Source organism: Nocardioides luteus, assembly GCF_000960475.2.
GTDB lineage: Bacteria > Actinomycetota > Actinomycetes > Propionibacteriales > Nocardioidaceae > Nocardioides > Nocardioides luteus_A.
The window spans coordinates 55172-106904 of sequence record NZ_JZDQ02000022.1 but is presented as its reverse complement, the minus strand read 5'-3'; the positions used below and the strand labels follow the sequence as shown (position 1 = coordinate 106904).

Sequence of the window (51733 nt, the reverse complement as noted above, 5' to 3'; positions counted from 1 at the left end):
CGAGACGTCACGTACGTGACGTCTCGGCCGACCGGAGCGACGTCTCGGCAGAGGCTCCTCGGGAGGCTCAGGTCCGCGCGAGCGCCTGTGCGCGCCACAGCTCGTCGCGCGGCGAGCGACGGCGGTCGAGGCGGGCATCGAGCAGCACCCGGGCTTCGTCCCAGCGGTCGGCGCGGAGCAGCGCGGCGATGCGGGCCTCCTCGATGATCTCTCGCTGCGCGTCGGAACCGCCCAGGCGGCGGATCGACGGCGCGAGCACGGCGAGCCGGTCGGCCGCGGCCGAGTTCTCGTCGCGAGCCATCAGGCCCAGCGCCTCGGCGAGCGGGGAGACGACGGTGGCCATGGTCGGGTGTACGTGTCCGGCGGCCCACGTCCTCAGCTCGTCGAGCGCACCGGCATCGCCGGTGGCCAGATGCGTGACCGCGGTGTGCATGGCCAGGAACGGCGTGGCCGGCCGGGTCATCGTCTCGCGGCCGGTGACGCGTACGACCTCGGCGATGTCGGGGACGTCCCGAGCGCCCGGCGTGAGCGCCCAGCGGAACAGCAGCGAGCCGGAGTCGACCAGGGCCCGGCAGCCGAGCGCGTGACCTGGCTGGAGCTGGGTCTCGTAGCGGCGGCGTACGGCGTCCAGGTTGCCCAGGGAGAGCTCGTGGAGCGCGGCGTGCCAGGAGAAGTGGGAGAGCGAGTCGATCTCGGCGCCGTCGCCGAGGACCCACGACGACATCCAGGCGAGGCCGGCCTCGTGGTCGCCGGTCTCGTAGTGCGCGTGCGCGCGGGCGTGCGCGGAGTGGCCGGCGCCGGGCTCCACCGCCAGGGAGGCGCAGGAGAGCGACATCGCGTCGTCGAAGCGGCGCTGCTCCTGGCGTACGAACGCGAGCAGGCCGGCGAACCACCAGTCGTCGCCGTAGGCGGGAGCCGCGCGCTCGACGATCGCCCATGCCTCCTCGGGCACCTCGGTGGCCCCGGCGAAGGCGATGGTCGGCACCGCGGTCGAGAGCAGCAACGCGTCTCGCGGGAAGGCCGCGAGGTGGTCGATCAGCGGCCGTGGGTTGCCGCCGATGTGCGCTTCGACAGCGTGTACGTGGCTGCGCTCCCGCTCGGTCGCGCGCCGGGCATGGAGCCGGGCCTGCTGGAGGCGTGCGGCGACGTCGACGGGAGCGCACATCTCGTGTCCGAGCAGCGCCAGCGCGGCATGTCCGAGCGCGAAGGTCGGGTCGAGGACGATCGAGGCCGCGAACGATGCGAGGGCGCCGTCACGAAGGCGAAGCACGTCGAGCAGCCCCTGGGAATAGGCCAGGGCAGCTTCGTCACTGGTGGTCAGCGCATATCCATAGCGGTCACGACACGGCACATAACAATACTAGACCACTAGACTTTAAAACCCAGGGTGGCGCGGCGGATTTCCCCAGACTCAGGGAGCGGGGAGCTCGCCCGAGCCCCGCGGGATGAGCCGGGTGCCGATGGTGACCGTCTGGGTCGGGCCGGCGGTGTCGCCGGCGATGCGCTGAAAGAGCAGTCGCGCGGCGGCCGCGCCCATGGCGCCGGGATCCTGGGCGACGACGGTGAGCCCGGGCTGGAGGAGGTCGCCGAGCTCGACGTCGTCGAAGCCGACGAGCGCCAGCCGGGCCGAGCGCCGGGCGAGCTCGCGGAGCACGCTGACAGTGGTGCGGCTGTTGCCGCAGAGCACCGCGGTCGCGGGGGACGGCCCCTCGAGAAGACGATCCAGGGCGTCGGCGGTCGACGTGGGCGAGGGCGGCGCCTGGGTGACGAGGTCGTCGGAGAACGCGATCCCGGCGGACTCCAGTGCCTCGCGATAGCCGCGCAGGCGCTCACCAGCGGTGTAGATCTCCGGCGCGTCGCCGATGAAGCCGATGCGTCGGTGGCCGTGGCCGAGAAGATGCTCGACCCCGCGCCGGCTGCCGCCGAGGTTGTCGGTGAGGATCATGTCGGCCTCGATGTCGCCGGGCGGACGGTCGACGAACACGGCCGGGATCCCGGCCCGCATCTCCGGGAGGAGATAGGAGTGGCTGGTTCCAGCCGGAACGATGATCAGGCCGTCGACGCGTCGCTCGCAGAACGCGAGGGCGAGGTCGCGCTCCCGGTCGGGGTCCTCGGCCGAGGAGCCGGCGAAGACCATCGTGCCGTGCTCCCGGGCGACCTCCTCGACCGCGCGGGAGAGCATCGAGTAGAACGGGTCGGCGACGTCCTCCAACAGCAGCCCGATGGTGCCGGAGCGTCCCTGCCGCAGGTCACGAGCGCTGGCGTTGCGCCGGAACCCGAGCTCGGCGATCGACTCGAGCACCGCCGAGCGCAGGTCGTCGTTGACGTTGGACTCGCCGTTGACCACCCGTGACACGGTCTTCAGGCTCACTCCGGCCGCCGCCGCGACGTCCTTCATGGTCGGGCGGCGCTGCTGACGGGTCTGGTCGGACGGGGGCGATGCCACGTGCTCAGCGTAGACAGACGCCGCATCGAGCGCGACAACGATGTCTCATATCTCGCTGCTCCGCTCTCCCCAGAAACCCGAAGGCAAGCGCAACTCGTCGCCAAACAGCGTTGACAACGTTGTCATCTCACGGTTCCATCTGGGGTGGCCCCCATGTGAAGGAGATCACACCGATGCACCGTTGGGACGCACCACACAGAACGAGTGGCCGGGCTCGCCTGGCCGCGATGATCGCCGCGACGGCGACGCTGGTCGTCGCGATGAGCGGCACCGCACCCGCGCTCGCCACCCCGGACGCACCCGACCCGACCGCCCCGAAGTCCGACACCGCCGACCCGCAGCGGGCCGCGGAGGGCGGTGACTGGCAGACCTCCTTCGAGGAGGACGACCCCCAGCCCAGCTGGGCTGACCTGGTCGACACCGACGAGAACGGCGACCCCCGCAGCGCGGGCGTCGCCGGGCCCGACTCCTTCGGCATCCCCGGCGACATCTCCGGGCACATCACCGGCGTGACCGCCAGCGGGGAGAACTCCGGCTCCGGCGAGGGCGCGGCCGAGCTCGTCGACGGCGACATCAACACCAAGTGGCTCACCTTCGACACCACCGGCTGGGTGCAGATCCGGCTCGACCAGCCCATCAGCGTCGTGAAGTACGCCCTCACCTCGGCCAACGACGCCGCCGAGCGCGACCCGAAGGACTGGGTGATCCAGGGCTCCACCGACGGCCAGAGCTGGACGACCGTCGACACCCGCACCGGCCAGTCCTGGGACGAGCGCTTCCAGACGCGGGAGTTCGAGATCGCGTCCCCGCAGGCGTACTCCCACTACCGCATCGACATCTCCGCCAACCAGAGCGGCGGCATCATCCAGCTCGCCGAGTGGCAGCTCTCCGACGGCTCCGAGCCCCCGCCGCCGTTGGAGAACATGACCAGCCGTCCCGACGACGGCCCCGCCTCGGCGTACGCCGCGAAGTCGAAGGTCGGCTTCACCGGGACCCACGCCTTCGAGTACGCCGGCAAGATCACCGGCGACGAGGGCCACTCCTACAACCGCGTCTTCGACGTCGACATCCCGGTCGGCAAGGAGACCGAGCTGTCCTACCTGGTCTTCCCGGAGTTCATCGAGGGCGACCTGAGCTACCCCAGCACCTACACCGCGGTCGACCTGGCCTTCACCGACGGCACCCTGCTCTCCGAGCTGGGCGCGCTCGACGCGCAGGGCTACGTACTCTCGCCGAAGGGTCAGGGCGAGTCGAAGTCGCTCTACACCAACCAGTGGAACAAGAAGACCTCCGTCATCGGCGAGGTCGCGGCGGGAAAGACGATCGACCGCATCCTGGTCGCCGTCGACGCGCCGAGCGGCCCGACGAAGTTCCGCGGCTGGTACGACGACATCGCGATCACGGCCGCGCCTGAGGAACCGCAGGTCACCAGCCGCGTCGACTACGCCCTCACCACCCGCGGCACCCAGTCCAGCGGCAGCTTCTCGCGGGGCAACAACATCCCGGCGACCGCGGTCCCGCACGGCTTCAACTTCTGGGCGCCGATGACCAACGCCGGCTCGCTGTCGTGGTTCTACCGCTACCACCAGGACAACGACGCTCAGAACCGGACCGGCCTCCAGGCCCTGACGCTGAGCCACGAGACCAGCCCGTGGATGGGTGACCGGCAGACCTTCCAGGTGATGCCGTCAGCCGCCCAGGGCGTCCCGGACCCGGGCCGCAACGCGCGCGAGCTCACCTTCGAGCACGCGAACGAGATCGCCCGGCCGTACTACTACAAGGTCGGCTTCGACAACGGCCAGAGTGCCGAGATCGCACCGACCGACCATGCCGCCGTCTTCCGGTTCACCTACCCCGGTGACGATGCGAGCCTGGTCTTCGACAACGTCAACAACGACGGCGGCCTGACCCTCGACCCCGCCGCCGGGACCCTGCAGGGCTTCACCGACACCCGCAGCGGCCTGTCCAACGGCGCCACCCGGATGTACGTCTACGCGACCTTCGACCAGCCGGTCACCGGCGGTGGCAAGTACGCCGGAGGCGAGCGCCCCAACGTACAGGGCCACCTCGAGTTCGACGCCGGTGCGGACCGGACGGTGACGATGCGCATCGCCACGAGCCTGATCGGCGTCGACCAGGCCAAGCGCAACCTCGAGCTCGAGGTCGCCGACGCCTCCTTCGACACCGTCAAGGAGAAGGCGAAGGCGCTGTGGCAGGACAAGCTCGACGTCCTCGACATCCAGGGCGCGACCAAGGACCAGAAGACCACCGTCTACTCCAACCTCGCCCGGCTCTTCCTCTACCCGAACTCGGGCCACGAGAACACCGGCACCGAGGACGCGCCGGTGTGGAAGCACGCCGTGCAGTCCACCGCCGGTGAGGCCAACCCGCCGGGCACGACGCCCACCCACACCGGTGCCGACATCGTGGACGGCAAGGTCTATGTGAACAACGGCTTCTGGGACACCTACCGCACCACCTGGGCCGCGTACTCCCTGTTCGAGCCGAGCCAGGCGGCCGAGATGGTCAACGGCTTCGTGCAGCAGTACAAGGACAACGGCTGGATCTCGCGCTGGTCCTCGCCGGGCTACGCCAACCTCATGACCGGGACCAGCTCAGACGTCTCCTTCGCCGATGCGTACGTCAAGGGCGTCAAGGGCATCGACGCCGAGGCCGCCTACGCGGCCGCGGTGAAGAACGCCACCGTCCGTCCGCCGGGCACCGCGACCAACTCCAACGTCGGCCGCAAGGGCATGCAGACGTCGTTGTTCCTCGGCTACACGCCGTCGACCGTGGGCGAGGGCGTCTCCTGGGCGCTGGAGGGCTACATCAACGACTACGGCATCGGGAACATGGCCGCGAAGCTCGCCGCGCGCGACGGGATCTCGCCGGCCGAGCGCAAGCGGCTGCGGGAGGAGTCGGAGTACTTCCTCAACCGGGCCCGCAACTACGTCAACACCTTCGACACCAAGGTCGGCTTCTTCCAGGGCCGCAACGCCGACGGCACCTTCAAGAAGTCACCGGCGGACTACAACCCGCTGGTGTGGGGCAGCGACCACGACTACACCGAGACCAACGGCTGGAACTTCGCGTTCCACACCCCGCAGGACGGCCAGGGCCTGGCCAACCTCTACGGCGGTCGCGGCGAGCTCGCGAAGAAGCTGGACGCCTTCTTCTCCACGCCGGAGACGGCCGGGTACCCCGGCTCCTACGGCGGCATCATCCACGAGATGCGCGAGGCCCGTGACGTACGCATGGGGCAGTGGGGCTTCTCCAACCAGGTCAGCCACCACATCCCGTGGATGTACAGCTACACCGGCCAGCCGTGGAAGACGCAGGAGGTCGTCCGTGAGACCCTGCGCCGGATGTACACCGGCTCCGAGATCGGGCAGGGCTACGCCGGCGACGAGGACAACGGCGAGACCTCGGCCTGGTATCTCTTCGCCTCCCTCGGCCTCTACCCGCTCCAGATGGGCAGCGAGAACCTCGTGCTCGGCTCGCCGCTGTTCACCAAGGCCACCCTCCACCTCGAGAGCGGCAAGGATCTGGTGATCAAGGCACCGAAGAACAGCACCGAGAACATCTACGTCCAGGGCGTCACCATCGACGGCAAGAGCTGGGACAAGACGTACGTCTCCCACCAGGAGCTCGCCGACGGCGGCACCATCGAGTTCGACATGGGCCCGCGGCCGTCACGCTGGGGCACCTCGCCGAGTGCTGTCCCGCCGTCGCTGACCACCGGCTCGGAGCCGGCCGCGCCGATCGCCGACAGGTCCGGCGCCGGCAAGGGCACGGTCTCGGTCAGCGGCAGCGACGGCGAGACGCTGGTCGACAACGACTCCGGGACGCAGACGACCGTGGCCGGCGACGGCTGGGTGGAGTACCGGTTCTCCGGGTCCAAGGTGCCGGTCTCCTTCTACACCCTCACCAACGGCGCCGACGGCCGCTCGCCGAGCGGCTGGGTCGTCAAGGGTTCCAACGACGGCACCGACTGGAAGGTCCTCGACCGGCGCTCGGGCGAGAAGTTCGACTGGCAGCAGGCCACCCGCCCGTTCAAGCTCGAGTCGGCCTCGAGGTTCAGCCGGATCCGGATCGAGTTCACCGGGTCCGCCGCTGAACCGATCACGCTCTCGGAGGTGGAGCTGCTCGGATAGCCCGTTGGGTGAGCTGATGCCCCGGCCCGTGCCGTCGGGCATCAGCTCACCCCCGACGGACAACCCGGCGCGCGGCCGGTTGCGGACGGCCACCGCGTCCGGGGACGTTATCGTGCAGACGTGCGGCAGCGTCATCTCGAGACGGCGAGCCGGTGCGTGACACCGGTCAGCCTCCCCGGGGCTACCCCGGGGGCCACCGGTACATCCGGGCACGGCACCGCGCGCGACAGGCTGCGCTCCGCTGCAGGTCGCCGCGCGCACGACGAGACAGGTCGAGGAGCGCTGCCGCACTCCAGCGGCGCCCAGGTCGCCTGGCTGCCACGGTGAGAGCCGACCTGGCGCGGGCGTTGGCGGCAGGCTTCCTGGCGGGGGAGTGGACCCGCAACGGCCTGGTCGCGAGCGGGGCGGTCGTCCTCGGCCGACGCACGGCCTGGCTGCGCACCTTGGCGACACAGGCGCTCGAGCTCTACCCCAGGCCGCCCCACGACCGGCCGCGCGAGCTCGCCGTGATTCTGCGCAGCCTGCCCGCAGCCGAGAAGGCGGTGGCCGTCGGCCCGGTCACCCAGCCGGTGGCACCGACGCGCATGGTCACCAACCGATGGGCCCTGCCGCAGCTCGACGACCTGGCTTCGGTCGCCGCTTTCCTCGACGTGACCGCCGCTGAGCTGGACTGGTTCGCCGACCCGCGGCGCTGGGCCCGAGCGGCCGAGGAGCCCCGGCTCCAGCACTACCGGGTCAGCCACCGGACCGCGCCGAGCGGCGCGATCCGCGTGCTGGAGGCACCCAAGCCCCGGCTGCGAGCCATCCAGCGGCTGCTCCTGGACCAGGTCGTCTCGCGGATCCCGCCACACGATGCGGCCCGTGGCTTCCGGCCGGGCGGCTCGGTGAGGTCCTACGCGGTGCCGCATGCCGGCCGGCCGATCGTCCTGCGCCTGGATCTGGAGGCGTTCTTCGCCAGCGTGAGCGTCTCCCGGGTCTACGGGATCTGGCGCACGGCGGGCTACCCCGAACCGGTCGCGCACTGCCTGGCCGGACTGACCACCTGCGTACTGCCGCGCAGTGCCTGGCGGGCGGTCCCGCGGCCCGGCGAGGACGAGCTCCTCGATGCCCACTGGCGGCTCGGGCGCCGGCTGGCCGCACCCCATCTGCCCCAGGGCGCACCGACGTCGCCCGCACTCGCCAACCTCACCGCGTACGGCCTCGATGTCCGACTCACGGCTCTCGCCCGCTCGTGGGGCGGCCGCTACACCCGGTACGCGGACGACCTGGCGTTCTCGGGCGAGGCGGGCTGGGGGCACGGCACCTCCCGGCTGCTCGACGCGATCGAGGAGATCGTGCGGGATGAGGGTTTCCGGCTCAACCCGCGCAAGACCGGCGTGATGCCGCGCGGTGGCCGTCAGCGGTTGGCCGGGCTGGTCGTCAACGAGCGACCCCGCGTGCCGCGCGAGGAGGTCGACCTGCTCCGCGCGATCCTCCACAACTGCCGCCGCCATGGCCCGAGCACTCAGAACCGCGACCAGGTCCCGGCCTTCGAGGAGCATCTGCGGGGCCGTGTCTCCTGGGTGGCCCAGCACGATCCCGTACGCGGCGCCCGGCTCCTCGCTGAGCTCGACGCGATCGACTGGAGCCGCTGACAGGTCGCACCCTCGGGCGCGGTTCGGCTGTCGGTGCCCGCCGATAGGCTTGCGGACGTGCCCGATCCGCAGAGCTATCGCCCCAGAGCTGGAGACATCCCCACCCAGCCCGGGGTCTACCGGTTCCGCGACCCCAAGGGGCGGGTGATCTACGTCGGCAAGGCGATCAACCTGCGCCAGCGGCTCGCGAACTACTTCCAGCCGATCCCGAGCCTCCACCCACGCACGGCGACGATGGTCACCACCGCGGCCAGCGTCGAGTGGACGACGGTCAACAACGACATCGAGGCGCTCCAGCTCGAATACACCTGGATCAAGGAGTTCGACCCGCGGTTCAACGTCAAGTACCGCGACGACAAGTCCTACCCGTGGCTCGCGGTCACCGTCTCCGAGGAGTTCCCGCGGGTGATGGTGGGCCGCGGCGCCAAGCGCAAGGGCACCCGCTACTTCGGCCCCTACGGCCACGCCTGGGCGATCCGCGAGACCGTCGACATCCTGCTGCGCGTCTTCCCGATGCGCTCGTGCAGCAACGGCGTCTTCAAACGCTCCCAGCAGATCGGCCGCCCCTGCCTGCTCGGCTACATCGACAAGTGCACCGCCCCTTGCGTCGGCAACATCTCCGAGGAGGAGCACCGGGAGATCGTCGACGACTTCTGCGACTTCATGGCCGGCCACACCACGACCTTCACGAAGCGGATCGAGAAGGAGATGTACGCCGCCTCCGAGGCCCTCGACTTCGAGAAGGCCGCCCGGTTGCGTGACGACCTCGCCGCGATGCAGCGTGCCCTGGAGAAGCAGGCCGTGGTGCTCGGCGACGGCGCCGACGCCGACGTGATCGCGCTGGCCGAGGACCCGCTCGAGGTCGGTGTGCAGATCTTCTACGTACGCGGCGGCCGCATCAAGGGCCAGCGCGGCTGGGTCGCCGACCGGATGGACGACGCCGACACCGCCGGCCTGGTCGAGCACTTCCTGCTCCAGCTTTACGCCGGCGAAGACGCGGAGGCGATCCCGCGCGAGATCCTGGTGCCGGCCCTGCCGCCCGATCACGAGACCCTCGAGGAGCTGCTCTCCGACGTACGCAAGGCGAAGGTCCGGATCCGGGTCCCGCAGCGCGGTGACAAGAAGACGCTGCAGGAGACGGTGGCGAAGAACGCCGAGCAGGCCCTCGCGCTCCACAAGACCAAGCGTGCCAGCGACCTGACCATCCGCAACCGGGCGCTGGAGGAGATCCAGGAGGCGCTCGAGCTCGACGAGGTGCCGCTGCGGATCGAGTGCTACGACATCTCCCACCTGCAGGGCACCGAGATCGTGGCCAGCATGGTGGTCTTCGAGGACGGCCTGGCCCGGAAGTCGGAATACCGGCGGTTCATCATCAAGGGCCAGGACGGCTCCGACGATGTCCGGGCGATGCACGAGGTGATCACCCGGCGGTTCAAGCGACTGCTCGACGAGCAGTCGACGTCGATCGTGTCGACCGAGGTGGAGGGGGCCAGCGGTCCGATGCTGGTGGATCCGGAGACCGGTCGGCCCCGCAAGTTCGCCTACGCCCCCGGACTGGTCGTCGTCGACGGTGGCGCGCCCCAGGTCGCGGCCGCACAGCGGGCCCTGACCGAGCTCGGGATCAACGACATCCCGGTCGTCGGTCTGGCCAAGCGGCTCGAGGAGGTCTGGGTGCCGGACGAGGAGGACCCGGTCATCCTGCCGCGGTCCTCGGAAGGGCTCTACCTGCTGCAGCGGGTCCGCGACGAGGCGCACCGGTTCGCGATCACCCATCACCGCGGCCGGCGCAGCAAGTCGATGGTGGAGAGCCTGCTCGACGACGTACCCGGCCTGGGGGAGGTGCGCCGCAAGACCCTGATGAAGCACTTCGGCTCGCTCAAGAAGCTCCGCGCCGCGACCGTCGAGGAGATCGCCCTGGTGCCCGGCATCGGCCCCGCCACGGCGACAGCGATCAAGACCGCTGTGGAGCAGACGGCGAAGAATGGCAAGGTTGGCGCCATCAACGTCACCACCGGCGAGATCATCGAGGAGTAGGTCATGCACAAGGGGGAGGTCGTCGTCATCACCGGCATGACCGGTGCCGGGCGGAGCACCGCCGCCAAGGAGCTGGAGGATCTCGGCTACTACGTCGTCGACAACCTGCCGCCGAGCCTGCTCCCGCAGGTGGTCGAGCGGGTCGACGCGGCCCGGGGCCCGGAGCAGCCGGTGGCGGTCGTGACCGACGTACGTTCCGGCTCGTTCTTCGCCGAGCTCGAGGAGATCGTGGCGAAGGGAGCGACCGGGCGGCGCACCACCCTGGTCTTCCTCGACGCCGCCGACGACACCCTCGTACGCCGCCAGGAGGCCGCCCGGCGGCCCCACCCGATGCAGCGGGGCAACGAGCGGCTGCTGGACGCCCTCGAGCGCGAGCGGGTGGTGCTGGCCAGCCTGCGCGGCGCCGCCGACCTGGTCATCGACACCACCCAGCTCAACGTGCACCAGCTCACCGCCCGGATCGCCGAGGCCTTCGGCACTCCGGAGCGGACGACCCTGAAGGTGTCGGTGGTGAGCTTCGGGTTCAAGTACGGGATCCCGGTCGACGCCGACTTCATGGCCGACATGCGGTTCCTGCCGAACCCCCACTGGGTGCCGGAGCTGAAGGACGGCAACGGACGTGACAACCCCGACGTCGCCGCCTACGTCTACTCGCGTCCTGGTGCGGAGGAGTTCCTGAGCGGGTATGTTCCGGTGCTCATCGGAGTGACCAAGGGCTACCTCCACGAAGGAAAGAGGTTCATGCGCGTGGCGATCGGTTGCACGGGTGGCAAGCACCGCAGCGTGGCGATGGCGGAGGAGATCGCCAGGCGGCTGCGAGATGCCGGCCTGGACGCGAAGGCGATCCACCGAGACCTCGGGCGGGAGTGAGAGTGGCCGGGGCCGACCGACCCGGGGCAGATGCCCAGGCCGTCGTCGCCCTGGGGGGAGGGCACGGACTGCATGCGTCGCTGAGCGCGCTGCGGCTGCTGGTCGACGACCTGACCGTCGACAAGCTCACCGCGATCGTGACGGTCGCCGACAACGGCGGCTCGAGCGGGCGGCTGCGCCGCGAGTTCGGCGTGCTGCCTCCCGGTGACCTGCGGATGGCGCTCGCAGCGCTGTGCGGCGCGGACCGCTGGGACGACACCTGGGCCCAGGTGCTGCAGCACCGCTTCGCCGGTGAGGGCGAGATGCGCGGCCACAACCTCGGCAACCTGCTGATCGTGGGCCTGTGGGAGCAGCTCGGCGACCACGTCGAGGCCCTCGACTGGGTCGGCCGGCTGCTGGGCGCCAAGGGCCGGGTCCTGCCGATGGCGCTGGTGCCGATGGACATCGTCGCCGACGTACGCGGCCTGGTGCCCGGCTCTCCCGACGCCCTCACCTCGGTGCAGGGTCAGGTCGAGGTCGCCAGCACCGACGGGAAGATCGAGTCGATCCGGCTCATCCCCGACAACCCGCCCGCCGCTCCGGACGCGGTCACGGCGATCTGCGAGGCGGAGTGGGTGTTCCTGGGGCCGGGCTCCTGGTTCACCTCCGTGCTGCCGCACCTGATGGTCCGCGCCCTGCGCGAGGCCCTGGTGGCCACCACCGCCAAGATCGTCGTCGTGCTCAACCTCGGCGAGCAGCCGGGGGAGACGACCGGCTTCGGCCCCGCCGAGCACCTCTCGGTCCTCCTCGAGCACGCCCCCGACCTCCGCATCCACACCGTCCTCGTCGACTCCTCCCTCGACGGCCTCGACGAACTGTCGCGCGTCGCCGAGAAGTGCGGTGCGCAGGTCGAGGTCGCCGACGTCGCCGTCGGCGACGGCACCCCTCGACACGACCCGGAGCGGCTCGCCGCTGCGTACGCGAGGGTGATCGGGGCGGGCTAGCGCGGCCTCGGACGTGGAACCGATTCGAGGGTCGTTGACAACAATGAAAGACTCTCCGACATGGCGATGACGGGACAGGTGAAGGCCGAGCTGGCCTCCACTCAGATCACCAAGACATGCTGCCGCAAGGCAGAGGTTGCCTCGACGTTGAGGTTCGCTGGGGGGATCCACATCGTGGCCGGCAGGATCGTGGTCGAGGCTGAGCTCGACACCGGTCTGGCGGCTCGGAGGCTGAAGCGAGACATCGCCGACGTCTTCGGTCACGAGGCAGAGGTGGCTCTCATCCAGGCGAGCGGGCTTCGTAAGGGCAGCCGCTACATCGTGCGCGTGGTCAAGGACGGTGAGGCGCTCGCGCGCCAGACCGGGCTGCTCGACCAGCGTGGGCGACCGGTGCGGGGACTTCCGCCTGCCGTCGTCTCGGGCGGGGCCTGCGACGCCGTCGCTGCCTGGCGCGGGGCGTTCCTGGCACACGGCTCGCTCACCGAGCCGGGCCGCTCCTCCTCGATGGAGGTGACCTGCCCCGGCTCGGAGTCGGCGCTGGCCCTGGTCGGCGTCGCACGCCGGATCGGCATCTCCGCCAAGCCGCGCGAGGTCCGCGGCGTGGACCGCGTCGTCATCCGTGACGGCGACGCGATCGGCCAGCTGCTGACCCGCCTGGGTGCCCACGAGTCGCTGATGGCCTGGGAGGAGCGCCGGATGCGCCGCGAGGTCCGCGCCACCGCCAACCGGCTGGCCAACTTCGACGACGCCAACCTGCGCCGCTCGGCCCGCGCGGCCGTCGCAGCCGGAGCCCGCGTCGAGCGCGCCCTGGAGATCCTGGGCGAGGACATCCCCGACCACCTGCGCCAGGCCGGCAAGCTCCGCCTGGAGCACAAGCAGGCCTCGCTCGAGGAGCTCGGACAGCTCCACGACCCGGTGCTCACCAAGGACGCCATCGCGGGCCGCATCCGCCGCCTGCTGGCGATGGCCGACAAGCGGGCCGAGGAGCTCGGCATCCCCGACACCGAGGCGTCGCTGACCGCGGAGATGCTCGCCGAGGACGCCTAGGAACACCTTCACGACGTCGAACCGGCCCGAGCCCCTCGCATATCCGAGGGGCTCGGGCCGTTTGCTACTCGTCCGTCTTTTGGAACGATCCAACCCAGTCTCCCGCGGTTCAGAGGCGCTGGGTAGTGTCGGCGTCAGCGGGTGATCCCGCGCACAGTGTTTTCGACGCGAACCAGGAGTCCACGTGACAGTTCGAGTAGGCATCAACGGGTTCGGCCGGATCGGCCGCAACTTCTTCCGCGCGGTACGCGCCTCCGACCTCGACATCGAGATCGTCGGTGTCAACGACCTCAGCGACAACGCCACCCTCGCGACGCTGCTGAAGTTCGACTCGATCCTCGGCCCGCTGGGCGCCGAGGTGTCGGCCACCGAGGACGCGATCGTCGTCGACGGCAAGGAGATCAAGGCGTACGCAGAGCGTGACCCGGCCAACCTGAAGTGGGCCGACCTCGGCGTCGACGTCGTGATCGAGTCCACCGGGTTCTTCACCGACGCCACCAAGGCCCGCGCCCACGTCGACAACGGCGGCGCGAAGAAGGTCATCATCTCCGCCCCGGCGAAGAACGAGGACGCCACCATCGTCCTCGGCGTCAACGAGGGCGTCTACGACCCGGAGGCCCACACGGTCATCTCCAACGCCTCCTGCACCACCAACTGCCTGGCGCCGCTGGCGAAGGCGCTGCACGAGGGCATCGGCATCAACCAGGGCCTGATGACCACGGTCCACGCCTACACCGCCGACCAGAACCTGCAGGACAACATCCACAAGGACCTGCGTCGCGCCCGCGCCGCGGCGCTCAACGTGGTGCCCACCTCGACCGGCGCCGCCAAGGCGATCGGCCTGGTGCTGCCGGAGCTGAAGGGCAAGCTCGACGGCTACGCGCTGCGGGTGCCGGTGCCGACCGGCTCGATCGTCGACCTCTCCTTCGAGGCCTCGCGCGAGACCTCGGTCGAGGAGATCAACTCGATCATGGAGAAGGCCGCCGACGGGAAGTACCTCGTCTACTCGACCGACCCGATCGTCTCCTCCGACATCGTCACCAACCCGGCGTCCTCGATCTTCGACGCTCCGCTCACCAAGGTGATCGGCAACCAGGTCAAGGTCGCGGCGTGGTACGACAACGAGTGGGGCTACTCCAACCGGCTCGGTGACCTGGTGGCGTACGTTGGCGCGAGCCTGTGACCCAGCGAGCTTCCGCACAGGTTAGTGTCTAGCCCGTTATGTCTCTGAATCTCACGCAGCTCATCGAGCAGGGAGTCGCGGGCAAGCGGGTCCTCGTGCGCTCCGACCTCAATGTCCCGCTGGAAGGCACCACGATCACCGACGACGGTCGCATCCGTGCCTCGGTGCCCACGATCAAGGCGCTGGCCGATGCCGGCGCCAAGGTCGTCGTGGTCGCCCACCTCGGTCGCCCGAAGGGGGAGCCGGACCCGGCCTACTCGCTGGCGCCCGTGGCCGTCCGCCTCGGCGAGCTGCTCGGTGCCGAGGTCGCCTTCGCGACCGACACCGTCGGCGACTCCGCCAGCTCGGTCGTCGGCGGTCTCGCCGACGGCCAGGTGGCCCTGTTGGAGAACGTACGCTTCAACGCCGGTGAGACCAGCAAGGACGACGTCGAGCGGGCGGCCTTCGCCGCCGAGCTCGCGGCCCTGGCCGACGCCTTCGTCTCCGACGGGTTCGGCGTCGTCCACCGCAAGCAGGCCTCGGTCTACGACGTCGCCAAGCTGCTCCCGAGCGCGCAGGGCGACCTGGTGGCCACGGAGATCGACGTGCTCAAGCGGCTCACCGAGACCCCCGAGCGTCCCTATGTGGTCGTTCTCGGTGGCTCGAAGGTCTCCGACAAGCTCGGCGTGATCGACAACCTGCTCGGCAAGGCCGACAAGCTGCTCATCGGCGGCGGCATGGTCTTCACCTTCCTCAAGGCCCAGGGCTACGAGGTCGGGAAGTCGCTGCTCGAGGAGGACCAGATCCTCACCGTGCTCGGCTATCTCGAGCGCGCCGAGGAGATCGGCGTCGAGATCCTGCTGCCGACCGACGTCGTGGTCGCCGACTCCTTCGGTGACGAGGCCTCGGCCCGCGTGGTCGCGGCCAACGCGATCCCGGCCGAGTCGCTCGGCCTCGACATCGGTCCGGAGTCCGCGCAGACCTACGCCGCCGCGCTCGAGGGCGCCAAGACGGTCTTCTGGAACGGTCCGATGGGTGTCTTCGAGCAGCCTGCCTTCGCCGAGGGCACCCGGGCGGTCGCCCAGGCGCTCACCACGATCGACGGCCTCTCGGTCGTCGGCGGCGGCGACTCCGCCGCGGCGATCCGCCAGCTCGGCTTCGCCGACGACCAGTTCGGTCACATCTCGACCGGCGGCGGCGCCTCGCTCGAATATCTGGAGGGCAAGACGCTCCCGGGCATCGCCGTGCTCGACGAGGCGACCGTGGTCGGGGGCCTGGGCTGATGGCGGCGAAGAAGCAGGCCGCTGGGCGCACCCCGCTCATCGCGGGCAACTGGAAGATGAACCTCAACCACCAGGAAGCGGTGGTCCTGGTCCAGAAGCTCGCCTGGACGCTCTCCGACAAGCGCCACGACTTCGCGGCCGTGGAGGTGGCGGTCTTCCCGCCGTTCACCGACATTCGTTCGGTGCAGACGCTGGTCGACGGCGACAAGATGCGGATCACCTACGGCGCCCAGAACGTCTCGACCCACGAGTCGGGCGCCTACACCGGTGAGGTCTCGGCCTCGATGCTGGCCAAGCTCGGCTGCACCTACGTGATCGTGGGTCACTCCGAGCGTCGCGAGCACTACGGGGAGACCGACGAGATCGTCGCCCAGAAGGCCAAGATCGCGCTCAAGCACAAGATGACCCCGATCGTCTGCGTCGGGGAGGGCCTCGAGATTCGCCAGGCCGGCAACCACCTCGAGCACTGCACCGGTCAGACCGAGGCCTCGCTGGCCGGGCTCACCGACGCCGAGGTCGCGCAGGTCGTGATCGCCTACGAGCCGGTCTGGGCGATCGGCACGGGGGAGACCGCCACCGCGCAGGACGCCCAGGAGGTCTGCGCCGGCATCCGGGAGCGGCTGGAGAAGCTCTACGGCGCAGAGATCGCCGGGGGCGTACGCATCCTCTACGGAGGCTCCGTGAAGCCCAACAACGTGGCCGCGCTGATGCAGGAGAGCGACGTCGACGGCGCCCTCGTCGGCGGCGCGAGCCTCTCCGTGGAGGACTTCGCGGCGATCTCCCGTTACTACGACCTACCGGTGCTGTAGGTTTGCCGCTCTCCAGATAGGATTTCAGACGTGGAACTTCTCTTCACCATCATCCTGGTCATCGCGAGCGCGCTGATGATCCTGCTCGTGCTCCTCCACAAGGGCCGCGGTGGCGGTCTCTCCGACATGTTCGGCGGTGGCGTCTCGAGCTCGCTGGGTGGATCCTCGGTCGTCGAGCGCAACCTCGACCGGCTCACCATCGGTATCGGTGTGATCTGGTTCGCCTGTGTGATCGCGCTCGGCCTGCTGATGGCCTACTGAAGCATTCCCCTTCAGCGCACGCGCGATAGCGTCTAAACTCATCGACGCTGGACGGAGTTCTTTGCCGTCCGATTCCCCCAAAGTGGCCTCTCGGGGCTGCGAACTTTAAGTTGAGAGAGGACACCGCAGCACCATGGCAGGTGGAGGGAACGCGATTCGGGGCTCCCGAGTCGGTGCTGGGCCGATGGGTGAGGCGGAGCGCGGCGAAGCTGCGCCACGAAAGGCCGTCACCTACTTCTGCGCCAACGCACATCGCTCGGTCATCACCTTCGCCGTCGAGGCGACGCCGCCGGACTCCTGGGACTGCCCCAAGTGTGGGCTCCCCGCCGGTCTCGACGAGGAGAACGCGCCGCCGGCGCCGAAGATCGAGCCTTACAAGACCCACCTCGCCTACGTGAAGGAGCGCCGCTCCGACGCCGAGGCCGAGGACATCCTGGAGGAGGCCATCGCCCTCCTCCGCTCCCGCCGGAAGTCCGGCGAGATCATCTTCTGAAATCCCGCCGAGTCGGCGCATCTGCTCCACGCAGAGGCGCCGACTCGGCGCATTTGTCCCGCTTGTGGGGCGTGAGTCGGCGCAACTGTCCCGCTCAGCTCGCCAGCCGGTCACCGCGCCGCCGGAGCGCCCGATGGTGCAGCTGCCGGATGCGTACGTCGGCGTCGCCGGTCCGCGTGAAGAGATCTCCCTTCGTGAACGCCTCGACCAACCAACCTTCTCGGCATACGTCCAGACGCCTTTCCCGATCACGTGCCAGCTGGCCGGGGGAGGAGTGCCACTCCGCGCCGTCGTACTCGACAGCAGCGAGAAGGTCCTCGTTGGCCAGATCGAGACGCGCGACGAACTCACCGGTCACGGTGGAGACCTCGACCTGGGGAGTCATCGGAAACCTCGCTTGATGGCAACGCAACCCGAGCACCGCCTCGGGCGGTGACTCGAACCGGCCGTCTGCCAGCGGACCGATCCCCCGGAGTGTGGTGACCCACCGTTGACCGCGGAACTGCTCGATCCCCTCGATGAACTCCTCCGGCTCGTACGCACCGAGCCGGTGCATCATCGAGACTCCGGCAATCGCCTCGTCGGGCCAGCGGACGCGACCGAGGTCCCAGGCCGTACGCAGGGCGGTGGTGACCCGCAGACCACCGATCTCGTTCGTCTCGCTGTCCTGCACGTCGCGTTCCCCGCTGCTGGCGATGTCGTTGCGAAGACGGCCGCGGCCGGCCGGGCGGAAGAACGAGAGCGGGCGAAGGCTGATGTGCTCGCCAGGGGCGAGGATCATCTCGGCTCCGAGGAGCCAGCCGGCATGCCGATCGACAACGATGCAGTCGGCGGGTGCGACCAGTCTCAAGCACGCAGCGCGGATGGCAAGAGAGTCGCCCGCCTCGGTCGCGAGATATACGCCCTTGATCGCGCGGCGCAAGAGACCCGTCTCGAGAAGCTTGCCCAGCCGCCTCCGCGAGATCCCGGCTTCGCGCGCCATCTTGAAGGTGAAGGGTTCAGCCACTGGCAACGGAAAGGTGCTCCCGAGGCTTCCGTTGAACAGCATCTCATCGATGTCCATGCCCAGAGTCTGGGAGTCCGTCCCCGGCACCGCCACCGGACATCGGCGGGCTGTGGAAAAGTCTGTGGACAAAGCGGGGCTGACGCGCCGACTCGCGTGGTTCAGGCGGGACTGATGTGCCGAGTCGGCGCGTCTGCGTGGGACAGATGCGCCGACTCGGCGGGGTGGGGTCAGCAGGCTGCGCCGAAGATGGACTGGGCGTACTCCGGGTGGTCGATGAACGGGTTCCGGTTGTGCTGGTAGGTCGAGTAGATCTTGTTGTTGCGCGCCTGCTCGGCCGTGGTGACGGGGTCGGCGTTGTGCCAGGCGAGGAGGACGCAGACCTTGCCGAGGTAGTTGGTCGAGCCGTTGACGGAGTTGTTGAGCTCGAGGTCGGCGAAGCCGTCGTCGCCGTTGTAGCGCACGGCCATGTAGAGGATGCCGCGGGCCAGGTCGCCCTTGACGCTGTCGCGGGGCTCGAAGGAGTCGGCGTCGGTCCAGCAGTCGCTGCACTGCGAGACGGCCGATCCGCCGAGGTCGAAGTCCTTGTTGCCGCGGGTGGAGTTGACGGTGACGTCCTCGGGCCGCAGGTGGTGTACGTCGGTGCCGGGGCCGTTGACCGTGCCGAAGTCGCCGTGGCTCTGCGGCCAGGTGTGCTCGCGGTTCCAGTTGTCGGCGTCGCCGCCGTTGTTGGTCTTCGGCGTGGAGACCCCCGAGTAGAACTCGATCACGTTGGCGGAGTTGTTCGGGTCCTGGTCGAGCACCTTCAGCGCCTCCCACACCTCGCTGTAGGTCAGCGTCGTGTTGCCGTCGATGATGTTGTGCAGCGCCGACTTCAGGGCCGAGCCGGACAGGCCGGCGGCGGAGTCGTAGTAGCCCGCCGGGATGTTCGGGTCCGCGGTCGGGCTGGCGGTGGGGGTCGGAGTGGGAGTCGGCGTGGACCCGGCGAACGCGAAGGCGGTGGCGTTCTTGAGCCCGGGGTGGGAGAAGTACGCCGTCAGCGTGCCGGTCACGTCGATCTGGCGGCCCTTCAGGCTGGGGGTGGACTGCAGGCCCCAGGAGCTGCGGAAGGCGTCGGGGATCTGCACGTAGAGCATCTTCGACGTACTGGTCTCCGAGGTTGAGTCGGCGATCGCGAGCGCATAGTCGTTGGGGTAGTTGCTGGTCACGACCGTGTTCGTCGCGGTGGGCTGGCCGACGACGTAGCCGCGTACGGTGGCCGTCGAGCCGTTCTGGGTGGCGATCGCCGTGGATACGGTGATCGTGGCCGCCTGGGCCGGGGCGGTCGTGATGACGACCGCCATGAAGCTCGCCAGAGCGAGGGCAACGAGGCTGGCCAGGGTGAGGCGCAGCCGCCGAGAGACGCTGAAGGACATGCTCGGATGGTGGCAGTCGGCGGGTGCCCGCGGAACCCGCTACGGGAAAGATTTACCCGGCGTTAGCACGCTGGGTAACTGAGTTCCCGAGACATTTGCGCCGACTCGGCGCTTCTGGGTGGGACAGTCGCGCCGAGTCGGGAGGGGGTCAGAGCTTCGAGGCGGCCGCGCGGTCCAGGAACCAGGTCGTCTCGGTGGTGCCGGTGACGCCGGTCGCGGGGATCTCGGTGATCGAGGCGCCCGAGTGGGCCCTGGCCACCGCGTCGGCCTTGCCCTCGCCGCTGACCAGGAACCACACGGTCGTGGAGCGGCGCAGCGCCTCGAAGGTGAAGGTGATGCGCTCGGGCGGGGGCTTGGGGGAGCCGGTGACGCCGACGGCGATCGCGTCCTTCGCCTCGAGCTGCGGGAAGCCGGGGAAGAGCGAGGCGATGTGGCCGTCGGGGCCGACGCCGAGCATCAGGATGTCGAAGGCGCCTGAGCCGTGGCGGCGTACGTCCTCGGAGAACTGCGCCGCGGCCTCCTCGACGCTCAGGCCGGAGTCGGTGGCGGGCATCTCGTGGATGCGGTGGTCCGGGACCCCGACCTCGGTCAGGAAGGCGGCGCGGGCCTGGCCGGCGTTGCGGTCGGGGGAGTCGGCGGCGACGTAGCGCTCGTCGCCGAAGAAGAACTCGACCGCGCCCCAGTCGACGCCCGACTCGGGTGCCAGACGGGCGATCTCGCGGTGGATGGCCTCGGCGATGGTGCCGCCGGTGAGCCCGATCGTGGGTACGTCGCCGGCGGCCTGCAGGTCGGCCAGACGGCTGAGGAACTCCCCGGCCACCGCCGAGGCCAGCGCCTCGGCGGTGTCGTGGACCTCGATGAGTGACTCGGGATGACCGTCGCTGGTCACGTGCGCTTCTCTCTGTAGTAGGCGATGAGGGACTGGGTGGAGGCGTCTTGCTGCTTGGCGGCATCCGCGTCACCGGAGACCGCCGGGCTGACCTGCAGGGCGAGCTGCTTGCCGAGCTCGACGCCCCACTGGTCGAAGGAGTCGATGCCCCAGACCACGCCCTGGGTGAAGGTGATGTGCTCGTAGAGCGCGATCAGCTGGCCCAGCACGACCGGGGTCAGCGCGGGCGCCATGATCGAGGTGGTCGGGCGGTTGCCGGAGAAGACCCGCGCGTTGACGATGTTCTCCGCGGTGCCTTCCGCACGCACCTGCTCGGCGGTCTTGCCGAAGGCGAGCGCCTGGGTCTGGGCGAAGAAGTTGGCCAGGAAGAGCTCGTGGACGTCGATGTCGCCGTCGGCGAGCGGATAGGCGGGGTTGGCGAACGCGATGAAGTCCGCCGGGATCACCCGGGTGCCCTGGTGGATCAGCTGGTAGAACGCGTGCTGCCCGTTGGTGCCGGGCTCGCCCCAGAAGACCTCGCCGGTGTCGGTGGTCACCGCGGTGCCGTCCCAGCGGACCGACTTGCCGTTGGACTCCATGGTCAGCTGCTGAAGGTACGCCGGGAACCGGTGCAGCAGCTGGGAGTAGGGCAGCACGGCGTGGGTCTGGGCGTCGAAGAAGTTGACGTACCAGACGTTCAGGAGACCCATCAGCGCCGGCACGTTCTGAGCGAGCGGGGTGGTGCGGAAGTGCTCGTCGATCGCGTGGAAGCCACCGAGGAACTCGGCGAAGCCCTCGGGGCCGACGGCGATCGCCAGCGACGTGCCGATCGCGGAATCGACCGAGTAGCGGCCGCCCACCCAGTCCCAGAAGCCGAAGGCGTTCTCCGGGTCGATCCCGAAGTTCGCGACCTTGTCCAGGGCCGTGGAGACGGCGACGAAGTGCTTCTTCACCGCGTCGGCTGCGTCCACGTCGTCACCGAGCGCGTCGAGGAGCCAGGAGCGCGCCAGGCGGGCGTTGGTCAGGGTCTCCAGCGTGGAGAAGGTCTTCGAGGAGACGATGAACAGCGTGGTCGCCGGGTCGAGCCCCTTCAGCTTCTGCCCGGCGTCGGTCGGGTCGATGTTGGAGATGAACCGGCACTCGATCTCCGGGTGGCGGAACGGCTCCAGCGCCTCGTAGGCCATCACCGGGCCGAGGTCGGAGCCGCCGATGCCGATGTTGACGACGGTGTGGATCCGCTCACCGGTGACGCCTTTCCACTCGCCGGAGCGGACCCGGTCGGCGAAGGCGTAGACCTTCTTCAGGGTCTCGTGGACCGCGGGCACGACGTCGGTGCCGTCGACGGTCAGCGACGCGTCGGCGGGAAGACGCAGGGCGGTGTGGAGCACCGCGCGGTCCTCGGTGACGTTGATGTGCTCGCCGGCGAGCATCGCGTCACGCCGCGCCTCCAGGCCGACCTGCTCGGCCAGCGCCAGCAGCTCGGTGAGGAGGTCGTCGGTGAGAAGGTTCTTGGAGAGGTCGACGTGGAGGTCGGCCGCCTCGAAGGTGAAGCGTGAGGCCCGGCCGGGGTCATCGGCGAACCACGAACGCAGGTCCGGCTCGAAGCCGTCCCGGCGCTCGGTGAGTGCCTTCCAAGCGTCCGTCGTCGTGGCGTCGACCGGGCCTCCGCTCACTACTTCACCGCCTCGATCTGGCCCTTCACGGTGTCGACGAGCTCGACCCAGGACGCCTTGAACTTGTCCACGCCCTCGGTCTCCAGCACCTCGAAGACGTCGTCGAGGTCGACGCCGACGGAGCGCAGCGACTCGAAGACCGCGGCGGCCTCGGCACCCTTGCCGGTGACGACGTCGCCCTTGACCTCGCCGTGGTCGGCAAAGGCCTCCAGCGTCTTCTCCGGCATCGTGTTGACCGTGTCGGCGACGACCAGGTCGGTCACGTAGAGGGTGTCGGGGTAGGACGGGTTCTTGACCCCGGTCGAGGCCCACAGCGGCCGCTGGGCGTTGGCGCCCTCACCGGCCAGTGCGGTCCAGCGCTCGGACGCGTGGACCTCCTCGAAGGCGGCGTACGCGGCGATGGCGTTGGCCACCGCGGCCTTGCCGAGCAGCGCGGTGGCCTCGGGGGTGCCGATGGCCTCGAGCCGCTTGTCGATCTCGGTGTCCACACGGGAGACGAAGAACGACGCCACGCTGCGGATCGAGGACAGATCCTTGCCGGCCGCCTTGGCCTGCTCCAGACCCGTCAGGTAGGCGTCCATGACCGCCCGGTAGCGCTCGACCGAGAAGATCAGGGTCACGTTGACCGAGATGCCCTCGGCGATCGCGGCGGTGATCGCCGGGAGCCCCTCGAGGGTCGCCGGGATCTTGATCAGCACGTTGGGGCGGTCGACCGCGGCCCACAGCGCCTTCGCGGAGGCGATCGTCGCGTCGGTGTCGTTGGCCAGGGTCGGCTCGACCTCGATCGAGACCCGGCCGTCGTCCTTGGTCGCCTCGGCGACCGGCGCGAGGATGTCGCAGGCGTTGCGTACGTCCTCGGTGGTCAGGCCGAAGATGACCTCGTCGACGTCCTTGCCGTCGGCCACCAGCGTGCGCAGCTGCTCGTCGTAGCGCTCACCCTTGGCGATCGCGGCGGCGAAGATGGTCGGGTTGGTGGTCACCCCGACGACCGACTTCTCCTTGACGAGCTCGGCGAGGTTGCCGGTCTCGATCCGCTCCCGGGAGAGGTCGTCGAGCCAGATGGACACGCCGGCCTCGGCCAGCGCCTTGAGACGGTCAGACATATTTCATGCTCCCTTGTTGATGGCGGCGAGGCTCTCCTTGGCGGCCGTGACGACCGCCTCCGGGGTGAAGCCGTACTCCTTGAACAGCAGCGATCCGGACGCCGAGGCCCCGAAGTGCTCGAGCGAGACGATCCGGCCGGCGTCGCCGACGTACTCCCGCCAGCCCTGCTTCACGCCGGCCTCGACGCTGACCCGCGCCTTGACGTTCGGCGGGATCACCGAGTCGCGGTAGTCCTGCTCCTGGGCCTCGAACCACTCCAGGCACGGCAGCGAGACGACGCGGGCGCCGATGCCCTCCTTCGCCAGCTCCTCACGGGCGGCGACGGCGTACTGCACCTCCGAGCCGGTGCCGAGCAGGACGACGTCGACGGTCCCGGTGGGGGAGTCGATGAGTACGTAGCCACCCTTCGCCACACCTTCGGTGGTCGCGTAGCCATCGACCCCGCGCGGGAACGTCGGCAGCGCCTGACGGGTCAGGACGAGCGCCGAGGGGCGGTCGTGGTGCTTGAGCACCTCGAGCCACGCGGCCGCGGTCTCGTTGGCGTCGGCGGGACGGACCACGTCGAGGCCCGGGATGGCCCGGACCGCGGCGAGGTGCTCGACCGGCTGGTGGGTGGGGCCGTCCTCGCCCAGGCCGATGGAGTCGTGGGTCCAGACGTGGATCACCGGCAGCTTGGACAGCGCCCCGACGCGTACGGCGCCTCGCATGTAGTCGGAGAACTGGAAGAACGTGCCGCCGAACGCCTTGGTGGGCGAGTGGGCCACGATGCCGTTGAGGATCGCGCCCATGGCGTGCTCGCGGATGCCGAAGTGGAGCACGCGGCCGGCGTAGGGGTCGCCCTTCCACTCGTGGGTGGAGCGGTCCTCGGGCACGAAGCTCGGTGCGCCGGAGATGGTGGTGTTGTTGGAGCCGGCGAGGTCGGCCGAGCCGCCCCACAGCTCGGGCAGGACCGGCGCGAGGGCGTTGATCACCTTGCCGGAGGCGGCGCGGGTGGCGATGCCCTTGGCGTCGGCCTCGAAGAACGGCAGCGCGTCGGCGATGCCGTCGGGGAGCTCCCCGGCCAGCATCCGCTCGAGCAGCTTCGCGCCCTCCGGGTTGGCCTCGGCCCAGGCCGCCTCCTCGGCGCGCCAGGCCTCCTCGGCCTTCTCGCCGCGCTCGATGAGCTTGCGGGTGTGGGCGAGGACCTCGGGGTCGACGTCGAAGGACTTGGCCGGGTCGAAGCCCAGCACCTTCTTGGTCGCGGCGACCTCCTCGGCGCCGAGCGCCGAGCCGTGGGCGGCCTCGGTGTTCTGCGCGTTCGGGGCCGGCCAGGCGATGATCGTACGCAGCACGATCAGCGACGGCTGGTCGGTGACCTCGGCGGCCGCGTTGATCGCGTCGAACAGCGCCGGGACGTCCTCTGAGTAGCCGGTGCCGTCGTGGGTCCAGTCGACCTCCTGGACGTGCCAGCCGTAGGCCTTGTAGCGGGCCGCGACGTCCTCGGTGAACGCGACGTTGGTGTCGCCCTCGATGGAGATCCGGTTGGCGTCGTAGATCATCGTGAGGTTGCCGAGCTTCTGCGTGCCGGCGATCGAGCTCGCCTCGCCGCTGACGCCCTCCTGCAGGTCGCCGTCACCGGCCAGGACGTAGGTCTTGTGGTCGAACGGGCTCGGCTGGTCGACCGGGGTGTCCGGGTCGAGCAGGCCGCGCAGCCGACGCTGGGCCATGGCGATGCCGACGGCGTTGGCGACACCCTGGCCCAGCGGGCCGGTGGTCACCTCCACGCCGCGGGTGTGGCCGCGCTCGGGGTGGCCCGGGGTCAGCGAGCCCCAGGTGCGCAGGCTCTCCAGGTCGCCGAGCTCGAGGCCGAAGCCACCGAGGTAGAGCTGGATGTAGAGGGTGACGGACGAGTGGCCGACGGAGAGCACGAACCGGTCGCGGCCGAGCCAGTCGGTGTCGGCCGGGTTGTGCTTCATCACCTTCTGGAAGAGCAGGTAGGCAGCCGGGGCCAGGCTCATCGCGGTGCCAGGGTGGCCGTTGCCGACCTTCTGCACGGAGTCCATGGCGAGAACGCGGACGGTGTCCACGGCCTTGCTGTCCAGATCGGTCCACTCGAGTACAGGTTTGGTGCTCACGAGGTGCCTTTTCAAATCGATAGAGTCCACATGGGAAGTTCTTGGGCTGGCCGTGGGGGCTGCCGAATCCGAGCCTACTCACGCCCCGGGTTAGACTGCGAGCCGCATGCTGTGAACTGCTTGTATGAGCCGCATGTGACGCCTCAACCCGATCGAGAAGGATCTTCTCAGTGACGCACGTCGAACAGCCGGTCCCCGACCTCGACCAGCGTAGCGACCGCGCGTCTATGCGCGATGTCATCTCGGCGTACGTCTCCTTGACGAAGCCCCGCGTGATCGAGCTGCTGCTGCTGACCACCGTGCCGGTGATGTTCTTCGCCGCCCAGGGTGTTCCGGGGGTCGGCCTCGTCGCCGCCACCGTCGTCGGCGGGATCTTCTCGGCCGGATCGGCCTCGGTCTTCAACTGCGTCTACGACCGCGACATCGACGAGCAGATGAGGCGTACGCGGCGCCGGGCCCTGCCGCGGCACGTGGTCACGCCGCGGGCGGCGCTGATCTTCGGGTCCGTCCTGGCCGTGCTGTCGGTGCTGGTGCTCGGCTTCTTCGTGAACTGGCTCTCCGCGGGCCTGTCGCTGGCCGCCAACGCGTTCTACGTCTTCGTCTACACGATGCTGCTCAAGCGGCGCACCACCCAGAACATCGTCTGGGGCGGCATCGCCGGCTGCTTCCCGACCCTGATCGGCTGGACCGCGGTCACCAACTCGGTGAACTGGGAGCCGCTGATCCTGTTCATGGTCGTCTTCTTCTGGACCCCGCCGCACACCTGGGCCCTGGCGCTGCGCTACCGCGAGGACTACGCGCAGGTCGACGTGCCGATGCTGCCGGTGGTCAAGTCCGCCCGCCACGTCGGCGGCCAGATCGTGGCCTACTCCTGGGTCATGGTCGCCACCTCGCTGCTGATGTGGCCCATCGCCTCCACCGGCTGGCTCTACCCCGTCGCCGCCATCGGCCTCGGCGCCGTCTTCCTCGTCCAGGCCCACCAGCTGCACGCGCGTGCCAAGGGCACGGAGGACCTCACCAAGATCCGCCCCATGCAGCTCTTCCACTCGAGCAACCTCTACCTGAGCCTGCTCTTCGTCGCCCTCGCGGTCGACCCGCTCCTGCGCTGACCCACGCCGAGGCGTCAGCCTGGTCGGTCGAGGCGTCAGGGCGGTCGGTCGAGGCGTCAGCGCGGTCGGTCGAGGCGTCAGCGCGGTCGGTCGAGTGTGCATCGCCTGCCAACTCGGCCGACGTATGTGACGCTTCGGCCGACGTAGGCGACGCCTCGGCGGGTCAGGCGTGGGCGCGGGTGGAGACCAGGACGCGGGCGAGGCCGGCAGAGATCAGGGCGGCGCCGAGCATGTGGAAGCCGACCAGGATGACGGGGAGGTCGGTGAGGTACTGCACCCAGCCGACCAGACCCTGGGCCAGCTCGATGACCAGCAGGACGATGGTGACGCTGCGGACGTACGCGTGCTTGCGGCCGAGCCACAGCGTGACCAGGGTCGCGGCGACGAGCGCGTAGACGGCGTAGGCGTGGAGGTGGGACACCAGCGCCGGGTCGAGACCGGTACGCCGGGAGTTGAGGTCGCCGGAGTGGGGACCGGAGCCGGTCACGACCGTGCCGAGCCAGAGCGAGAGCCAGCCGACGGCGAGGGTGACCAGGGCGGCGACGCGGACGCTGCGCGGAGCGACCTCACGCACGGGGGAGCGGAGCTCGTCGAGCAGCCAGACGCACAGGCCGACCATCGCCATCGAGGCGAGCAGGTGGAGCGCGACGACATAGGGGTTGAGCTGGGTCAGGACCGTGATGCCGCCGATCACACCCTGGAGCGGGATGCCGAGCGCGATCACGATCGCCAGGCGACGTACGACGCCACGGCGGTTCCACACGGCGACGACGACCGCGATCGCGATCGCGGCCAGCACGTAGGTCAGCAGCCGGTTGCCGAACTCGATGACACCGTTGATCCCGAGCGCCTCGTGCGCCACGTAGGACTCCTCGGTGCACTTGGGCCAGGTGGGGCAGCCGAGGCCGGAGCCGGTCAGCCGGACCACGCCGCCGGTCACCACGATCCCGATGTTGGCGACGAGGTTGGCGATCGCCAGACCGAACGCGTGCGCGCGGAGCCACGCGAGGACCTTGTCCCGGGCCGAGGGACCCGGAGCGGTGGAGGGTTCGGTGGTCGTCATTCCCACTTGAAGGTCCTAGCGGTGAGGGTCGAGCCGAGGACGGCCCAGATCAGGAGCACGCCGAGGTCTCGCCAGGCGGGGACGCCGTCGAGGAAGGCGATGCGTACCGCCTCTCCCAGCGCGCCCGACGGCAGCCAGTGGGCGACGCCGCCGTAGGCGCCGTAGGCCGTCAGGGGCAGCACCACGGCGCCGCCGGCGAGGAGGAGCAGGTAGATGAGGTTGGCCGCGGCCAGGGTCGCCTCGGCGCGCAGTACGCCGGCGACGAAGAGCCCGAGCGAGGCGAAGGCCAGGGTGCCCATCGCGATGGCCAGGAAGAAGGCGAGGACGGTGCCGAAGCCCGCAGCCGGCGTCCAGCCGAGGATCTGGCCGACGCCGCCGATGATGAAGAGCTGCACGAGCTGGACGCAGCCCAGCGCCAGCACCTTGCCGGCGAGCAGGCCGGTCCGGGGGAGCGGGGAGGCGCCGAGCCGCTTGATCACGCCGTAGCGTCGCTCGAACCCGGTCGCGATCGCGAGGCTCGTGAACGAGGTCGACATGATCGCCAGCGCGAGGACGCCGGGGGTGAGGATGTCGACCAGGGCGCGGTCGGTGCCGAGGTCGAGGTCGATCGCGTTGCCGGCGGTGACGCCGCCGATGAGCACCATCACCGGGATCACGACGGCCAGCAGGAGCTGCTCGCCGTTGCGGAGCATCAGCTTGGCCTCCATCAGCGCCTGCGCGACCACCTGCCGGGTGATCGGGGCGCCGCCGGGCATCGGGGTGAAGACGCCTGCCTCAGACATGTTCGACTCCGTCCGTGAGATGGAGCTCTCCGGTGAGATCGAGGAAGACGTCTTCCAGGGAGCGGCGACCGAGGGTCAGCGACTCCGGGAGGACCTCGTTCTCCTCGCACCAACGGCTCACCTTGGCGAGCGTGGTCGGGTCGGCCTTGCCGGTGACCCGCATCGACCGCTCGTCGAGCAGGGTGACCTCGGTGTCCTCGCCGAGCGCCTGGCGCAGAGACTCGCGGGCGCCGGGCGGGAACGGCTTGGTCACGACCAGCCGCACGGTGGCGGTCGCGCCACCGCGCGTGAGCTCGAGCGGGCTGCCCGAGGCGATCATCCGGCCGCGGTCGATGATGTGCACCTGGTCGGCCAGCTCCTCGGCCTCCTCCAGGTAGTGGGTGGTCAGCACGACGGTGACGCCGTCGGTGCGCAGCTCGCGCAGCAGCTCCCAGGTCGTACGCCGTCCCTGCGGGTCCATCCCGGCGGTCGGCTCGTCCACGAAGACCAGCTCCGGGCGGCCGACCAGCGCCATCGCCAGCCCGAGCCGCTGCTGCTGCCCGCCGGAGAGCCGCCGGTAGGGGGTGCGACCGCACTCGCCCAGCCCGAGCCGCTCGGCCAGGTAGTCGACGTCGAGCGGATGGGCGTGCAGCCGGGCGATGTGCTTGAGCATCTCCATGGCACGTACGCCGCTCCAGGCGCCCTGCCCCTGCAGCATCACCCCGATCCGGGGGAGCAGCTGCTTGCGGTCGGCGATCGGGTCGAGCCCGAGCACGCGCACCGTCCCCTGCTGGGGCCGGCGATAGCCCTCGCACGTCTCCAGGGTGGTCGTCTTCCCGGCGCCGTTGGGTCCGAGCACGGCCGTGATCGAGCCTTCGGCGACACTCAGCGAGAGTCCGTCGACGGCGGTCTTGTCGCCGTAGGTCATGCGCAGGTCGCGTACCTCGACAGCAGGCCTGGCGACGGAAGATTCCACGGCGGCAGTCTAAGAAGGCGCACGCCAGGGGCCCAATCGCGTAGGTCTGATCCTGGTGATTCTTAGCCGTCTATCAGGACGTTGGCCGCCCAACTCCCACCGAAGGACGGCCAACGCGGGGATGAGACGCGATGCCCCCGGGGCCATGACGCGGTGTCTCAGAAACAATTTCTGCTCAGGAGATCAACAGACAAGGCGGTCAGGAATCGAGAAGCCCCCCAGGCCCCCGGATTCCTAGGGTCGAGACATGTTCACTCTTGAGACCATCACCCTCGACGCCACCGACCCCACGGACGCCCGGGCGTTCTACGAGAAGGCCTTCGGGCTGACCGAGCAGATCTCCGTACGCCAAGGCCCGGGAACCGGCACCGGCCGGCCGTTCACGATCTCGCTGGTCGTCGGCCAGCCCTCGACGGTCGACAGCCTGGTCGACTCGGCGCTCGCCGCCGGCGCCACCTCGCTCAAGCCGGTGGAGAAGTCCTTCTGGGGCTACGGCGGCATCGTCCAGGCCCCCGACGGCTCGGTCTGGAAGATCGCGACCTCGGCGAAGAAGGACCGCGGCCCGGCCACCCGCGAGATCGACGACATCGTCCTGCTCCTCGGCGTCGCCGACGTCAAGGCGAGCAAGCGGTTCTACGCCGAGCGCGGGCTGGGCGTGAAGCGGAGCTTCGGCGGCAAGTACGCCGAGTTCGAGGCCGCCCCCGGAGCCGTCCAGCTCGCGATCTACCCCCGGCACGCGCTGGAGAAGGAGACCGGCGTCGCGCTCGACCCGGGCGCTGCGTACGGGATCGTCCTGGGTGGCGGCAGCGAGGCCTTCACCGACCCGGACGGGTTCACCTGGCAGGCTGGTGACCATGGCACGCACGATCGCGACGAACACGACCGTTGATCTCGAGGGGCTCCTGGAGTTCGTACGTCCCCGCCACCAGATGATCCTGGTGACCAGCCGAGCCGACGGGTCCCCACAGCTCTCGCCGGTCACCGGCGGCGTCGACGACGACGGGCGGATCGTGATCGCGACCTATCCCGAGCGGGCCAAGACCCGCAACGCCCGAAAGCGTCCGCAGGTCAGCGTCATGGTCCTGTCGGACGAGTGGAACGGCGCCTGGGTCCAGGTCGACGGCGAGGCCGAGGTGCTCGACGCGACCGCGGGGTCCGAGGCTCTGGATGCCTTCGTCACCTACTTCCGCAACATCTCCGGTGAGCACTCCGACTGGGACGAGTACCGCCAGGCCATGGTCGACCAGGGCAAGTCCCTCCTCCGGATCACCCCGAAGCGCTGGGGCCCGGTCGCCACCGGCGGCTTCCCCGCGCGCCTGGCCTGAGGTTGTGAAGCCGAGGGTGGCCTATAGGCCACCCTCGGCTTCACAACCCTGAGGAGCGCTGCCAGATCCCCAGCCGGTGGCTCCAGGGCAGCCGCGGGTTCAGCCGGCGCGGCTCGGAGAGATGGACCAGGGCGAAGTCGGGGCCGAGGGCGCGGGTCATGTCCTCGGGGACGTACGTCCACGGTGGGCCTGCCTCCTCGCGCGGACGGTCGACGGGGAAGATCCCCGACGCGACCCGGCCACCGGGGCGTACGACCGCGCGCGCCAGGTCGCCGACGCGGCCGCGCCAGGCGGGCGGCAGCGCGCAGAAGAAGGTGTGGTCCCACATCAGGTCGACCGGCCCGCCGGTCGCCTCCAGGACGACGTCGACGTCGAGGGCGTCGCCGACCACGTAGGTGAGGTCCGGGTAGTGCTCGGCTGCGTGCGCGGCCGCCGTGGGCGAGATGTCGACGACCGTCGTACGCCACCCGGCAGCAGCCAGTCCCGCCGCATCGTGCCCGCGGCCGGCGCCCGGCGCGAAGGCGGTGCCGGGCTCGCCGAAGAGTGCCACGTCCTCCTCGATGTAGGCCAGGGGAGCGCCGAGGTCCCAGCCGGTCGTGCCACGGACGTAGGCGCTCTCCCAGTCGGTGGGGTCGTTGACGGTCATGGGCCATAGTCTCTCCGACCGGCGGCCGGACGGTTCCATGTACCGTCGCCGACCGGTACGCTTTCGAACATGAGATCGACTGGCGGCGCGTCCCGGCGTGACGTACCGCTGCCGTTCGACGTGGCCCTCGGTGCGGTGTCGGCGCCCGCGAGACGCCCTGCGCCTGCGCCGGAAGACGCGATGCAGGTCCACCGTCTCGTCGGCGCCCATCTCACCTCCCGCGGCCTCCCGCCCGGGTCCGACCTGGTGATCAACCCCCGCCGGCCCAGGCGCGGCGAGGTGGCGGTCGTGCGCTCCGGTGGCCGCACCCGGGTCGGCATCTTCGACCTCGAGCGCGGTCGCGCGGTCCTCCGCTCCGACCGCGGCACCCGCTGGCTGCCGCCCGACACCGTCTACGTCGGCGTCGCCGCCCTCGCCTCCCCGACGCTCGACGGGATGCCGACGGGCTGAGCGGCGATCCGCCGGGCGGGACGCGGCGGTGACCTACGACACGTTCTCGCGGCCCCGCGGGCAAGTAAGGGTTGCCTTCGTTGAATCGCGTTGGGGAATAACGTCACAATGGTGTTGTGAAATTCGACGAGACCACTCTGCAGCCTGCAGAGACCAGCGAGGAGAGCACCCGTCAGCGGGTGGCTCGCTCGCTGCTCGTCGACGGTCCGCAGACGGCTGCGACGCTGGCCAAGAGGCTCGACCTCACCCCGGCCGCGGTCAGGCGCCACCTGGACGCCCTGGCCGAGGAGGAGGCGGTGGAGCAGCGTGAGCCGCGCACCGCGTCCACGCGTGGGCGAGGCCGTCCGGCCAAGCTCTTCGCGCTCACCGACCAGGGTCGCGACGGCTTCGAGAAGAAGTACGACGACCTGGCGGTCGAGGCGCTCCGGTTCCTCTCCGAGGTGGCCGGCGAGGACGGCGTGCGGGAATTCGCGGAGCGTCGCGCGGCGTTCATCAAGGAGGGACTGGACCGGATCGCCGCAGGTGGCGAGACGGACCTCAGCCCCGCGCAGGTGCTTGCGAACGTGTTCACGGCCAACGGCTATGCGGCCTCCGTCAGGGAGCTGCCGCTGATCAACGGTCATGACGCGGGTGAGCAGCTGTGCCAGCAGCACTGCCCGGTCGCCCATGTCGCCCAGGAGTTCCCCGAGCTCTGCGAGGCGGAGACAGAGGCGATCGCCAAGCTGCTCGGCACCCACGTACAACGCTTGGCCACCATCGCCCACGGCGACGGAGTCTGCACGACGCACATCCCTCCCGGGTCCTCCGGGTCCGGCGAAGTTTCGAAGAAGAAGGAGCAGGTCACGACATGACCTCCATCGAGGAGCTCAACCCCGAGCTGAAGGGCATCGGGAAGTACGAGTTCGGCTGGGCCGATCCCGACGTCGCTGGTGCCGCCGCGCAGCGCGGTCTCAACGACGCCGTCGTGCGCGACATCTCCGGCAAGAAGTCGGAGCCGCAGTGGATGCTCGACCTGCGCCTGAAGGGCCTCAAGCTCTTCGGCCGCAAGCCGATGCCTACCTGGGGCTCGGACCTCTCGGACATCGACTTCGACAACATCAAGTACTTCGTGCGGTCCACGGAGAAGCAGGCCACCAGCTGGGAGGACCTGCCCGAGGACATCAAGAACACCTACGACAAGCTGGGCATCCCGGAGGCGGAGAAGCAGCGTCTGGTCGCCGGTGTCGCCGCTCAGTACGAGTCGGAGGTCGTCTACCACCAGATCCGTGAGGACCTGGAGCAGCAGGGCGTGCTCTTCCTCGACACCGACACCGCACTCAAGGAGCACCCGGAGATCTTCCAGGAGTATTTCGGCACGGTGATCCCGGTCGGCGACAACAAGTTCGCCGCGCTGAACACCGCGGTGTGGTCGGGTGGCTCCTTCATCTACGTGCCGAAGGGTGTCCACGTCGACATCCCGCTGCAGGCCTACTTCCGGATCAACACCGAGAACATGGGCCAGTTCGAGCGCACCCTGATCATCGCCGACGAGGGCTCCTACGTTCACTACGTCGAGGGCTGCACCGCGCCGATCTACCAGTCCGACTCGCTGCACTCCGCGGTCGTCGAGATCATCGTGAAGAAGAACGCCCGGGTTCGCTACACGACCATCCAGAACTGGTCGAACAACGTCTACAACCTGGTCACCAAGCGCGCCGTCTGCGAGGAGGGCGCGACCATGGAGTGGGTCGACGGAAACATCGGCTCCAAGGTGACCATGAAGTACCCGGCGGTCTACCTGATGGGTGAGCACGCCAAGGGCGAGACGCTCTCGATCGCGTTCGCCGGCGAGGGCCAGCACCAGGACGCGGGCGCCAAGATGGTGCACGCCGCGCCGAACACCTCCTCGAGCATCCTCTCGAAGTCGGTGGCCCGCGGTGGCGGCCGCACGTCCTACCGCGGCCTGATCCAGGTCAACGAGGGCGCCCACGGCTCCAAGTCCAACGTGCTGTGCGACGCGCTCCTGGTCGACCAGATCTCCCGGAGCGACACCTACCCCTACGTCGACATCCGCGAGGACGACGTGTCGATGGGCCACGAGGCTTCGGTCTCGAAGGTCTCCGACGACCAGCTGTTCTACCTGATGTCCCGCGGCATGGCCGAGGACGAGGCGATGGCGATGATCGTGCGCGGCTTCGTGGAGCCGATCGCCAAGGAGCTCCCGATGGAGTACGCGCTCGAGCTCAACCGCCTGATCGAACTGCAGATGGAAGGAGCGGTCGGCTGATGACCGCAGCTGTGCAGGAGGCCCTGGAGCTCGACAAGGTCGAGTCCCACCTCCACCCCGAAGGCTCTTTCGACGTCGAGGCGCACGAGGTGCCGAAGGGTCGCGAGGAGATCTGGCGGTTCACCCCGCTCAAGCGCCTCAAGGGCATTCACGACTCGGCGCCCTTCGCCGACGGTGCGACCAAGGTGGAGGTCGAGGCGGCCGCGGGCGTGACCGTCGAGACCGTGGCGGCCGACGATGCCGTACGCGGCTCCTCGGGTCTGGTCCCGACCGACCGCGTCTCGGCGCGGGCCTGGGCGGCCAGCACCGGCGCGACCGTCGTGCGGATCCCGACCGACACCGTGATCGAGGGCGCGACCGTGATCCGCCACCACGGCACCGGCTCGGAGACGGCCGGTGCCGGTCACGCGGTGATCGTCGCGGAGAAGTTCGCCAAGGCGACCGTCGTGCTGGTCTTCGAGGGCTCCGCCGTCGTCGCCGACAACATCGAGATCGTCGTCGAGGACGGCGCCGACCTCACCGTGGTCTCGGTCCAGGACTGGGCCGACGACGCCGTCCACCTCTCCACCCAGCACGCCAAGGTCGGCCGCGACGCCAACCTCAAGCACGTCTCGGTGAGCTTCGGCGGCGACGTCGTGCGCCACGACTTCTCGGCGGAGTACGCCGGCCCCGGCGGCTCCGTGGAGTCGCTCGGCCTCTACTTCGCCGACGAGGGCCAGCACATCGAGCACCGCCTCTTCGTCGACCACACCGCCCCGAAGACCAAGTCCCACGTGGTCTACAAGGGCGCACTGCAGGGCGAGAAGGCCCACGCGGTCTGGATCGGCAACGTGCTGATCCGCAAGGAGGCCGAGGGCATCGAGACGTATGAGGAGAACCGCAACCTCATCCTCACCGACGGTGCCTGGGCCGACTCCGTGCCCAACCTGGAGATCGAGACCGGCGAGATCGAGGGCGCGGGTCACGCGTCGGCGATCGGCCGCTTCGACGACGAGCAGCTCTTCTACCTGCAGAGCCGCGGCATCTCCGAGACCGAGGCCAAGCGCCTGGTCGTGCACGGCTTCTTCAACGACCTGATCCGCCAGATCGGCGTCCCCGAGCTCGAGGAGAAGCTGACCGGCACGGTCGAGGCCGAGCTCGCCAAGAACATCAACACGCTTATCACGAAGGACAACGCATGAGCACGCTGGAGATCAAGGACCTGCAGGTCTCTGTCGAGACCGAGGACGGTCCCAAGGAGATCCTCAAGGGCGTCACGCTGACCATCAACTCGGGCGAGACCCACGCGATCATGGGCCCCAACGGCTCGGGCAAGTCGACCCTTGCCTACTCGATCGCCGGCCACCCGAAGTACACCATCACCGGCGGCACCGTCACCCTCGACGGTGAGAACGTCCTGGAGATGTCGGTCGACGAGCGCGCCAAGGCGGGTCTCTTCCTCGCGATGCAGTACCCCGTCGAGGTCCCCGGCGTGAGCGTGGCCAACTTCCTGCGCACCGCGAAGACGGCGCTGGACGGCGAGGCCCCCAAGCTGCGTACGTGGGTCAAGGACGTCAACGGTGCGATGAACAAGATGCACCTGGACCCGTCCTTCTCGCAGCGGAGCGTGAACGAGGGCTTCTCCGGCGGTGAGAAGAAGCGTCACGAGATCGCCCAGCTCGACATCCTCGACCCGGCCTTCGCGCTGCTCGACGAGATCGACTCCGGCCTCGACATCGACGCGCTCAAGGTGGTCTCCGAGGGCATCAACGACTTCCGCGCCCGTGAGGCCAAGTCGGTCCTGCTGATCACCCACTACACGCGCATCCTGCGCTACGTGAAGCCCGACCAGGTGCACGTCTTCGTCGCCGGCCGGATCGCGGAGTCGGGCGGCCCCGAGCTCGCCGAGGAGCTGGAGGCCAACGGCTACGAGAAGTACGTCACGGCAGGAGTCTGACATGAAGGGTCTGCTGCCCGACCTGGATCTGGTCCGCAAGGACTTCCCGATCCTGGAGCGCACCTTCGACGGCGGCGAGACCCCGCTGGTCTACCTCGACAGCGCCAACACCTCGCAGAAGCCGCAGATCGTGATCGACACGATGGTCGACCACCTGGAGCGGCACAACGCCAACATCGCCCGGGCGATGCATCACCTGGGTGCCGAGGCGACCGAGGCGTTCGAGGGGGCGCGCGACATCGTCGCGCGCTTCCTCGGCGCGCCCGAGCGTGACGAGGTGATCTTCACCAAGAACGCCTCCGAGGGTCTCAACCTGGTCGCCAACACCGTGCCGCTGGCCGCCGGCGACGTGGTCGTGACCACCGAGATGGAGCACCACTCCAACATCGTTCCGTGGCAGCTCGCCACGCAGCGTGCGGGTGCGACGCTGAAGTGGTTCGGGCTCACCGACGACGGTCAGCTCGACCTGTCGAACATCGACGAGCTGATCACGCCGGCGACCAAGATCGTCGCGCTGACCTGGGTCTCCAACATGCTCGGCACGATCAACCCGATCGCCGAGATCGCCCGCAAGGCCCACGAGGTCGGCGCGCTGGTCGTCGTCGACGCCGCGCAGGCCGCCCCGGTGCTGCCGATCGACCTGGCCTCGATGGCCGAGGAGGAGCGTCCCGACTTCCTCGTCTTCACCGGCCACAAGGTCGTCGGCCCGACCGGTATCGGCGTCCTGTGGGGCCGTCGCGCCGCGCTCGAGGCGCTGCCGCCGTTCCTCGGTGGTGGCGAGATGATCGCGACCGTGACGATGGAGAGGTCGACCTACGCTCCGATCCCGCACAAGTTCGAGGCCGGCACCCCGCCGATCGCCGAGGCCGTCGGTCTCGGGGCGGCGCTGGAATACCTCATGCACGTCGGCATGGAGAACGTCCACGCCCACGAGCAGGCGATCACGACCTACGCGCTCGAGCGTCTCGCGACCGTCCCTGGCGTGACCGTGCTCGGCCCGGCCGACGCGGCCAAGCGCGGCGGTGCGATCGCCTTCGAGCTCGACGGCGTGCACCCGCACGACGTGGCGCAGGTCCTCGACTCCAAGGGCGTCGCCATCCGCGCCGGGCACCACTGCGCCAAGCCGGCCCACCAGCGGTTCGGCGTACAGGCCTCCAACCGGATGTCGTCCTACCTCTACACCACGCCCGCCGAGATCGACGCGCTGGTCGAGGGGTTGGAATACGTACGCACGTTCTTCAAGTTGGACCAGTGATGACTGCCGCCAACCTCGAAGCGATGTACCAGGAGATCATCCTGGATCACTACAAGAACCCGCACGGAAAGGGTCTCCGCGACCCGTTCGAGGCGGAGGTTCACCACGTCAACCCGACCTGTGGCGACGAGATCACCCTGCGGGTGCACGTCGACGGCGGCAAGATCGAGGACATCTCCTACGACGCCCTCGGCTGCTCCATCTCGCAGGCGTCCGCCTCGGTGCTCAACGACCTGGTCGTCGGCAAGACCGTGGATGAGGCGATGACCATCCACGAGGAGTTCCTGCGGCTGATGCAGGGCAAGGGCCAGGTCGAGCCCGACGAGGACATTCTGGAGGACGGCATCGCCTTCGCCGGCGTCGCCAAGTTCCCCGCCCGGATCAAGTGCGCGCTGCTCTCGTGGATGGCGTGGAAAGACGCCACCGCGAAGACCCTCGCTGAGGAGAACTGATGACTGAGACCGACCACAGCACACACGACCACACGGGTCACGACCACACGGGTCACGACCACGCCGGTCACGACCACTCGGGTCACGGCCATGGCCACGGTCACGAGGCCCCGGAGTGGCAGGGGATGCGTACGTCCACGGTCGAGGGCGCGAGCCTGAAGATCGAGGACGTCGAGGAGGCGATGAAGGACGTCGTCGACCCGGAGCTCGGCATCAACGTCGTCGACCTCGGGCTGATCTACGGCCTGCACATCGAGGACAACTCCAACGTGGTCATCGACATGACCCTGACCTCGGCCGCCTGCCCGCTGACCGACGTCATCCAGGACCAGACCGCCACCGCGCTGGAGGGCATGGTCAACGACGTGCACATCAACTGGGTCTGGATGCCGCCGTGGGGCCCGGACAAGATCACCCCCGACGGCCGCGAGATGCTGCGCGCGCTCGGGTTCAACGTCTGAGGGTTCGTCCCGACGAAGGAGTCCTGAGGTCACCTGGTGACCTCAGGACTCCTCGTCATTTCGACCTCAGGGCGTCGCGACGAGTGCGGTGCCCGAGCCCAGGTCCTGCAGCTGGCTGCTGGTTCCCGACCACAGCACCTTGGTGCTCGTCGCGCTCGCGTCGACGACGTGGCGCACGGCGATGTTGGAGGCCAGCTGGTTGCTCGAGAGGAAGTTGCGGGCACCGCTCTTCACGAGGACGACCGTGGGCGTCGCGCCGGACGGGACGACGCTTCCGGCGGGGACGTTGAAGGAGAAGAGGTTGGACGAGACGGCATTGTCGTTGCCGTTGAGGTGGATCATGCCGTACAGGTCGTCCTGAGGTGCCGGGCCACCGTCCCCGAAGATCCGGCGGAAGTGGTTGGCGCTGATCAGATGCTCGTGACAGGTGGTCTCCTGCACGATCATCCCGGAGAAGTTGCTGACCAGCTTGTTGCCGGTGATGACGGCGCGGTCGACACCCTTGAACTGGATCCGGGCGCCCCACAGCAGGCTGTTGCCACTGATCAGGCAGTTCTCGACGTTCTCGATGAAGATCGAGTGTCCGCCCCACGGCGTCACGATGTAGTTGTTGGTGATCTTGCCGACGATCGATCCGCTGATCATCCGGATGCCGTTGCCGCACTCGCCGATGAAGTTGTTGGTGACGCTGTAGGCGTCGGCGTTCCTGATCGTCACCGCCTCCTGCAGGTAGACGAAGCCCATCCCCTCGACGCGGAGCGCGTCGGAGTCGAACTGGACCTTGATCCCCACCTTCCCGTTGCCGTTCGTGCCGGTGTAGGGCTTGGAGCTGCTGACCCCGTCGATGCAGAAGTCCTGGAAGACGACCGAGTTGAGCCGCCCGTTGGCGCCGGGCAGACCGCTCTTGTCGACGAGGAAACCGACCTGGTTCGCGTTGGCGATCTGGACATGGCTGGAGCCGGGGAGGGTCTCGGTCCAGGCGGAGTGGTCCACGTCGTCGCGGATGGCCTCGGAGAGGAAGCCGTGCCCCGAGCCCTTGATGGTGATGAAGCTGCGGTCGATCACCGCCGTCGTCGCGAGGGTGTAGTGGCCGGGCGGGATGTAGATGACGGCTCCGGGCCGACTGGTCTGCCCGGACTGCCGGGTGTGGATGTCGGCCATGATCTCGTTGATCACCTGGCCGATGTCGGTGTTCGGCGAGACGCTCGCGGGGAAGGTGGTGACGTCGTAGACGGTCGTTGCCATGGTGGTGTCCTGTCTTCGGTGGGGGCTTGTCAGAGGAGGCCGACGATGGCGTCGTACGCCGGAGGACCGGCCGGGGCGGCGGCGCTCGGTCCCGGCACAGCGATGGCGGCGACCGGCGAGAGGGCGATGGTGGCGGCGCCGGCGATGGCGAGCAGCTGACGGCGGGTGACCGCGGGCTCGACCGCGTGCGCTGCGGGACCGGCTGTATCCATGTGCTTCATCCCTTCACTGCACCGGCGGTGAGGCCGGCGATCACGTGGCGTTGGAAGACGGCATAGATGGCGAGCTGGGGGAGGAGGACCAGCGTTGCGGCCGCCATCATGCCGCCGTAGTCGACGGTGTACTGGCCCTGGAACCGGGACACGGCGAGGGACACGGTGGCCAGGTCGGGGTCGTTGATCAGGATCGAGACGAACGGGAACTCGTTGAAGACGTAGACCACGTTGAAGATGACGATCGTGGCGAGGATCGGACGCATGGCCGGTAGGACCACCGACCAGCAGATCCGGAACAGTCCGGCGCCGTCCATGATCGCTGCCTCCTCGAGCTCGCTCGGGAAGTCCCGGAGGAAGCCGGTCAGCAGGAGGGTGTTGAACGGGATCGAGACCGCGACGTAGGGGATGATCACGGCGAGATAGGTCCCGTAGATCCCCAGCGCGAGGTCGAGGCGGTAGACCGGGAACAGCAGCACGTAGACCGGAACCGCCAGGCCGGAGAGCAGGTAGAAGCGGAGGAAGGACTGCGTGCCTCGCCGCCGGAAGACCATGCGGGTCAGTGCGAAGGAGACCATGAACGAGACGGCGGTGCCGATGGTCACCGACACCAGCGCGATGATGATCGTGTTCGCGTACATCTGCACCAGGGGCAGCGTCTCGAGCACGTTGCGGTAGTTGTCCAGGATCAGCGAGTCGAGCGAGAACGGGTCCGACAGGATCGTGTCGCTCTGCTGGAACGAGAGCAGCGTGATCCAGAGGATCGGCAGCACGACGAGGAACGTGATGAGGTACGCCGCCGCGCTGATGAGGATGGCTGGCCGTCGCATCCGCCGGCCAGCGGTCGCCTTGGGCGCCGGCGTCGGCGTCGGGGATCCGCTCATCGTCCTGCCCCTGCGGGTCATGGCGTTCTCGACCACCGGGGCACTCATGCGAGCCGTCCGCGGCGGGAGAGGGCGAGGTAGGCGAGCGAGGTGATCGCGCCGATGACGAACACCACCATCGCGATCGCCATGCCGGAGCCGTAGCGCTGATCGGTGAAGGTGACGAAGTACATGTAGCTGACCAGGGTCTCCGAGCTGTGCACCGGGCCGCCCCCGGTGAGCATGTAGACCAGCTCGAAGATCTTGAACACGTTGGTGATCAGCAGCAGCGAGACGATCCCGATCGTCTCGCGCATCATCGGGACGGTGACGAAGCGCAGCTGCTGCCATCTGCTGGCCCCGTCGAGGGAGCTGGCCTCCATCACCTCGCGCGGCAACAGCTGCAGGCCGGCGTAGAAGATCGTCATCGCGAACCCGACGCTCGCCCAGATGAACACGACGGCGATCGAGTACGGCGTGAGGGAGTCGCCGCCGATCCACTGCACGGGCGGGATCCCGAGCGGCTCCACGAGGTGGTTGAGCAGACCCACCCGGGGATCGAGGATGAACACCCAGACGAGCCCGACCAGGATCGGAGCGACGATCGCGGGACCGAAGAGGAGCGCCCGCAACGCACCTGCGGCACGGACGCGCTGCTGCATCAGGAGCGCGAGCCCGAACGAGGCCGGGACCAGGAACGTCACGCTCAACACGAGGATGAGCAGGGTGTTGCTGACCGAGCGCCGGAAGAAGGGGTCATCGACCAGCGCGAGGTAGTTGTCGAGCCCGATGAAGTCGGCACCGCTGAACCCGGCGGCGTCGGTGAGGCTGTATCCGCCGGCGTACACGATGGGGTAGACGAAGAATGCCGTGAAGAGGATGAAGGCGGGGAAGACCATCAGTGCGATCTTCCACGGGGAACTGACCCAGACCATGGGTGATGCTCGCTTCGCAGTAGTTCGAAAGGCCGGTGTGGTGTGGGTGTGCCGCCGACGGCACACCCACGAGAGTCACTGGTTGTCGAGCGCCTTCTGCACCAGCGCTGCCGCCTCGGACGGGCTCAGCTGGTCCTGGATGACGCCGTAGATGCTGTCGTAGATCGCGTTGGACACGTCCACCGGGAACAGCAGGTCGGGCTGGCTCTCGGGGCTGGTGACGCCGTCCTCGCGCGTCTCGTCGATGGCTGTCTTGAGCACGCTCTGCTTGACCGGGTCGAGCTTCGGCTCGTAGTCCGTCACCGGGGGCTGTCCGTTGTCGACCAGGATCTGCTGGCCCTCGTCGCTGTAGTAGAACTCCAGGAACTCCTTGACGGCGTCGAGCTTGGCATCGTCCTCGGCCACCTTCTTGGCCACCACGAGTGGCGCGGACGCGACGTTCATGACGATGTTCTGCTCGCCGGTGCCGTCGGAGAACTCCGGTCCGCGCCAGAAGTCGGCGTCTGGTGCCACCTCGGACTCCTGGATGGCGCTTGCCGCCCACACGCCCGAGTCCAGGAACGCGGCCTTGCCCTGGAGGAACTGGTCGACAGCCTGCTGGTAGGTCTGGGTCGACACGTTCGAGGAGAACGCTCCGGCATCGCGTAGCTCGGCGATGTGCTCGTACATCCGGATGAAGTCGGGGTTGTCCCACTTCTCGGAGCCGTCGAGGAGTCCGTCGGCCTTGTCCTGGAAGCCGAAGCGGTCGAGCCAGACGAGGAACTGCCACACGCTGAAGGCGGACTGGCTGGCGCCGTCGGAGATGGTGACCACCCCCTTGGCGTCGAGCGTACGTGCGACCTCGAGCAGGTCGTCGAAGGTCTTCGGCATCGACAGGCCATTGTCGGCGAGGATCTTGTTGTTGACCCACAGTCCGGTGAGCAGTCCCTGGTAGGGAGCGCCGAAGACCTTCCCGTCGGCGGTGTAGTTCGCGACCGTGCTGTCCGGCAGCCGCTCGAGGATGCCCGTCTCGTCCAGCACGGGGGAGAGGTCCATGAGGCGGTCGCCCTCGAGCATCTCCTCGGCGTTGGCCTTGTAGACCCAGAAGACGTCGGGGAGGGTGTCGCTCTGGGCGGCGATGGATAGTGACTGGAGGTGCTCGGCGACGGGCTGACCGCTGACCTCCACGTCGACGTCGGGATTGGCCTCCTCGAAGGCCTCGACGATGGCCCAGGTGGCCGGGTCGGCGCTCTTCACATCGGCGTTCTGCATCGAGAGCGTGATCGTTGTCTTCCCGCCCTCGCCTGCATCGCTCGAGCAGGCCGCGAGAGACAGGATCGCGGTCACCGCAAGTCCCGCGCCGACGGGGCGGCGGAGACGGCGGGACCAGGAGAGGTTCTGGCCAGGCATGGTGTGTCCTTCTGTTGGCGGTGCCCGAGGCTCGAAATCCGGCTGTGGATCGAAACGTTTGCGCGAATCGATTGCGAATCTAGTGGCGCCCGTCACACGCTGTCAAGAAACTCCCGGCCGGTAGTTCTCGCTGGACTCGCGAAGCTCCAGTGTCTGGTTGAGCCGAAGGGTGCGTGGGCTCGCATCCGGCGCGCCCAGCCGGTCGATCAGCAGCGAGACCGCTGCCGCACCCATCTCGAACGCGGGCTGTCGAACCGTCGTGATGGTCGGGCGGAAGAGGTCGGAGTGGCTGAAGCCGTCGAAGGCTGCGAACGCGATCTGCTCGGGCGTGGTCAGGCCGGCGTCGCGGAGACACTCGAGCGTCGCGACCGCGAGGGGTGTGCTCGATGCGATCACGCAGGTGGCGTCGCCCTGCTCGAGCGCTGCGGCGACCTTCTCTCGTACCTCTGCCATGTCGACCGCGTCCACCACGACCTGCTGTGGCAGATCTGCGTCGCGGATCGCGTCGCGGAACCCGCGGAAGCGCTCGACGAGCGTGGGAACGCGCTGGTCTCCTGCGACGAGGAGGAATCGGCGGTGGCCGGCCGCCTGCAGGTGCTCGACGAGTCTGCGCATCGACTCGCGGTTGTCGGCGCCCACCTGGTCGTGGGGCGAGTTGTCGAAGACCCGGTCCAGCAGCACCACCGGGCGAGGTGATTCGGACTCGAGGCGCGAGGAGACGGCGGCGCTCGACGCGGCGCACCGCGCGATGATCAGCCCGTCGACGCGGCGCGACAGCAGCGTGTTGACGGCACGTTCCTCTCGTACGGGGTCCTCGGCGGAGTTGGCGAGCACCAGGGTCAGTCCCCGGGCTGCCGCGGCGTGCTCGACGCCGTGGACCATCTCGGCGAAGGCGGGTTCGCCGGCATCGGAGACGACCAGCCCGATGCTGTCGGTGCGCGCGCGGCGCATGGCGCGTGCGACGGCGTCCTGGCGATAGCCGGTCTTCTCGATCGCGGCCATCACCTTGGCGCGGGTGCTCGGCTCGACGTTGCGCGTGTCGTTGAGCACGTGCGACACCGTCGATGTGGACACGCCGGCAAGTCGCGCGACCTCGACGATCGTAGCCATTCGTTCCCCAATCAATCGTTTTCCTGTCCGGCTGCACTCGGATGGCATCCGGGATTTTGCAGGTTAGCGCCCATTGCGCCGGATGCGCGACTGGCTCTAGCATCCACTCGCTAGACGCAAACGTTTCGATGACGTTCGGGCCCCACCCGGACGCAGTGAAAGGACAACCATGAGTGCGCCATCCACCTCCAGCGGCCTCCTCGGCGATCTCACCCGCGCACGTCCGGGGCGCAGCGCGCGGGCCTCGAGCTTCGACCAGACCGGCCGCAATCGCGACAACTGGATCGTGATGCCCGGAGAGGAGCGGACTCTTGCGGACATCGAGGGCCCAGGGGCGATCACCCATATCTGGATGACGCAGTCCTGCAGGATCCAGCCCGGACCAGGACAGATCGCCCCCGAGGTGGTCGGCGTGCCGATGCTCGAGATCCACAACGCGCTCGGCGTCAGCTGGGAGGTCGTGGATCCCGACTACTACCGGAAGATCCTGCTCAAGATCTACTGGGACGACCAGGAGACGCCGAGCGTGATCGCGCCGCTCGGCGACTTCTTCGGGTTGATGAACTCGCTCAGCGGCAGCTATGACTCCCTGCCTCTCTCGGTGTCGGCGAAGGAGGCCGAGCTGCACACGTTCGGCGGCAGCGCCGCGTTCAACAGCTACTTCCGGATGCCGTTCGCGCACCGTGCCCGGGTGGTCGTCGAGAACCAGAACGACATTCCCTACCTGCAGTACTTCTACATCGACTACGAGCTCTCGCCGGACCCGCTGCCCGACGACACCGTGTACTTCCACGCTCACTGGCGGCGCTCGTTGCCCAACGTGGGCTGGGGTCCGGACCTTCAGGCGAACAGCATCGAGACGACCATCCCGAACCTCACCGGCGCCGACAACTATGTCGCGCTCGAGACCACCGGCCGGGGTCACTACGTGGGCTGCAACGTCGCGGTGCGCCACTTCCAGGGGTCGTGGTGGGGGGAGGGCGACGACATGATCTTCATCGACGACGACACCTGGCCCCCGAGCCTCCACGGCACCGGCATGGAGGACTACTTCGGTCACGCGTGGGGCATGCAGCACAACGCGTACAACTTCAACGGGACGATCGTGCACGAGGAGGACGTGCCCGGGTTCCACCACAGCTATCGCTTCCACCTCGTCGACCCGATCCGGTTCGAGAAGCGGATCAAGGTGACCTTCGAGCACGGCCACGGGAACCACCTCTCCGACGACTGGTCCTCGACGGCGTACTGGTACCAGACGCTCCCGTCGCCGACTCTGACGGTGCCGGAGGTCGAGGACCGGCTTCCGCTCCGACCGGTCGATCGCGTCATCGAGGCTCCGCTCCCGCCGCTGAACGCCGACCAGCGCGCGGCCCGCGAAGCCGCGGCGGAGAGGATGGCGGCGTTCGTCTCCAGACGGGACGCGCTCCGTGAGGAGCGCCGGCTCGAGGTCGACGCCTGGGAGCAGGGCAACCGCGATCAGGCTCGTCAGATCCGGCGCGAGTACGACGGGCGGAACTGACGTGCGACCGATCCTCCACTTCACCGCGGCGTCCGGCTGGATCAACGACCCGCACGGCATCACGTTCCACGACGGCGTCTACCACCTCTTCCACCAGTACGTCCCGAACAGCACGGTCTGGGCGCCGAACTGCCACTGGGGGCACGCCGTCGGTGGCGACCTGCTCGCCTGGGAGCATCGCCCGGTCGCGCTCGCGCCGGGCGAGGGCGACGACGGCATCTGGACCGGAAGCCTGGTCCGCCACGACGACGGATCGACGCGCATCCTCTACACCTCGGTGGTCCAGCCCGGCATCGGCATCGGCCGGATCAGGGTGGCCACGCCCGAGGACGACTCCTGGACGACCTGGGCCAAGGGCGACGTACTGATCGAGGCCCCGGCCGGCCTCGACCTGATCGCCTACCGGGACCCGTTCGTGATGCGCGACGGCGAGGGCTGGCGGATGTTCGTGGGCGCCGCCGACAGCGTCGGTCTCGCCATGGCGCTCACCTACACCTCGGCCGACCTCGAGCACTGGGACTACGACGGTGTGGCGGTGTCGCGGTCGACCGGCGAGACCGAGCCGGTCTGGACGGGCGCCCTGTGGGAGTGCCCCCAGTTCTTCGAGATCGAGGGCCGCTGGATCATGGTCAGCTCGATCTGGGACGACGACGTCCTCCACCATGCGGGCTACGGGATCGGGCAGCTCGTCGAGGGGCGCTTCGAGGCGGACTCGTGGGGTCAGCTCAGCTTCGGTGACAGCTACTACGCACCGTCGTTCTTCCGCGACCGGGAGGGGCGCCCGTGCCTGATGTTCTGGATGCGCGGGGTCAGCGATCCTGCCGAAGGCTGGGCCAGCTGCCTGAGCCTTCCGTACGTCCTCTCGGTCCACGGGGACCGGCTGGTCGCGGAGCCCCACCCGGACGTGAACGGTCGCCGCGGGCCGGGTGGGACGGCCGACAGCACCTTCGACATGCTGTGGGATCCGGCGCCTGACGGGGACCTCCTGGTCCTCAGGTCCCAGGAGGCGGAGAGTGCCGTCGTGTCGGTCCGCGACGGCATCCTCCGGCTCGATCGTCCGGGCCAGAAGAGCGTGCAGATGCCGTGGACCCAGGGATCGGTACGCGTCGTCGTCGACGGCCCTGTCATCGAGATCGCCTCCGTGGACGGTCTGCTCGGAGGCGCGATCGAGCCGGTTCGGCAGATCATGCCGACCCAGGGCGAGTCCCGCACGTGGACGCTTACGCGAACCGTGGCGAGCGGGCGTGCTGGAAGATCAGGCTCGTCTCGGTGAGGGCGACATCCGGGTTGCTGCTCAGGTGCTCGACCACGAAGTCGTTGAGCGCTGTGGAGTCCGGTGCGGCGACGTGGACGAAGAAGTCGTAGGTGCCGCCGAGCAGGAAGGCGTTGAGCACCCCCGGCAGCTCCGAGAGATCCCAGAGGAACGGGTCGAGCCTGCTCCTGGCGTTCGGCTGGATCCGTACGGCCACCATCGCCTGGAGCGGCCGGCCGGCCAGAGCGGGGTCGATGTCGGCGTGAAAGCCGCGGATCACGCCGCGCTCGCGCAGCGCTCGGATCCGCGTCAGACAGGTCGAGGGCGCGATGCCGGCCTTCGCCGCGAGTGCGTTGTTCGGGATCCGGGCATCGATCGAGAGCTCCGCCAGCAGGATGTGATCGATGTCGTCCAGCGGCGGACGCTCGACCGTCCGCCGCTCCAACCCGCTGCGCGGTGCCCGAACATTGTTCGATCGGCCCGCGCGGATCGGGCGGGATTCCGAAGATCGCGATGTCATACACCGATCCTAGAGAATTATCAGCGAATCTATGGCGCTGAACCGAACATCATGTCCACAGTTGTGCCATGAGAATCGGCGTTCCCAAGGAAGTCAAGAACCACGAGTACCGGGTGGCGATCACCCCCTCGGGTGTTCACGAGCTGGTGGCCAACGGCCACGAGGTCTTCGTCGAGGCCGGCGCCGGTGTCGGCTCCTCGATCTCGGATGGCGAGTATGCCGCGGTGGGCGCCAAGATCCTGGGCGACGCCGATGAGACCTGGGGCAACGCCGAGATGGTCCTGAAGGTCAAGGAGCCCGTGGCGGAGGAGTACCACCGTCTGCGGGAAGGCCTGACCCTGTTCACTTACCTTCACCTGGCCGCGGACAAGCCGTTGACGCAGGAGTTGTTGGCGAAGAAGGTCACCGCGATCGCGTATGAGACGGTCGAGCTGGCCAACCGGGCGCTGCCGTTGCTGTACCCGATGTCGGAGGTGGCCGGGTGTCTGGCGCCGCAGGTGGGTGCCTACAACCTCCTCAAGGCCCAGGGTGGCCGGGGCACCCTGATGGGTGGTGTCGGTGGTGTGGCCAACGCCAAGGTGGTGATCATCGGTGCGGGTGTCTCCGGCCAGAACGCCGCCAACATCGCGCTCGGGATGGGCGCGGATGTCACTCTGCTGGACACCGACCTGGAGAAGCTGCGGATGTCGTTTTGGCGCTACTCCAACCAGGTCCACGGGCTGGCGTCGAACAAGCTCGCGCTCGAGGAGCAGGTGCTGCAGGCCGACCTGGTCATCGGCGCCGTGCTGATCCCCGGCGCGGCGGCGCCGAAGCTGGTCTCCAACGATCTGGTCTCGCGGATGAAGCCGGGTTCGGTGCTGGTCGATATCGCGATCGATCAGGGTGGGTGTTTCGAGGACTCCCACGCCACCACCCATGCGGAGCCGACCTATCAGGTCCACAACTCCACGTTCTACTGCGTGGCGAACATGCCGGGTGCGGTGCCGAACACCTCGACCTATGCGTTGACGAATGCGACCATGCCGTACGCGGTCGCGCTGGCCAACAAGGGCTGGGCCCAGGCCCTGCGCGACGATGCCGCGCTCGCCAAGGGTCTCAACACCCACGCCGGCGAGCTGACCAACGCCCCGGTGGGCGAGGCGGTCGGGATCGACGCGGTCGCGCTGGAGACCGTCCTGGCCTGACTGGCCTGACCGGTCTGAGGCCGAGTCGGCGCGTTCTGACGTCCAAACCTGCCGAGTCGGCTCGTCATGACGAGCCGACTCGGCGGCATTTCTGGTCACGATGAGCCGACTCGGCGTGACGCGCCCGGTGCTTCAGGCGATCCTGCGGGCGCGAGCGATCGCTTCCTGGCTGCGCTTGTAGGGCTTTCTCCCGGCGATCCTGGGAGTGTCCCGGGGTCTGCCGCTCTCCAGCAGGACACCGCCCCACACGCCCCACTCCCGGCGGGCGACGCCGAGATCGAGGCAGGTCTGGCGCATCGGGCAGTCCGCGCAGACCTCCTGGGCTTCGGCGAGCTGGGCGAGGTCGTCGGGGTGAAAGAGCTCCGGGTCCTCGCCCACGCAGGCCCACTCGTCGGTCTGGGGAGTCGGGTGCTTCAGCGTCAGCTCATAGGTCTTGGAGCTGTTGCCGTCTCCGAAAAGTGTGATGATCTCCATCTCGTTCACCTCCTGGTGATGCTGCTGCTGGACATGAGAAAGGGCCGCCCCCGTCGATCGGAGCGGCCCTGGTGGGTGCGACTGAGCACCTACGCCTGATGCGGCTCCGTGCGCACAAAATCCACGCCCAGGACCGGCCGGCCCGGGGTCTTGCAGATCGTCGTCTCGCGCATGACAACCATGGTATTCATCCCGCCCTGCGCCCTACCACTGGTTTGTCGGCGGAAACGTGCCGGTGACGGCGGCTTAACCCGTGGCGTACGCGGCCTCGTTAGCGTCCGGGAGACCGCCGTCCCCGACGTAGGAGGAGACCCGATGAAGGTCCTGAAGTCCCCAGCCGTCCTGATCCTCGTCGGCGCGATCGCCGGCATCGTCTTCGGCCTGGTGGTGGGGGAGTGGGCGGCGAACCTCAAGTTCGTCGGTGACATCTTCATCCGGCTGATCCAGATGTCGATCGTCCCGCTGGTGGCCTCGTCGGTGATCGTCGCGACGGGCGCGATGACCGGTGCCGGGGCGGGCAGGATGGCGGGTGCGACCTTCGGCTGGATGCTGGGCTTCGCGGTGGTCGCCGCCTTCGTCGGCTGGGGGCTCGCGGAGCTGATCCAGCCGGGCACGGGGATGCGCTACGACGGCGCGCTCGACCCGGCGCTGACCGACTCGGCCGCGGAGACCGCGGTCGGGTGGCAGCAGACGGTGACCGGCTTCGTGTCGACCAACGTGGTCGAGGCGATGGCCACCGGCGCGATGGTGCCGATCATCGTCTTCGCCCTGCTCTTCGGCCTCGCGCTCAACCGCTACACCGCCGTGAACGGCCCGACCGTGGTGCTCCCGTTCTTCGAGCAGGTCCAGGCGATCGTCCTGCTGATGATCAGGTACGTCATGCTGCTGGCCCCGATCGGGGTCTTCTGCCTCCTCGCGGATCTCGCCGGCCGCGTCGGCTTCGCGGTGGTCACCACCGCCCTCGCCTACCTCGGCGCGACCCTGGCCGGGGTGGTGATCATCTCCGCTCTCTACCTGGTCGTGGTCGTCGCCGTCACCCGGCTCAACCCGCTGCTCATGCCGGCCAAGCTCGCCGAGCAGACCGTCGTGGCCGTCACCACGACCTCCTCGGCGGTCACCTTCCCGACGGTGCTGAAGAACGCGGTCGAGAAGTTCGGGATCTCGAAGCGGGTCGCCGACTTCACCCTCTGCCTGGGGATGACGATGGGCTCGTGCGGCGCGGTCCTCAACTACACGATCGTGGTGCTCTTCATCGCCCAGGCCTCCGGCGTCTCGCTCTCGCCCGGAGACATCGCTCTCGGCATGGCGCTCGCGGTGCTGCTCAACATCGGCACGATCACGGTGCCCGGCGGGTTCCCGGTCGTCGCGATCTTCCTGGCCACGTCGCTGGACCTGCCCATCGAGGCCGCCGGGCTGCTGATCGCCGTCGACTGGTTCACCGGGATCCTGCGTACGTTCCTCAACGTCAACGGCGACACCATGGTCGCGCTGCTGGTCGCCCACGGTGCCGGTGAGATCGACCGGGACGTCTACGCCGGGACGAAGTCGGCCGTCGAGCCGGTCCCGGAGGAGGCCGCGGCCTGACACGATGGCGGCATGGACGTAGCCGCCCGCACCGCAGCCAACCGCCGCCTGCTCGCCGACTTCTTCGACGGCCTCGACGAGTCACAGCTGGAGACGCCGAGCCTCTGCTCGGCCTGGACGGTGAGGGAGGTGCTGGGGCACAGCGCGATGCCGTTCTCGGTCGGGATCGGACGGCTGCTGTGGCGTACGTTGCGGGCCGGCGGCTCCATCGACCGCGCCTCCGCCGCGATCGCCGAGGAGCAGGCGCGGCGGCCGGTCGCGGAGCTGACCGGTCTGCTCAGGACGTACGCCGGGAAGCGGGTGCCGGCGCCCGGCGTCGGCCCGATGGGCCAGTTCACCGACCACTGCATCCACCTGCGCGACTGCGCCCGGCCGCTCGGGCTCGACACCGACGTCCCGCTCGAGGACTGGCGTGCGGTGCTCGACTGGCTGCCCACCAAGCAGGCCTCGCTCGGGGTGGTTCCGGCCGGCCGGCTCGACGGGCTCGCGCTGCGCGCGAGCGACCAGGACTGGTCGTGGGGCGAGGGAGCGGAGGTCTCCGGTCCCAGCGAGGCGCTGGCGATGGCGCTCTCCGGTCGTGCGGTCGCGCTGGCGGATCTGGACGGGCCGGGGGTGGCGACGCTGCGGGAGCGGGTCGGCCGGGCCGGGTAGGGTCGGTCGGCGTGGAGGCTCCTCGGCGGATGTGGTTCGGGTACGTCGTCGCGGTTGCGCTGACGGTCGTCGGGTTCGTGTCACTGGACCTTCGCGCCATCGCGCTGGCCTTCGTGATGCTGGTCATGACGGTCCTGAGCGAGTGGTACCGCGGCCGTCAGGCCGCCCTCGCCGCGGCCGCCGATGCCGCTGATCTCCCGGACACGGTCTCCCGGTGGGCCCGGGGCTGGGCCTACGCGCGGGGCTTGCCGCGGCCCGCCGCGGTGGCCGGCGGCGTACGCGTCGAGGTGGGGGAGCCGGGACGGAGCGTCGAGTGGGTGGCGACCGACGAGGCGGACACGCTCGCCGGGCTCGTCGACGCGGTGCGGGCCACGCCCGAGGCATGGTTGTCGGTGGTGACCGAGTCGCCCGCCGGCGTACGTCCGTGGTTCCTCGAGGGCGGCCTGACCCCCAACGAGGCCGAGGAGGCGCTGATGTCGATCGACCTCGCCACGCACGAGGTCCGGGAGCTTCCGGAGGGCTACCGCGCCGAGGTGGAGCGCGACGGCGGCATCATCACGGTGACCGTCCGCTCGGGTGAGACCACGGCGGCAGGCGGAACGATCGCCGTCATCGGCGCCGACGCCGTCGCCGACCGCATCCAGACCGACCCCGACCACCGACGCCGCGGTCTCGGCGGCGCGGTGATGAGCCTGCTCGCCTCGGCCGCTCGCGAGGCCGGCGCGGTCCGCGGCCTCCT

Annotated in this window: 48 protein-coding genes (1 of these 48 only partly in view); 28 read left to right on the top strand and 20 right to left on the bottom strand. The window is 69.0% G+C overall.

What is annotated here, in order from left to right; genetic code table 11:
* Positions 1–67 precede the first annotated feature (67 nt).
* Both UG56_RS16460 and UG56_RS16455 read right to left on the bottom strand, forming a co-directional pair.
* The gene (locus UG56_RS16460) at positions 68–1351 is read right to left on the bottom strand and encodes a pyridine nucleotide-disulfide oxidoreductase (protein WP_045547792.1); all 1284 of its coding nucleotides are present in this window, start codon (positions 1349–1351) and stop codon (positions 68–70) included.
* Between the two features lie 60 nt (positions 1352–1411).
* On the bottom strand, positions 1412–2446 hold the full coding sequence (locus tag UG56_RS16455) for a LacI family DNA-binding transcriptional regulator (protein WP_218145229.1): 1035 nt from the start codon (positions 2444–2446) through the stop codon (positions 1412–1414).
* A gap of 227 nt (positions 2447–2673) precedes the next feature.
* Here UG56_RS16455 and UG56_RS16450 point away from each other — a divergent pair, with 227 nt between their 5' ends.
* The 11 genes from UG56_RS16450 (at position 2674) to UG56_RS16400 (ending at position 17176) form a co-directional block, all read left to right on the top strand.
* Positions 2674–6600 (top strand): GH92 family glycosyl hydrolase, encoded by a 3927-nt coding sequence (locus UG56_RS16450; protein WP_256206680.1) that lies wholly within the window; start codon positions 2674–2676, stop codon positions 6598–6600.
* Between the two features lie 323 nt (positions 6601–6923).
* On the top strand, positions 6924–8234 hold the full coding sequence (locus UG56_RS16445) for a reverse transcriptase family protein (RefSeq protein ID WP_143055071.1): 1311 nt from the start codon (positions 6924–6926) through the stop codon (positions 8232–8234).
* 57 nt (positions 8235–8291) lie between these two features.
* On the top strand, positions 8292–10268 hold the full coding sequence (gene uvrC, locus UG56_RS16440; protein WP_045547793.1) for an excinuclease ABC subunit UvrC: 1977 nt from the start codon (positions 8292–8294) through the stop codon (positions 10266–10268).
* A gap of 3 nt (positions 10269–10271) precedes the next feature.
* A complete protein-coding gene (gene rapZ / locus UG56_RS16435) occupies positions 10272–11138 on the top strand; it encodes an RNase adapter RapZ (protein ID WP_045547794.1) in 867 nt (288 codons plus the stop codon).
* A gap of 2 nt (positions 11139–11140) precedes the next feature.
* Positions 11141–12121: a gluconeogenesis factor YvcK family protein gene (locus tag UG56_RS16430; protein WP_045547795.1), complete on the top strand. Its 981-nt coding sequence runs from the start codon at positions 11141–11143 to the stop codon at positions 12119–12121.
* Between the two features lie 60 nt (positions 12122–12181).
* Positions 12182–13168, top strand: a complete 987-nt coding sequence (gene whiA / locus UG56_RS16425; protein WP_045547796.1) for a DNA-binding protein WhiA — start codon at positions 12182–12184, stop codon at positions 13166–13168.
* 184 nt (positions 13169–13352) lie between these two features.
* Complete coding sequence (gene gap, locus UG56_RS16420) at positions 13353–14351, top strand: type I glyceraldehyde-3-phosphate dehydrogenase (protein ID WP_045547797.1); 999 nt, start codon at positions 13353–13355, stop codon at positions 14349–14351.
* 38 nt (positions 14352–14389) lie between these two features.
* Positions 14390–15613 (top strand): phosphoglycerate kinase, encoded by a 1224-nt coding sequence (locus tag UG56_RS16415; protein WP_045547798.1) that lies wholly within the window; start codon positions 14390–14392, stop codon positions 15611–15613.
* Positions 15613–16422: a triose-phosphate isomerase gene (gene tpiA, locus UG56_RS16410; protein WP_045547799.1), complete on the top strand. Its 810-nt coding sequence runs from the start codon at positions 15613–15615 to the stop codon at positions 16420–16422. Before UG56_RS16415 ends, tpiA begins: the two co-directional genes overlap by 1 nt.
* A 30-nt stretch (positions 16423–16452) precedes the next feature.
* The gene (gene secG, locus UG56_RS16405) at positions 16453–16683 is read left to right on the top strand and encodes a preprotein translocase subunit SecG (RefSeq protein WP_008357155.1); all 231 of its coding nucleotides are present in this window, start codon (positions 16453–16455) and stop codon (positions 16681–16683) included.
* Positions 16684–16816: 133 nt separating this feature from the next.
* Positions 16817–17176 carry an RNA polymerase-binding protein RbpA gene (locus tag UG56_RS16400; RefSeq protein WP_008357153.1) on the top strand — a complete coding sequence of 120 codons (360 nt, stop codon included), beginning with the start codon at positions 16817–16819 and terminating at the stop codon, positions 17174–17176.
* Between the two features lie 94 nt (positions 17177–17270).
* Here the strand turns inward: UG56_RS16400 and UG56_RS16395 are convergent, their stop codons facing one another.
* The 6 genes from UG56_RS16395 to tkt form a co-directional block, all read right to left on the bottom strand.
* Positions 17271–18239: a type IV toxin-antitoxin system AbiEi family antitoxin domain-containing protein gene (locus UG56_RS16395; RefSeq protein ID WP_045547815.1), complete on the bottom strand. Its 969-nt coding sequence runs from the start codon at positions 18237–18239 to the stop codon at positions 17271–17273.
* Between the two features lie 170 nt (positions 18240–18409).
* On the bottom strand, positions 18410–19594 hold the full coding sequence (locus UG56_RS16390; RefSeq protein WP_045547800.1) for an endonuclease: 1185 nt from the start codon (positions 19592–19594) through the stop codon (positions 18410–18412).
* 148 nt (positions 19595–19742) lie between these two features.
* The gene (gene pgl / locus UG56_RS16385; protein ID WP_045547801.1) at positions 19743–20483 is read right to left on the bottom strand and encodes a 6-phosphogluconolactonase; all 741 of its coding nucleotides are present in this window, start codon (positions 20481–20483) and stop codon (positions 19743–19745) included.
* Positions 20480–22135 (bottom strand): glucose-6-phosphate isomerase, encoded by a 1656-nt coding sequence (gene pgi / locus UG56_RS16380; RefSeq protein WP_045547802.1) that lies wholly within the window; start codon positions 22133–22135, stop codon positions 20480–20482. The genes pgl and pgi overlap by 4 nt, the downstream gene beginning before the upstream one ends.
* Positions 22135–23238: a transaldolase gene (gene tal / locus UG56_RS16375; protein ID WP_045547803.1), complete on the bottom strand. Its 1104-nt coding sequence runs from the start codon at positions 23236–23238 to the stop codon at positions 22135–22137. Before tal ends, pgi begins: the two co-directional genes overlap by 1 nt.
* 3 nt (positions 23239–23241) lie before the next feature.
* Positions 23242–25353: a transketolase gene (gene tkt, locus UG56_RS16370; protein ID WP_256206679.1), complete on the bottom strand. Its 2112-nt coding sequence runs from the start codon at positions 25351–25353 to the stop codon at positions 23242–23244.
* A 170-nt stretch (positions 25354–25523) separates the two neighbouring features.
* Here tkt and UG56_RS16365 point away from each other — a divergent pair, with 170 nt between their 5' ends.
* Positions 25524–26462 carry a heme o synthase gene (locus UG56_RS16365; protein WP_045547805.1) on the top strand — a complete coding sequence of 313 codons (939 nt, stop codon included), beginning with the start codon at positions 25524–25526 and terminating at the stop codon, positions 26460–26462.
* A 163-nt stretch (positions 26463–26625) separates the two neighbouring features.
* Here UG56_RS16365 and UG56_RS16360 read toward each other — a convergent pair whose 3' ends face one another.
* The 3 genes from UG56_RS16360 to UG56_RS16350 are packed head-to-tail and all read right to left on the bottom strand — an operon-like array spanning position 26626 to position 29262.
* Positions 26626–27525: a COX15/CtaA family protein gene (locus UG56_RS16360; RefSeq protein WP_045547806.1), complete on the bottom strand. Its 900-nt coding sequence runs from the start codon at positions 27523–27525 to the stop codon at positions 26626–26628.
* Complete coding sequence (locus tag UG56_RS16355) at positions 27522–28307, bottom strand: ABC transporter permease (RefSeq protein ID WP_045547807.1); 786 nt, start codon at positions 28305–28307, stop codon at positions 27522–27524. Before UG56_RS16355 ends, UG56_RS16360 begins: the two co-directional genes overlap by 4 nt.
* Positions 28300–29262, bottom strand: coding sequence for an ABC transporter ATP-binding protein (locus tag UG56_RS16350; protein ID WP_256206678.1), 963 nt, complete (start codon positions 29260–29262; stop codon positions 28300–28302). Before UG56_RS16350 ends, UG56_RS16355 begins: the two co-directional genes overlap by 8 nt.
* A gap of 247 nt (positions 29263–29509) precedes the next feature.
* Between UG56_RS16350 and UG56_RS16345 the strand changes: the two genes are divergently transcribed.
* Together UG56_RS16345 and UG56_RS16340 are read left to right on the top strand one after the other, a co-directional pair.
* Complete coding sequence (locus UG56_RS16345; protein WP_045547809.1) at positions 29510–30151, top strand: glyoxalase; 642 nt, start codon at positions 29510–29512, stop codon at positions 30149–30151.
* Entirely contained in the window at positions 30117–30587 is a 471-nt protein-coding gene (locus tag UG56_RS16340) for a PPOX class F420-dependent oxidoreductase (RefSeq protein ID WP_045547810.1), read from the top strand. The genes UG56_RS16345 and UG56_RS16340 overlap by 35 nt, the downstream gene beginning before the upstream one ends.
* 40 nt (positions 30588–30627) lie before the next feature.
* Here UG56_RS16340 and UG56_RS16335 read toward each other — a convergent pair whose 3' ends face one another.
* Positions 30628–31233, bottom strand: a complete 606-nt coding sequence (locus UG56_RS16335; protein ID WP_045547811.1) for a methyltransferase domain-containing protein — start codon at positions 31231–31233, stop codon at positions 30628–30630.
* 69 nt (positions 31234–31302) lie between these two features.
* On the opposite strand from UG56_RS16335, the gene UG56_RS16330 reads away from it, so the two are divergent.
* The 8 genes from UG56_RS16330 (at position 31303) to UG56_RS16295 (ending at position 38053) form a co-directional block, all read left to right on the top strand.
* Positions 31303–31683, top strand: coding sequence for a hypothetical protein (locus UG56_RS16330; protein WP_143055069.1), 381 nt, complete (start codon positions 31303–31305; stop codon positions 31681–31683).
* A 116-nt stretch (positions 31684–31799) separates the two neighbouring features.
* Positions 31800–32534 carry a helix-turn-helix transcriptional regulator gene (locus tag UG56_RS16325; protein WP_045549964.1) on the top strand — a complete coding sequence of 245 codons (735 nt, stop codon included), beginning with the start codon at positions 31800–31802 and terminating at the stop codon, positions 32532–32534.
* Positions 32531–33949 carry a Fe-S cluster assembly protein SufB gene (gene sufB, locus UG56_RS16320; RefSeq protein ID WP_008357130.1) on the top strand — a complete coding sequence of 473 codons (1419 nt, stop codon included), beginning with the start codon at positions 32531–32533 and terminating at the stop codon, positions 33947–33949. Before UG56_RS16325 ends, sufB begins: the two co-directional genes overlap by 4 nt.
* Positions 33949–35130 carry a Fe-S cluster assembly protein SufD gene (gene sufD / locus UG56_RS16315; RefSeq protein ID WP_045549963.1) on the top strand — a complete coding sequence of 394 codons (1182 nt, stop codon included), beginning with the start codon at positions 33949–33951 and terminating at the stop codon, positions 35128–35130. The genes sufB and sufD overlap by 1 nt, the downstream gene beginning before the upstream one ends.
* Positions 35127–35885: a Fe-S cluster assembly ATPase SufC gene (gene sufC / locus UG56_RS16310; RefSeq protein ID WP_045549962.1), complete on the top strand. Its 759-nt coding sequence runs from the start codon at positions 35127–35129 to the stop codon at positions 35883–35885. Before sufD ends, sufC begins: the two co-directional genes overlap by 4 nt.
* 1 nt (position 35886) lies before the next feature.
* A complete protein-coding gene (locus tag UG56_RS16305; RefSeq protein ID WP_045549961.1) occupies positions 35887–37140 on the top strand; it encodes a cysteine desulfurase in 1254 nt (417 codons plus the stop codon).
* Positions 37140–37592, top strand: a complete 453-nt coding sequence (sufU, locus tag UG56_RS16300) for a Fe-S cluster assembly sulfur transfer protein SufU (RefSeq protein ID WP_045549960.1) — start codon at positions 37140–37142, stop codon at positions 37590–37592. Before UG56_RS16305 ends, sufU begins: the two co-directional genes overlap by 1 nt.
* A 125-nt stretch (positions 37593–37717) precedes the next feature.
* On the top strand, positions 37718–38053 hold the full coding sequence (locus tag UG56_RS16295) for a metal-sulfur cluster assembly factor (RefSeq protein ID WP_045549967.1): 336 nt from the start codon (positions 37718–37720) through the stop codon (positions 38051–38053).
* A 66-nt stretch (positions 38054–38119) separates the two neighbouring features.
* On the opposite strand, the gene UG56_RS16290 is transcribed toward UG56_RS16295, so the two are convergent.
* The 6 genes from UG56_RS16290 to UG56_RS16265 form a co-directional block, all read right to left on the bottom strand.
* Positions 38120–39298: a NosD domain-containing protein gene (locus tag UG56_RS16290; protein ID WP_045549959.1), complete on the bottom strand. Its 1179-nt coding sequence runs from the start codon at positions 39296–39298 to the stop codon at positions 38120–38122.
* Positions 39299–39327: 29 nt separating this feature from the next.
* Entirely contained in the window at positions 39328–39510 is a 183-nt protein-coding gene (locus UG56_RS16285; protein WP_045549958.1) for a hypothetical protein, read from the bottom strand.
* Positions 39511–39515: 5 nt separating this feature from the next.
* Positions 39516–40394 carry a carbohydrate ABC transporter permease gene (locus tag UG56_RS16280; RefSeq protein ID WP_177191494.1) on the bottom strand — a complete coding sequence of 293 codons (879 nt, stop codon included), beginning with the start codon at positions 40392–40394 and terminating at the stop codon, positions 39516–39518.
* 44 nt (positions 40395–40438) lie between these two features.
* The gene (locus UG56_RS16275; protein WP_045549957.1) at positions 40439–41308 is read right to left on the bottom strand and encodes a carbohydrate ABC transporter permease; all 870 of its coding nucleotides are present in this window, start codon (positions 41306–41308) and stop codon (positions 40439–40441) included.
* Between the two features lie 75 nt (positions 41309–41383).
* Positions 41384–42697: an ABC transporter substrate-binding protein gene (locus UG56_RS16270; RefSeq protein WP_045549956.1), complete on the bottom strand. Its 1314-nt coding sequence runs from the start codon at positions 42695–42697 to the stop codon at positions 41384–41386.
* A gap of 102 nt (positions 42698–42799) precedes the next feature.
* Positions 42800–43807, bottom strand: coding sequence for a LacI family DNA-binding transcriptional regulator (locus tag UG56_RS16265; RefSeq protein ID WP_045549955.1), 1008 nt, complete (start codon positions 43805–43807; stop codon positions 42800–42802).
* 169 nt (positions 43808–43976) lie between these two features.
* Here UG56_RS16265 and UG56_RS16260 point away from each other — a divergent pair, with 169 nt between their 5' ends.
* On the top strand, positions 43977–45329 hold the full coding sequence (locus tag UG56_RS16260; RefSeq protein ID WP_045549954.1) for a glycoside hydrolase family 172 protein: 1353 nt from the start codon (positions 43977–43979) through the stop codon (positions 45327–45329).
* Between the two features lies 1 nt (position 45330).
* Entirely contained in the window at positions 45331–46602 is a 1272-nt protein-coding gene (locus UG56_RS16255; RefSeq protein ID WP_045549953.1) for a glycoside hydrolase family 32 protein, read from the top strand.
* Here UG56_RS16255 and UG56_RS16250 read toward each other — a convergent pair.
* Positions 46550–47101: an Lrp/AsnC family transcriptional regulator gene (locus tag UG56_RS16250; RefSeq protein WP_084101149.1), complete on the bottom strand. Its 552-nt coding sequence runs from the start codon at positions 47099–47101 to the stop codon at positions 46550–46552. The genes UG56_RS16255 and UG56_RS16250 overlap by 53 nt on opposite strands.
* 68 nt (positions 47102–47169) lie before the next feature.
* Between UG56_RS16250 and ald the strand changes: the two genes are divergently transcribed.
* On the top strand, positions 47170–48285 hold the full coding sequence (gene ald, locus UG56_RS16245) for an alanine dehydrogenase (RefSeq protein WP_045549951.1): 1116 nt from the start codon (positions 47170–47172) through the stop codon (positions 48283–48285).
* A 132-nt stretch (positions 48286–48417) separates the two neighbouring features.
* Here the strand turns inward: ald and UG56_RS16240 are convergent, their stop codons facing one another.
* Positions 48418–48759: a WhiB family transcriptional regulator gene (locus UG56_RS16240; RefSeq protein ID WP_052693797.1), complete on the bottom strand. Its 342-nt coding sequence runs from the start codon at positions 48757–48759 to the stop codon at positions 48418–48420.
* 315 nt (positions 48760–49074) lie between these two features.
* Here UG56_RS16240 and UG56_RS16235 point away from each other — a divergent pair, with 315 nt between their 5' ends.
* The 3 genes in view from UG56_RS16235 to UG56_RS16225 are tightly spaced (at most 12 nt apart) and all read left to right on the top strand, a layout consistent with a single transcriptional unit that may run on beyond the window.
* Positions 49075–50343, top strand: a complete 1269-nt coding sequence (locus UG56_RS16235) for a dicarboxylate/amino acid:cation symporter (RefSeq protein ID WP_045549950.1) — start codon at positions 49075–49077, stop codon at positions 50341–50343.
* Positions 50344–50355: 12 nt separating this feature from the next.
* On the top strand, positions 50356–50994 hold the full coding sequence (locus tag UG56_RS16230) for a maleylpyruvate isomerase family mycothiol-dependent enzyme (protein WP_045549949.1): 639 nt from the start codon (positions 50356–50358) through the stop codon (positions 50992–50994).
* A gap of 11 nt (positions 50995–51005) precedes the next feature.
* Positions 51006–51733: the 5' portion of a GNAT family N-acetyltransferase gene (locus UG56_RS16225; RefSeq protein WP_143055068.1), read on the top strand. The gene runs 118 nt beyond the window's last position; the window shows 728 of its 846 coding nt (coding positions 1–728); its start codon is at positions 51006–51008; its stop codon lies beyond the right edge, outside the window.

What these genes read in the sequence shown, in the direction of transcription:
- UG56_RS16360 (WP_045547806.1), bottom strand. Translation starts at nt 27,525, where the DNA reads ATGACGACCACCGAACCCTCCACCGCTCCGGGTCCCTCGGCCCGGGAC.
- UG56_RS16295 (WP_045549967.1), top strand. Translation starts at nt 37,718, where the DNA reads ATGCGTACGTCCACGGTCGAGGGCGCGAGCCTGAAGATCGAGGACGTC.
- UG56_RS16235 (WP_045549950.1), top strand. Translation starts at nt 49,075, where the DNA reads ATGAAGGTCCTGAAGTCCCCAGCCGTCCTGATCCTCGTCGGCGCGATC.
- UG56_RS16450 (WP_256206680.1), top strand. Translation starts at nt 2,674, where the DNA reads ATGATCGCCGCGACGGCGACGCTGGTCGTCGCGATGAGCGGCACCGCA.
- UG56_RS16415 (WP_045547798.1), top strand. Translation starts at nt 14,390, where the DNA reads ATGTCTCTGAATCTCACGCAGCTCATCGAGCAGGGAGTCGCGGGCAAG.
- rapZ (WP_045547794.1), top strand. Translation starts at nt 10,272, where the DNA reads ATGCACAAGGGGGAGGTCGTCGTCATCACCGGCATGACCGGTGCCGGG.
- ald (WP_045549951.1), top strand. Translation starts at nt 47,170, where the DNA reads ATGAGAATCGGCGTTCCCAAGGAAGTCAAGAACCACGAGTACCGGGTG.
- UG56_RS16270 (WP_045549956.1), bottom strand. Translation starts at nt 42,697, where the DNA reads ATGCCTGGCCAGAACCTCTCCTGGTCCCGCCGTCTCCGCCGCCCCGTC.
- UG56_RS16340 (WP_045547810.1), top strand. Translation starts at nt 30,117, where the DNA reads ATGGCACGCACGATCGCGACGAACACGACCGTTGATCTCGAGGGGCTC.
- sufC (WP_045549962.1), top strand. Translation starts at nt 35,127, where the DNA reads ATGAGCACGCTGGAGATCAAGGACCTGCAGGTCTCTGTCGAGACCGAG.
- UG56_RS16390 (WP_045547800.1), bottom strand. Translation starts at nt 19,594, where the DNA reads ATGTCCTTCAGCGTCTCTCGGCGGCTGCGCCTCACCCTGGCCAGCCTC.
- UG56_RS16290 (WP_045549959.1), bottom strand. Translation starts at nt 39,298, where the DNA reads ATGGCAACGACCGTCTACGACGTCACCACCTTCCCCGCGAGCGTCTCG.
- tal (WP_045547803.1), bottom strand. Translation starts at nt 23,238, where the DNA reads ATGTCTGACCGTCTCAAGGCGCTGGCCGAGGCCGGCGTGTCCATCTGG.
- UG56_RS16275 (WP_045549957.1), bottom strand. Translation starts at nt 41,308, where the DNA reads ATGGTCTGGGTCAGTTCCCCGTGGAAGATCGCACTGATGGTCTTCCCC.
- UG56_RS16280 (WP_177191494.1), bottom strand. Translation starts at nt 40,394, where the DNA reads ATGAGCGGATCCCCGACGCCGACGCCGGCGCCCAAGGCGACCGCTGGC.
- UG56_RS16260 (WP_045549954.1), top strand. Translation starts at nt 43,977, where the DNA reads ATGAGTGCGCCATCCACCTCCAGCGGCCTCCTCGGCGATCTCACCCGC.
- UG56_RS16335 (WP_045547811.1), bottom strand. Translation starts at nt 31,233, where the DNA reads ATGACCGTCAACGACCCCACCGACTGGGAGAGCGCCTACGTCCGTGGC.
- UG56_RS16305 (WP_045549961.1), top strand. Translation starts at nt 35,887, where the DNA reads ATGAAGGGTCTGCTGCCCGACCTGGATCTGGTCCGCAAGGACTTCCCG.
- whiA (WP_045547796.1), top strand. Translation starts at nt 12,182, where the DNA reads ATGGCGATGACGGGACAGGTGAAGGCCGAGCTGGCCTCCACTCAGATC.
- UG56_RS16345 (WP_045547809.1), top strand. Translation starts at nt 29,510, where the DNA reads ATGTTCACTCTTGAGACCATCACCCTCGACGCCACCGACCCCACGGAC.
- sufU (WP_045549960.1), top strand. Translation starts at nt 37,140, where the DNA reads ATGACTGCCGCCAACCTCGAAGCGATGTACCAGGAGATCATCCTGGAT.
- sufD (WP_045549963.1), top strand. Translation starts at nt 33,949, where the DNA reads ATGACCGCAGCTGTGCAGGAGGCCCTGGAGCTCGACAAGGTCGAGTCC.
- UG56_RS16285 (WP_045549958.1), bottom strand. Translation starts at nt 39,510, where the DNA reads ATGGATACAGCCGGTCCCGCAGCGCACGCGGTCGAGCCCGCGGTCACC.
- UG56_RS16250 (WP_084101149.1), bottom strand. Translation starts at nt 47,101, where the DNA reads ATGACATCGCGATCTTCGGAATCCCGCCCGATCCGCGCGGGCCGATCG.
- UG56_RS16330 (WP_143055069.1), top strand. Translation starts at nt 31,303, where the DNA reads ATGAGATCGACTGGCGGCGCGTCCCGGCGTGACGTACCGCTGCCGTTC.
- UG56_RS16400 (WP_008357153.1), top strand. Translation starts at nt 16,817, where the DNA reads ATGGCAGGTGGAGGGAACGCGATTCGGGGCTCCCGAGTCGGTGCTGGG.
- sufB (WP_008357130.1), top strand. Translation starts at nt 32,531, where the DNA reads ATGACCTCCATCGAGGAGCTCAACCCCGAGCTGAAGGGCATCGGGAAG.
- UG56_RS16230 (WP_045549949.1), top strand. Translation starts at nt 50,356, where the DNA reads ATGGACGTAGCCGCCCGCACCGCAGCCAACCGCCGCCTGCTCGCCGAC.
- UG56_RS16265 (WP_045549955.1), bottom strand. Translation starts at nt 43,807, where the DNA reads ATGGCTACGATCGTCGAGGTCGCGCGACTTGCCGGCGTGTCCACATCG.
- UG56_RS16395 (WP_045547815.1), bottom strand. Translation starts at nt 18,239, where the DNA reads ATGGACATCGATGAGATGCTGTTCAACGGAAGCCTCGGGAGCACCTTT.
- tpiA (WP_045547799.1), top strand. Translation starts at nt 15,613, where the DNA reads ATGGCGGCGAAGAAGCAGGCCGCTGGGCGCACCCCGCTCATCGCGGGC.
- UG56_RS16240 (WP_052693797.1), bottom strand. Translation starts at nt 48,759, where the DNA reads ATGGAGATCATCACACTTTTCGGAGACGGCAACAGCTCCAAGACCTAT.
- UG56_RS16355 (WP_045547807.1), bottom strand. Translation starts at nt 28,307, where the DNA reads ATGTCTGAGGCAGGCGTCTTCACCCCGATGCCCGGCGGCGCCCCGATC.